At 41.3% G+C, this 57671-nt stretch carries 57 protein-coding genes and 1 tRNA gene (2 of these 58 running past the window's edge); 39 read left to right on the top strand and 19 right to left on the bottom strand.

Features of this window, described 5'->3' with window-relative positions:
- From BLQ87_RS16535 to BLQ87_RS16490, 9 genes are all read left to right on the top strand, one after another.
- A protein-coding gene (locus tag BLQ87_RS16535) for a Gfo/Idh/MocA family protein (protein WP_074608791.1) crosses the window boundary here: on the top strand, positions 1-363 show its end. It extends 1083 nt beyond the left edge of the window; the window shows 363 of its 1446 coding nt (coding positions 1084-1446); the start codon falls outside the window, past its left edge; its stop codon occupies positions 361-363.
- Between the two features lie 84 nt (positions 364-447).
- Positions 448-1137, top strand: coding sequence for a 3-keto-disaccharide hydrolase (locus BLQ87_RS16530; RefSeq protein ID WP_074608787.1), 690 nt, complete (start codon positions 448-450; stop codon positions 1135-1137).
- A 33-nt stretch (positions 1138-1170) separates the two neighbouring features.
- Positions 1171-2409, top strand: a complete 1239-nt coding sequence (locus tag BLQ87_RS16525) for a nucleoside permease (RefSeq protein WP_074608783.1) — start codon at positions 1171-1173, stop codon at positions 2407-2409.
- The gene (locus BLQ87_RS16520) at positions 2409-3290 is read left to right on the top strand and encodes a hydroxypyruvate isomerase family protein (RefSeq protein WP_074608782.1); all 882 of its coding nucleotides are present in this window, start codon (positions 2409-2411) and stop codon (positions 3288-3290) included. Before BLQ87_RS16525 ends, BLQ87_RS16520 begins: the two co-directional genes overlap by 1 nt.
- 10 nt (positions 3291-3300) lie before the next feature.
- Complete coding sequence (locus tag BLQ87_RS16515) at positions 3301-4173, top strand: sugar phosphate isomerase/epimerase family protein (protein ID WP_074608780.1); 873 nt, start codon at positions 3301-3303, stop codon at positions 4171-4173.
- 285 nt (positions 4174-4458) lie between these two features.
- The gene (locus tag BLQ87_RS16505) at positions 4459-5448 is read left to right on the top strand and encodes an aspartate-semialdehyde dehydrogenase (RefSeq protein ID WP_074608776.1); all 990 of its coding nucleotides are present in this window, start codon (positions 4459-4461) and stop codon (positions 5446-5448) included.
- Between the two features lie 89 nt (positions 5449-5537).
- A complete protein-coding gene (dacB, locus tag BLQ87_RS16500) occupies positions 5538-6959 on the top strand; it encodes a D-alanyl-D-alanine carboxypeptidase/D-alanyl-D-alanine endopeptidase (RefSeq protein WP_074609021.1) in 1422 nt (473 codons plus the stop codon).
- A gap of 69 nt (positions 6960-7028) precedes the next feature.
- Positions 7029-8993 (top strand): beta-N-acetylhexosaminidase, encoded by a 1965-nt coding sequence (locus tag BLQ87_RS16495; protein WP_074608774.1) that lies wholly within the window; start codon positions 7029-7031, stop codon positions 8991-8993.
- 4 nt (positions 8994-8997) lie between these two features.
- Complete coding sequence (locus BLQ87_RS16490) at positions 8998-9798, top strand: tRNA pseudouridine synthase A (RefSeq protein ID WP_074608772.1); 801 nt, start codon at positions 8998-9000, stop codon at positions 9796-9798.
- On the opposite strand, the gene BLQ87_RS16485 is transcribed toward BLQ87_RS16490, so the two are convergent.
- Positions 9764-10480 (bottom strand): TetR/AcrR family transcriptional regulator, encoded by a 717-nt coding sequence (locus BLQ87_RS16485; RefSeq protein WP_083361907.1) that lies wholly within the window; start codon positions 10478-10480, stop codon positions 9764-9766. The two genes, BLQ87_RS16490 and BLQ87_RS16485, sit on opposite strands and share 35 nt — an antisense overlap.
- A 540-nt stretch (positions 10481-11020) precedes the next feature.
- On the opposite strand from BLQ87_RS16485, the gene BLQ87_RS16480 reads away from it, so the two are divergent.
- Together BLQ87_RS16480 and BLQ87_RS16475 are read left to right on the top strand one after the other, a co-directional pair.
- On the top strand, positions 11021-11470 hold the full coding sequence (locus BLQ87_RS16480; RefSeq protein ID WP_074608770.1) for a DoxX family protein: 450 nt from the start codon (positions 11021-11023) through the stop codon (positions 11468-11470).
- A 73-nt stretch (positions 11471-11543) separates the two neighbouring features.
- A complete protein-coding gene (locus tag BLQ87_RS16475) occupies positions 11544-11942 on the top strand; it encodes an acyl-CoA thioesterase (RefSeq protein WP_074608768.1) in 399 nt (132 codons plus the stop codon).
- Here BLQ87_RS16475 and BLQ87_RS16470 read toward each other — a convergent pair.
- The 4 genes from BLQ87_RS16470 to BLQ87_RS16455 are packed head-to-tail and all read right to left on the bottom strand — an operon-like array spanning position 11939 to position 15241.
- The gene (locus BLQ87_RS16470; RefSeq protein ID WP_074608766.1) at positions 11939-12445 is read right to left on the bottom strand and encodes a shikimate kinase; all 507 of its coding nucleotides are present in this window, start codon (positions 12443-12445) and stop codon (positions 11939-11941) included. The genes BLQ87_RS16475 and BLQ87_RS16470 overlap by 4 nt on opposite strands.
- Positions 12446-12449: 4 nt before the next feature.
- On the bottom strand, positions 12450-13505 hold the full coding sequence (locus BLQ87_RS16465) for an ABC transporter permease (protein WP_074608764.1): 1056 nt from the start codon (positions 13503-13505) through the stop codon (positions 12450-12452).
- A gap of 3 nt (positions 13506-13508) precedes the next feature.
- Positions 13509-14699: a BT_3928 family protein gene (locus BLQ87_RS16460; protein ID WP_074608762.1), complete on the bottom strand. Its 1191-nt coding sequence runs from the start codon at positions 14697-14699 to the stop codon at positions 13509-13511.
- Positions 14699-15241, bottom strand: a complete 543-nt coding sequence (locus BLQ87_RS16455) for a DUF1599 domain-containing protein (protein ID WP_074608759.1) — start codon at positions 15239-15241, stop codon at positions 14699-14701. The genes BLQ87_RS16460 and BLQ87_RS16455 overlap by 1 nt, the downstream gene beginning before the upstream one ends.
- Positions 15242-15297: 56 nt before the next feature.
- On the opposite strand from BLQ87_RS16455, the gene folP reads away from it, so the two are divergent.
- Both folP and cdaA read left to right on the top strand, forming a co-directional pair.
- A complete protein-coding gene (folP, locus tag BLQ87_RS16450) occupies positions 15298-16155 on the top strand; it encodes a dihydropteroate synthase (protein WP_074608757.1) in 858 nt (285 codons plus the stop codon).
- A 27-nt stretch (positions 16156-16182) separates the two neighbouring features.
- Positions 16183-16974: a diadenylate cyclase CdaA gene (gene cdaA, locus BLQ87_RS16445; RefSeq protein ID WP_073237882.1), complete on the top strand. Its 792-nt coding sequence runs from the start codon at positions 16183-16185 to the stop codon at positions 16972-16974.
- A 337-nt stretch (positions 16975-17311) separates the two neighbouring features.
- Here cdaA and BLQ87_RS16440 read toward each other — a convergent pair whose 3' ends face one another.
- Entirely contained in the window at positions 17312-17722 is a 411-nt protein-coding gene (locus tag BLQ87_RS16440; RefSeq protein ID WP_074608755.1) for a BrxA/BrxB family bacilliredoxin, read from the bottom strand.
- A gap of 319 nt (positions 17723-18041) precedes the next feature.
- Here BLQ87_RS16440 and BLQ87_RS16430 point away from each other — a divergent pair.
- The 8 genes from BLQ87_RS16430 to ahcY all read left to right on the top strand — a co-directional run bounded on the left by BLQ87_RS16430 (position 18042) and on the right by ahcY (position 25301).
- Positions 18042-18115 (top strand) — tRNA-Asn (locus BLQ87_RS16430).
- A gap of 116 nt (positions 18116-18231) precedes the next feature.
- Positions 18232-18774, top strand: a complete 543-nt coding sequence (locus BLQ87_RS16425) for a GyrI-like domain-containing protein (RefSeq protein ID WP_245723870.1) — start codon at positions 18232-18234, stop codon at positions 18772-18774.
- A 235-nt stretch (positions 18775-19009) separates the two neighbouring features.
- Positions 19010-19639, top strand: coding sequence for a DUF1028 domain-containing protein (locus BLQ87_RS16420; protein ID WP_218129457.1), 630 nt, complete (start codon positions 19010-19012; stop codon positions 19637-19639).
- A 61-nt stretch (positions 19640-19700) separates the two neighbouring features.
- Positions 19701-21047: an amidohydrolase family protein gene (locus tag BLQ87_RS16415; RefSeq protein ID WP_074608747.1), complete on the top strand. Its 1347-nt coding sequence runs from the start codon at positions 19701-19703 to the stop codon at positions 21045-21047.
- A 138-nt stretch (positions 21048-21185) separates the two neighbouring features.
- Positions 21186-21956, top strand: coding sequence for a hypothetical protein (locus BLQ87_RS16410; RefSeq protein WP_074608744.1), 771 nt, complete (start codon positions 21186-21188; stop codon positions 21954-21956).
- A 208-nt stretch (positions 21957-22164) separates the two neighbouring features.
- Complete coding sequence (locus BLQ87_RS16405; RefSeq protein WP_074608741.1) at positions 22165-22569, top strand: hypothetical protein; 405 nt, start codon at positions 22165-22167, stop codon at positions 22567-22569.
- A gap of 61 nt (positions 22570-22630) precedes the next feature.
- On the top strand, positions 22631-23839 hold the full coding sequence (locus tag BLQ87_RS16400) for a hypothetical protein (RefSeq protein WP_074608739.1): 1209 nt from the start codon (positions 22631-22633) through the stop codon (positions 23837-23839).
- 145 nt (positions 23840-23984) lie between these two features.
- Complete coding sequence (gene ahcY, locus BLQ87_RS16395; protein ID WP_074608737.1) at positions 23985-25301, top strand: adenosylhomocysteinase; 1317 nt, start codon at positions 23985-23987, stop codon at positions 25299-25301.
- A 168-nt stretch (positions 25302-25469) separates the two neighbouring features.
- Here the strand turns inward: ahcY and BLQ87_RS16390 are convergent, their stop codons facing one another.
- Entirely contained in the window at positions 25470-27041 is a 1572-nt protein-coding gene (locus BLQ87_RS16390) for a mechanosensitive ion channel family protein (protein ID WP_074608735.1), read from the bottom strand.
- 64 nt (positions 27042-27105) lie between these two features.
- Between BLQ87_RS16390 and BLQ87_RS16385 the strand changes: the two genes are divergently transcribed.
- The 5 genes from BLQ87_RS16385 to BLQ87_RS16365 all read left to right on the top strand — a co-directional run bounded on the left by BLQ87_RS16385 (position 27106) and on the right by BLQ87_RS16365 (position 32608).
- Positions 27106-27825: a pyridoxine 5'-phosphate synthase gene (locus tag BLQ87_RS16385; protein WP_074608733.1), complete on the top strand. Its 720-nt coding sequence runs from the start codon at positions 27106-27108 to the stop codon at positions 27823-27825.
- Between the two features lie 8 nt (positions 27826-27833).
- Positions 27834-28406, top strand: coding sequence for a hypothetical protein (locus BLQ87_RS16380; RefSeq protein WP_074608731.1), 573 nt, complete (start codon positions 27834-27836; stop codon positions 28404-28406).
- Between the two features lie 76 nt (positions 28407-28482).
- On the top strand, positions 28483-31362 hold the full coding sequence (gene gcvP, locus BLQ87_RS16375; protein ID WP_074608728.1) for an aminomethyl-transferring glycine dehydrogenase: 2880 nt from the start codon (positions 28483-28485) through the stop codon (positions 31360-31362).
- 97 nt (positions 31363-31459) lie between these two features.
- On the top strand, positions 31460-32050 hold the full coding sequence (locus BLQ87_RS16370; RefSeq protein ID WP_074608726.1) for a YceI family protein: 591 nt from the start codon (positions 31460-31462) through the stop codon (positions 32048-32050).
- 141 nt (positions 32051-32191) lie between these two features.
- Complete coding sequence (locus BLQ87_RS16365; protein ID WP_074608724.1) at positions 32192-32608, top strand: response regulator; 417 nt, start codon at positions 32192-32194, stop codon at positions 32606-32608.
- On the opposite strand, the gene BLQ87_RS16360 is transcribed toward BLQ87_RS16365, so the two are convergent.
- Complete coding sequence (locus tag BLQ87_RS16360; RefSeq protein WP_074608722.1) at positions 32595-33359, bottom strand: MBL fold metallo-hydrolase; 765 nt, start codon at positions 33357-33359, stop codon at positions 32595-32597. The two genes, BLQ87_RS16365 and BLQ87_RS16360, sit on opposite strands and share 14 nt — an antisense overlap.
- Positions 33360-33561: 202 nt before the next feature.
- On the opposite strand from BLQ87_RS16360, the gene recJ reads away from it, so the two are divergent.
- From recJ to BLQ87_RS16340, 4 genes are all read left to right on the top strand, one after another.
- Positions 33562-35259: a single-stranded-DNA-specific exonuclease RecJ gene (gene recJ, locus BLQ87_RS16355; RefSeq protein ID WP_074608720.1), complete on the top strand. Its 1698-nt coding sequence runs from the start codon at positions 33562-33564 to the stop codon at positions 35257-35259.
- Complete coding sequence (gene lptB / locus BLQ87_RS16350; RefSeq protein ID WP_074608718.1) at positions 35260-35994, top strand: LPS export ABC transporter ATP-binding protein; 735 nt, start codon at positions 35260-35262, stop codon at positions 35992-35994.
- Between the two features lie 19 nt (positions 35995-36013).
- The gene (locus BLQ87_RS16345; RefSeq protein WP_074608716.1) at positions 36014-37525 is read left to right on the top strand and encodes a GH3 auxin-responsive promoter family protein; all 1512 of its coding nucleotides are present in this window, start codon (positions 36014-36016) and stop codon (positions 37523-37525) included.
- 75 nt (positions 37526-37600) lie between these two features.
- The gene (locus BLQ87_RS16340; protein ID WP_074608713.1) at positions 37601-38029 is read left to right on the top strand and encodes a CBS domain-containing protein; all 429 of its coding nucleotides are present in this window, start codon (positions 37601-37603) and stop codon (positions 38027-38029) included.
- 59 nt (positions 38030-38088) lie between these two features.
- On the opposite strand, the gene BLQ87_RS16335 is transcribed toward BLQ87_RS16340, so the two are convergent.
- From BLQ87_RS16335 to BLQ87_RS16325, 3 genes are all read right to left on the bottom strand, one after another.
- The gene (locus tag BLQ87_RS16335; RefSeq protein WP_074609015.1) at positions 38089-40122 is read right to left on the bottom strand and encodes a M13 family metallopeptidase; all 2034 of its coding nucleotides are present in this window, start codon (positions 40120-40122) and stop codon (positions 38089-38091) included.
- Positions 40123-40197: 75 nt separating this feature from the next.
- Positions 40198-40656 carry a GyrI-like domain-containing protein gene (locus BLQ87_RS16330; RefSeq protein ID WP_074608710.1) on the bottom strand — a complete coding sequence of 153 codons (459 nt, stop codon included), beginning with the start codon at positions 40654-40656 and terminating at the stop codon, positions 40198-40200.
- A 51-nt stretch (positions 40657-40707) separates the two neighbouring features.
- Entirely contained in the window at positions 40708-41484 is a 777-nt protein-coding gene (locus BLQ87_RS16325) for a helix-turn-helix transcriptional regulator (protein ID WP_245723873.1), read from the bottom strand.
- A gap of 133 nt (positions 41485-41617) precedes the next feature.
- Here BLQ87_RS16325 and BLQ87_RS16320 point away from each other — a divergent pair, with 133 nt between their 5' ends.
- From BLQ87_RS16320 to BLQ87_RS16290, 7 genes are all read left to right on the top strand, one after another.
- On the top strand, positions 41618-42748 hold the full coding sequence (locus tag BLQ87_RS16320; protein WP_074608707.1) for a metallophosphoesterase family protein: 1131 nt from the start codon (positions 41618-41620) through the stop codon (positions 42746-42748).
- Between the two features lie 254 nt (positions 42749-43002).
- Complete coding sequence (locus BLQ87_RS16315; protein ID WP_074608704.1) at positions 43003-43611, top strand: RNA polymerase sigma factor; 609 nt, start codon at positions 43003-43005, stop codon at positions 43609-43611.
- Positions 43612-43658: 47 nt separating this feature from the next.
- Positions 43659-44648 carry a FecR family protein gene (locus tag BLQ87_RS16310; protein WP_074608702.1) on the top strand — a complete coding sequence of 330 codons (990 nt, stop codon included), beginning with the start codon at positions 43659-43661 and terminating at the stop codon, positions 44646-44648.
- Positions 44649-44759: 111 nt separating this feature from the next.
- A complete protein-coding gene (locus BLQ87_RS16305) occupies positions 44760-47405 on the top strand; it encodes a TonB-dependent receptor (RefSeq protein WP_074608699.1) in 2646 nt (881 codons plus the stop codon).
- A 64-nt stretch (positions 47406-47469) separates the two neighbouring features.
- A complete protein-coding gene (locus BLQ87_RS16300) occupies positions 47470-48270 on the top strand; it encodes a DUF4249 domain-containing protein (RefSeq protein WP_172664893.1) in 801 nt (266 codons plus the stop codon).
- Position 48271: 1 nt separating this feature from the next.
- Positions 48272-49162, top strand: coding sequence for a sterol desaturase family protein (locus tag BLQ87_RS16295; protein ID WP_074608697.1), 891 nt, complete (start codon positions 48272-48274; stop codon positions 49160-49162).
- A 188-nt stretch (positions 49163-49350) separates the two neighbouring features.
- Positions 49351-50214 (top strand): alpha/beta fold hydrolase, encoded by an 864-nt coding sequence (locus BLQ87_RS16290; protein WP_074608694.1) that lies wholly within the window; start codon positions 49351-49353, stop codon positions 50212-50214.
- Here the strand turns inward: BLQ87_RS16290 and BLQ87_RS16285 are convergent.
- On the bottom strand, positions 50173-50538 hold the full coding sequence (locus BLQ87_RS16285) for a DUF1801 domain-containing protein (RefSeq protein ID WP_074609009.1): 366 nt from the start codon (positions 50536-50538) through the stop codon (positions 50173-50175). The two genes, BLQ87_RS16290 and BLQ87_RS16285, sit on opposite strands and share 42 nt — an antisense overlap.
- A gap of 179 nt (positions 50539-50717) precedes the next feature.
- On the opposite strand from BLQ87_RS16285, the gene BLQ87_RS16280 reads away from it, so the two are divergent.
- Positions 50718-51998: an acetyl-CoA hydrolase/transferase family protein gene (locus BLQ87_RS16280; protein WP_074608692.1), complete on the top strand. Its 1281-nt coding sequence runs from the start codon at positions 50718-50720 to the stop codon at positions 51996-51998.
- Between the two features lie 155 nt (positions 51999-52153).
- Here the strand turns inward: BLQ87_RS16280 and BLQ87_RS16275 are convergent, their stop codons facing one another.
- The 5 genes from BLQ87_RS16275 to BLQ87_RS16255 all read right to left on the bottom strand — a co-directional run bounded on the left by BLQ87_RS16275 (position 52154) and on the right by BLQ87_RS16255 (position 55680).
- Entirely contained in the window at positions 52154-52690 is a 537-nt protein-coding gene (locus tag BLQ87_RS16275) for an NADPH-dependent FMN reductase (protein ID WP_074608690.1), read from the bottom strand.
- 18 nt (positions 52691-52708) lie between these two features.
- Positions 52709-52990: a GNAT family N-acetyltransferase gene (locus BLQ87_RS16270; protein ID WP_074608688.1), complete on the bottom strand. Its 282-nt coding sequence runs from the start codon at positions 52988-52990 to the stop codon at positions 52709-52711.
- 9 nt (positions 52991-52999) lie between these two features.
- Positions 53000-53890 (bottom strand): pirin family protein, encoded by an 891-nt coding sequence (locus tag BLQ87_RS16265; protein ID WP_074608686.1) that lies wholly within the window; start codon positions 53888-53890, stop codon positions 53000-53002.
- 168 nt (positions 53891-54058) lie between these two features.
- Positions 54059-55048, bottom strand: coding sequence for an aldo/keto reductase (locus BLQ87_RS16260; protein ID WP_074608683.1), 990 nt, complete (start codon positions 55046-55048; stop codon positions 54059-54061).
- Between the two features lie 17 nt (positions 55049-55065).
- A complete protein-coding gene (locus BLQ87_RS16255; RefSeq protein WP_074608681.1) occupies positions 55066-55680 on the bottom strand; it encodes an NAD(P)H-dependent oxidoreductase in 615 nt (204 codons plus the stop codon).
- A gap of 104 nt (positions 55681-55784) precedes the next feature.
- Between BLQ87_RS16255 and BLQ87_RS16250 the strand changes: the two genes are divergently transcribed.
- Positions 55785-56681 (top strand): LysR family transcriptional regulator, encoded by an 897-nt coding sequence (locus tag BLQ87_RS16250; RefSeq protein WP_074608679.1) that lies wholly within the window; start codon positions 55785-55787, stop codon positions 56679-56681.
- Positions 56682-56696: 15 nt separating this feature from the next.
- On the opposite strand, the gene BLQ87_RS16245 is transcribed toward BLQ87_RS16250, so the two are convergent.
- Entirely contained in the window at positions 56697-57026 is a 330-nt protein-coding gene (locus tag BLQ87_RS16245) for a DMT family transporter (protein ID WP_074608676.1), read from the bottom strand.
- 2 nt (positions 57027-57028) lie between these two features.
- Positions 57029-57671: the 3' portion of a DUF3078 domain-containing protein gene (locus tag BLQ87_RS16240; RefSeq protein ID WP_074608674.1), read on the bottom strand. Its footprint extends 245 nt past the window's final position; only the last 643 of its 888 coding nucleotides appear in the window; its start codon lies beyond the right edge, outside the window; it ends in the stop codon at positions 57029-57031.

Below are 57671 nucleotides of genomic sequence, written 5' to 3'. Positions count from 1 at the left end.
TATAGTGCAGATCCCCGCCTCTTGCCATTGAGCAAAAACAAGGACATCAGGGTTCCTGAAAGTCTGGCAAGAGTTAAAGGTGGCGCAGACGGACACTATGCACAATGGGTAGAAGCTTGCATTGCCGGATATGGCAAGAAAGAACTTAGTTCTCCTTTTGAGATTGCAGGCCCTTTAACGGAAGCTTTATTGATGGCCAATCTGGCGATCAGAGCAACTGATATCCAATTGAAAAATGATAAAGGCAGGGCAAGTTTCCCTGGCAGAAACATCAAATTACTTTGGGATAATGACAAAATGAGAGTCACCAATTTCGATGCGGTAAATCAATACGTTCAACGCGAATACCGCAAAGGGTGGTAATTCTGATTTCAGTTAAAAGATAAAATTAGGAGCCTTTGATCATTAAAATAATCAAAGGCTCCATTGACAAATAAAAACAAATAGATGAAAAAATATATTTTCTCAGCCATGTTCTTAACTGCGGTCATCGGATCTGCAGCAGCGCAATCTGGCAAAAAAGGATTTACAAAACTATTCGACGGTAAATCTACAACAGGATGGCATACCTATGGCCAGGCGACAGCAGGTAGTAAATGGCAGGTAGAAGATGGCACGCTTCATTTTGTTCCTAAATCAGGAAGAGAAGGTGGTGGAGATCTTGTTACCGATAAGGAATACAGCAATTTCCACCTTAAAATCGACTGGAAAGTTGCCCCAAAAGCAAATAGCGGAATCATTTTCTATATCAATGAAGAAAAGGCTAAATATTCCAATACTTATAGCACAGGTTTAGAGATGCAGGTATTGGACAATGATGGCCATCCGGACGGAAAGATTACCAAACACCGCTCAGGAGACCTTTATGACCTGATTAAAAGCAGTTCAGAGCCGGTAAAACCTGTAGGAGAATGGAACACTGCTGAGATCATCAGCAAAAACGGCAAGCTGGAACTTAAATTAAATGGCGTTAAAATAGTGAGCACCACCCTTTGGGATGATCAGTTTAAAGCTTTAATTGCAGGAAGTAAATTTGCCGGATGGGAAGGTTTTGCAACTTTCAAATCAGGAAAGATTGCCCTTCAGGATCATGGTAATGAGGTCTGGTACCGCAATATTATGATTAAAGAACTATAATTGATAAACAAAACGAGATATAACTAACCAAAAATGAACCTAAACAACCGCATCAAATTGTCATCTATGATGTTCCTGGAATTCTTTATCTGGGGCTCATGGTTTGTGACACTGGGTACCTTCCTTGGAAGTAACCTTAGTGCTAACGGAGGCCAGACAGGATCGGTCTTCTCCACCCAATCCTGGGGAGCAATCATTGCCCCTTTCATCATTGGACTGATCGCTGACCGCTACTTTAATGCAGAGAAAATTCTCGGCGTATTACACCTTGTTGGTGCGCTGCTGATGTATCAGATGTACAATGCCACAGACATCAATGTATTTTATCCATATGTCCTGGGCTATATGATCCTGTTCATGCCAACGCTTGCTTTGGTAAATTCTGTTTCTTTTAACCAGATGAAAGATCCGGAAAAAGAATTCTCAACCATCAGGGTATGGGGAACAATCGGATGGATTGCTGCGGGTTTAATGATCAGCTATATCTTCCACTGGGATCAAAAAGAAAATGTGGCCGAAGGTCTGTTGAAAAACACCTTTTTGATGGCTGGCATAGGTTCACTGGTACTGGGACTTTTCAGTTTTGCTTTGCCAAAAACACCGCCTAAAGTAGCGGCAGGTGAAAAAGTGAAAATATCTGACATTTTAGGACTAGATGCTTTAAAATTGCTGAAAGATAAAAACTTTGCCATTTTCTTTGTTTCTTCTATCCTGATCTGTATTCCTTTGGCTTTCTACTATCAGAATGCCAATCCTTTCCTTACCAATATCGGACTGGAAAACGCTACCGGAAAAATGACCATTGGGCAGGCTTCCGAAGTGCTGTTCCTGTTGCTTCTACCGGTATTCTTTACAAGATTTGGCTTTAAGAAAACCATTTTAGTAGGTATGCTAGCCTGGGCAGTACGTTATGCACTGTTTGCCTATGGAAATGCCAGTGAATTAAGTTTCATGCTCATCCTGGGTATTGCACTTCATGGAATTTGTTATGACTTCTTCTTTGTATCCGGACAGATCTATACCAACTCTGCTGCGGGAGAGAAATATAAAAGTTCAGCCCAGGGTTTGATTACCCTGGCTACCTATGGTGTAGGGATGTTAATTGGGTTTATGGTTGCAGGATGGATCACCGATACCTACAAACTTGCCGATGGTTCCTTCGACTGGAAAATGGTTTGGATCATTCCTTCCGGTATTGCTTTAGTTGTATTTGTATTATTTGCACTCTTCTTTACCGATAAAAAGAAAGTGGAAGCCCAAATCAATTCATAATGAGCGAAGAACTAAGCAGGAGAACTGCACTGAAAAGTATAGTTGCCGGAACTGCCGCATTGGGCGTATCCGCAGCCTTACCCTCCTTTGCATTGGAACCCTATAAATCAACGGCATTGAAAGGAAATGTAAATCACTCTGTTTGCCGATGGTGTTTCGGCGGAATGGAATTAGAGGCTTTATGTATAGAAGCCAAAAAAATAGGATTGAAAGCAATCGACCTGGTAGGCCCTGCAGACTGGCATATCCTGAAGAAACATGGTTTGTATTCTTCGATGTGTAACGGCGCAGAAATCAACCTTGTGGACGGCTGGAATGACCCTAAATTTCACGCTACCCTGATCAAAAACTATTCAGAGATGATCCCTAAGGTTGCTGAAGCCGGATACACACAGCTGATCTGTTTTAGCGGAAATCGTCGTGGGAAAGATGACGAAACCGGATGGAATAACTGCGTGGAAGGGTTAAAACAAGTGATCGGTATTGCCGAGAAACACAATGTAGTATTGGTGATGGAGTTGTTAAACAGCAAAGTTGACCATAAAGATTATCAGTGCGATACCACTGCATGGGGCGCTGAACTGGCCAAAAGACTAGGCTCAGAGAACTTTAAACTGTTGTACGACATTTACCACATGCAGATTGATGAGGGCAATGTGATTGCCAATATCAACAAATACCATCAGTACATTTCACATTACCATACTGCCGGAGTACCCGGAAGAAACGAGATAGACGATACTCAGGAGTTATTTTATCCGGCAATTATTAAAGCCATCCTTGCGACAGGCTTTAAGGGTTACCTCGCACAGGAATTTATTCCGCGATACAAGGATAAGCTCAAATCACTGAGAGATGCAGTAAATATTTGTGACGTATAAATTAAAAGCTATGAATTCAAGAAGAACATTTATAAAAAATGTAGGGATTGCCGCAGCAGGTGCGATTGTACTCCCTTCGTTTGCTTTTGCAGCAGCAAAAGGAAAACCCGTTGGCCTTCAATTGTACACCTTACGTGATGTGATTGGGAAAGATGTTAAAGGAGTAATTGAGAAAGTGGCCAAAGCAGGCTATAAAGAAGTGGAAACCTATGGTTATTCTGCAAAAGGTGGTTACTGGGGATTAGATCCAAAAGCATTCAAAAATCTTCTGAAAGCAAACGGATTAAAAGCGCCCAGCGGGCATTTTGGTTTAGATGCCTTCATTAAAGATGGCAACCAGGACGATTTAAAAATCAATATCGAAGGTGCAAAAGGCATCGGCATGTCTTACCTGACCGTACCGTGGTTAGGCGAAGACCTGAGATCCAGCCTTGATGATTATAAAAAAGTAGCAGCCCGCTTAAACGAAGCTGCTGAAATATGTAAAAAATCAGGATTAACGCTTGCTTACCACAACCATGATTTTGAATTCAAAAAATATGATGGTGGAACCGGATATGAAGTGATGCTTCAGGAAACGGATAAAGACCTCGTGAAGTTTGAAATGGACTTATACTGGGTAGTGAGATCAGGAAATGATCCTGTAGCTTTATTCAACAAATATCCGGGACGTTTCCCTATGTGGCATGTGAAGGACATGGACAAAGCAAAACCTTCCATCAATACGGAAGTAGGTAGCGGAAGCATCGACTTTAAATCTATTTTTAAACATGCCAAGCAGGCAGGGCTGAAACATGCGATCGTAGAGCAGGAAAACTTCTCCATGGATCCTTTTGTCAGCATTAAGAAAAGCTTCGACCATGTAAATCACGATTTGATTTAAGAATAAAGATCTTAAAGTATCAAGGGAAGTGGTTTATAAAGCCACTTCCCTTTTTTGTATCCGGAAATTCACATTTGGACTTTTATTTTACATAAACCGGTAAGGATCACCTGTCAAAAACAAATCAAAATGCAAGTTTTAAGTTCCCGGGGAATAAAAAGCGTAAAAAAATCACCATATTTGAAAAATCTGAGTCTTACTCAGACCATTGAGAATAAAGAACTTATTATAAAAACTGAATACTATATAAATTAATAAAAACGATTAAAAAAACCATTTAAAAAAATGAAAATTGCAGTTGTAGGCGCCACCGGTCTGGTAGGTACCGTAATGTTAAAAGTGTTAGAAGAGCGTAACTTCCCGTTAACCGAGTTAATTCCGGTTGCATCCGAAAAAAGTGTTGGTAAGGAAATCACTTTTAAGGGTAAGAAGTACGCGATTGTAAGCATGGATACTGCAATTTCAATGAGACCTGATATTGCATTATTCTCTGCTGGTGGAAACACCTCTTTAGAGCATGCACCACGTTTCGCTGAGGCAGGCACTACCGTGATTGACAATTCATCTGCATGGCGCATGGACCCTTCGAAGAAGCTTGTTGTTCCTGAAGTAAATGCCCATGAATTATCTATTGATGATAAGATCATTGCAAACCCAAACTGTTCGACCATCCAAATGGTAGTGGCTTTAAAGCCATTACATGATAAATATAAGATCAAACGTGTTGTTGTTTCTACTTACCAGTCTGTAACCGGAACCGGAGTAAAGGCAGTAGAGCAAATGATGAACGAGCGTAAAGGTATCGACGGCCCTATGGCTTATGCTTACCCGATCGACTTAAATGTGATTCCTCAGATTGATGTTTTCGTAGAAAACGGATACACAAAAGAGGAAATGAAAATGATTAATGAGACCCGCAAAATCATGAGTGACGACAGTATTCGCTTAACCGCAACTACGGTACGTATTCCGGTAATGGGTGGTCACTCAGAATCTGTAAACATTGAGTTTGAAAATGATTTTGATCTGGCTGAACTAAGAGCATTGCTCGAGAAAACAGAAGGAATCATTGTAGTAGATGATATTGCCAACCTGAAATACCCAATGCCAAAAGATGCTCATGAAAAAGATGAGGTATTTGTTGGAAGGATCAGACGTGATGAATCTATGCCAAATTCAGTAAACATGTGGATCGTTGCAGACAACCTGCGTAAAGGTGCAGCAACGAATGCAGTTCAGATCGCTGAATTCCTGGTAAAAAAAGGATTGGTTTAATCTTTAAATAAAATTACAAAGTGATGTATGGAAAGCTGGTCAAGGCAATCCGTACATCACTTTTTTCGTTCATATCCAAAGCTATTTCGATGAGTACTGCAAAAAAACTGTTCCTGTTATTCTTTCTGTTGATTCAGCAGTATGTATCCGCCCAAAGCCAAAATCCGGTACAAAAGCTGGAACAGGCCTACAATACCTTGATTGCAGATCCTCAGGCAAAGTATGGGATCGTAGCCTTATGTGTGCTCGATGCAAACACCGGAAAAACCATTTTCGGCAGGAATGAAAATCTCGGACTGGCTACTGCATCAACTTTAAAGACCATTACTTCTGCCACAGCATTCAGCATACTTGGCAAAGATTTTCAATACCAGACTACACTCGCTTATAGTGGAAATATTACTGCAGACGGAACTTTAAAAGGCGACCTGCTGATCATTGGTGGTGGTGATCCTACCCTCGGCTCCTGGAGGTACGAAAGCAGTAAAGAAGCCCGCATACTTGATCAATGGCTAAAATCCATTCAGGCCGCAGGAATAAAGAAAATAGAAGGCAGAATCATTGGTGATGATAGCCTTTGGGGCAGTCAGAGTACGCCTGACGGCTGGATCTGGCAAGACATCGGGAATTATTATGGTGCAGGCCCTTCAGCCCTTAGCTGGCGTGAAAATCAGTTTGACATCCATCTTAAAGCCAGCAGATCAGCAGAAAATGAGGTCTCTGTGCTGAAAGTTGTTCCTGAAATGCCCTACCTTAAAATCGTAAATGAACTGAAAGCTGGTTCTGAAGGAACCGGAGACAATGTTTATGCTTACCTTCCGCCTTACAGCAATACCGCTTACCTGCGTGGCACCTGGGCCCTGGGAATTTCTAAATCCGGTGTTTCCGCAGCCCTGCCTGATCCTGCATTTGATGCGGCTTTCCGTTTACAGGACACCCTGAAAAGAATCGGGATCAGCACACAATCAGGAGTAACTACAGCAAGACTATTGGCGGTTGATCAACAAGCTTTACCCGTTGTTAGTCAGAAGTTGCTCACGATCTCCTCTCCTGCTTTAAGCGAGATGGTCTATTGGTTTAACAAAAAGAGCATCAATCTCTACGGAGAGCACCTGCTCAGGACCATTGCCTGGAAATCCGGGAAACTACCCACCACAAAAAACGGGGCACAGGCCGAGGTCAACTTCTGGGTAGGCAAAGGTCTGGACAAAGGCGCATTGAACATTATGGATGGCAGCGGCCTCTCTCCTGCAACCAGGGTAACCGCAACAGCTATGGCCAGTGTCCTCTTTCAATCACAAAAAGAAGAATGGTTTCCTGACTATTTAAAATCGCTTCCGGAAAACAACGGCATGAAGCTAAAAAGTGGCAGCATCAACGATGTTTCTGCTTATGCGGGATATTATACCGACAAATCCGGCAACAAATACATCATCGTGATTAACATCAATAATTATTCAGGATCAGGCATCAGCAGGAAGTTATTCAAGGTGCTGGATGCGCTTAAATAAGATTATTTGTCTTTTTATTGATAAATTGCGCCCGTTTATAAAATTCGAAATACACTGTTAGCCAGTTCTATGAAAAGATTCTTCCTGTTTTTATCCTGCTGCCTGATGAGCACGTTTACTTTTGCACAGGCGATCGCTCCTGAATCCGGTAATCCGGCCGAAGCAGCTGCCGGAACCAATATCCCCTCTGAAATCGCCATCATCCCTGAGCCCGTTTCTGTAGTTAAAAACGAAGGTCATTTCGTTTTACCTGCCAATGTTACGATCCAGTCGCCCGGAAATCCGGAACTGAAACAGGTGATTGCGTTTCTACAGGAAAGATTTTCCATTCCTACAGGGAGTTACGTTTCAGTAGTCAGTACTACTGCCGGTGTTACGCCAACGATCAAACTTGTATTAAACGACAAGGCAAATCCTGTTTTAGGAAATGAGGGCTATCAGCTGTCGGTAACCAGCAATCACATTGTCATCAAAGCAAATAAACCAGCAGGCTTATATTATGGCGCACAAAGCCTTATCCAGTTATTTCCGAAAGAGATAGAAGGCAAAGAACTGGTAGAAGATATGGACTGGAAAAGTCCTTGCGTAGACATCACCGACTACCCCCGTGTAGGCTGGAGAGGTTTAATGTTTGATGTTGCCCGTCATTTCTTTACAAAAGAAGAAGTCAAACAATACATCAATGCGATGGTTCGCTATAAATACAATGTTCTTCATTTACACCTTACAGATGATGAAGGCTGGAGAATAGAGATCAAAGGTTTTCCAAAGCTGACTGAGGTTGGTGCCTGGAGTGTTAAAAAAACCGGAGAATTCGGCAATTTCAGTGTACCGGGAGCCGATGAACCACGTAACTACGGTGGATTTTATACTCAGGAAGACATCAAAGAACTCGTACAATATGCACAGGAAAGGTTTGTAAACATCCTGCCCGAGATTGATGTTCCCGGACATAGCCTTGCCGCTATTGCATCCTATCCGGAACTGTCCTGTACACCCGGTGCGGAAAACTATCGCGTTCGTTCGGGAGAAAGAATTATGGACTGGTCCAGGGGAGCACCTCCAACAGCCTTGGTAGACAATACCCTCTGTCCGGCCAACGAAAAAGTATATAGTTTTTTAGATAGCGTAATTACACAGGTAGCCGCACTTTTCCCTTTCGAATACCTGCATATGGGCGGTGATGAAGCTCCCTTCAACTTCTGGGAGAAAAGTGATGCCATTAAGTCCCTGATGCAAAAAGAAGGTTTAAAAAACATGCACCAGGTTCAGGGATATTTTGAAAAACGGGTGCAGGGGATCGTAGAATCAAAAGGCAAAAAATTCATGGGCTGGGATGAGATCCTGGATGGCGACATGTCGCCAAGTGCTGCCGTGATGAGCTGGAGAGGCATGAAATATGGTACCGAAGCGGCGCTGAAGAAACATGATGTCGTGATGAGCCCTACGACCTATGCCTATTTTGATTACATGCAGGCTGATGTCATTACCGAACCTAAAGTTTATGCCTCGTTGCGCTTGAGTAAGTCCTATGAGTTTGATCCTGTTCCGGCAGGCGTAGACCCCAAATACATCAAAGGCGGACAAGCGAATTTATGGACAGAGCAGGTATACAACATCAGACAGGCAGAGTACATGACCTGGCCAAGGGGGATGGCGATTGCCGAATCCGTATGGTCGCCGAGGGAAAAGAAAAACTGGAATAATTTCTTTGGGAGAGTAGAACAGCATTTCAAAAGACTGGACATTGCAGAAACCAAGTATGCCCCAAGTGTATACGATCCGATATTTAAGGCCAGCAGATCTGCAGATCGCCAGCTACTGGTTGAATTGAGCACAGAGGTAGAAGGACTGGACATCTATTACAGTTTCGACAATTCCTTCCCGGATCGATTTTATCCGAAGTATACCGAGAAACTAACCGTACCAAAAGATGCTGGAATGTTAAGAGTGATCACTTACAAGGGAAAACAACCTGTAGGAAGAATGCTGAACATGCCAATAGATGAGTTAAACAAGAGAGCAAGAAAATAGGACATTGAGGTATTTCGTACATATTGGCTATCATGGCCTTCATTTTAATGGATGGCAAAAACAACCCGGGATTCTGAATGTTCAGGGGGTATTGGAACAGGCCCTAACCCAGGTGCTGAAAACTCCGGTTTTCATCAATGGCTGTGGCAGAACGGATGCGCATGTACACGCCAGCCAGTTCTTCTTCCACATGGACATTGAACAACCCTGGGACTTCGACCTTGTTTTCAGGCTAAATAAGCTCTTACCCGGAAGCATCGCCATTTTTGACATCATTCCTATGTCTGGCATGCAGCATGCCCGCTTTGACGCCGTACAGCGCTGCTACGACTACTTTATCCATACCTATAAAAGTCCCTTCCTAAACGGATTGAGTGCTTTGTACCTGCTAAAAGACCTGCACATTGACAAAATGCAGCAGGCAGCGGCCCTATTGCCACAATACAAAGATTACCGACCTTTTTGTACCAGTCCTGATAAATACGAACATACGATCTGTAACGTAATGTCTGCAGGCCTGACAGTGGACCGTTCCGGAGACCGCCTGCGGTTCCAGATTTCTTCGAACCGCTTTCTGAGTAAAATGATCCGGATCATCATGGGACAATTGCTGAAAATAGGAAAAGGAGAATTAAGCGTAGATCAGTTTGAGCATTACCTGATCAGCAAAGAAACGCCCCTGCTGATCACACCTGCCCATCCACAGGGATTATACTTATCAAAAGTGACCTATCCTTACCTGAACCTGCCGCCGAGAACAGAATTTTCCGCTATTCTGCAGAATCAGGTGGATCAGTTCGGTTAGGTTTAATTTTAGTTTTTGCGGCATGAAAAGCCCATTCTATAATGTGGCGTAAAGACTTTTGAATTTCGGCCCTGCCTTCTTCTGTATTGATATCCAGACCACAAATCGTGCTTTCGTTTTTCTTTGCATGAAGGACTACGTAATAAATTCCGCAAACCAGCAAAGCAGAAACGCCACGCATACTCACTGCAGAATTCTTAAAGTAAGAATCTGATAGGGCCAGGAGTGCGTTCCCATACTCTTCCCGCACCTTACAAACACTATCCAGCAGCTCCGTACTTTCGGAAATTTCCCATAAAATGATCTTCTGCATCTCATCCTCATTCCAGAAGAATTCAAATTGCTTTTCCAGGATGGAAACGTAGTTGTCGATAATGCTGTTTTTTTTGTCCTTAAGATCTATCTGACTAAGGATCTTATTGTTAAATGACAGCCAGTAATCTTTTTCAATCACATACGTTTCAATCAGACGCTCTACATTGTCAAAATACCGGTAGATCAATTTCTTGTTCACCTTTGCTTCTTTTGCAATCGCATTTACACCCAGCCCGGTATATCCCTGAGTTCTGATGATCGATCCTACGGCATCAATAAGTCTACGTTCCGTCAGCAGACGGTTTTTTATTGGTTTTTCAATTACATTTTCAGCCATATCAACAGGGGGAATTCTTGAAAGGTCCATTTTATTATCCAGGAGAGGCGTTATTCAACGCCAATTCAAAGAAATCGACGTTTTTTGAGGGAATTTAGGAATAAAAATTATTTTTCACCGGAAATAACACGACGATTGCGAGATTATTTTTCAGCAGCTCCTCCTCTGCCCTGATCTTCACCACATTAAAATTGGGGAAGAAAAAACACGAACCTCATGGCGTTTGATAACAGACGCCATGAGGAGGGATTATTCAATATAGGGGGGGATATTGAATCTTTTTTTAGATGCGTTCCGTTCAATGCATGGCCACAAACGCATAAATGCCATTAGCTTTTCAATAGTATAAATCTGAGAGCGGGAATTTTTGCGATATAAAGATAAATCAGATAATCCAGGTAAGTGGTGACATGGTCAATTATATTTCTACTTACTCAGAACTAATAATTTTCCCATAAATATAGAAAAAGAAACATAATACCGCAATAGTATAAAGTCGCCATACAAACTATTGGTTATCTCATTTTTTCTCGGTAACTTCAATAAGCATTTTTAAAAAGGAGGTTTATCATGACTGTTATTCAGAGAATTGAGCACTGGGGTGATGTACATCATGCCAAATGGCTTGACGTAATCCGCATTGTTTTAGGCATACTTATTTTCTTTAAAGGCATCGCTATCGTAAGCAATACCGCCGTTCTCCAGGACCTGTTACTGGAAAACAATGTATTTGGTTTTTCGGGAATGATGGCCAGTGTGGCCATTCATATCGTAGGTTTTGTACATCTGGTAGGAGGAATACTGATCACACTGGGCCTGTTGACCAGGTTTGCAGTAGTTATACAGATCCCGATCCTTTTATGCGCGGTATTTTTTGTCAACCTCTCCAGAGGATTTTCCATGCTGAACTCAGAATTATGGTTATCCGTAATCGTACTCTTGCTATTGGTATTGTTCTGGGTAATCGGATCAGGTCCTTTTTCTGTGGATCATCAGATGAAGCGGAAACCGAGACGATAAAACCGATTTCTTTATTACGCCCCTGTGAGATTCTATAGGTACTAAAAGCTTATTTTTGAGCAAAATCAGTACTATGAATTTTCACACCAGAAAATGGGTAAAACCAGAAGACTTAAATCCCAACGGGAGCTTATTTGGCGGGAGTCTGCTCCGTTGGATCGATGAAGAAGCAGCGATTTATGCCATCGTTCAGTTGGGCAATCCAAGGGTCGTAACGAAATACATCTCAGAAATTAACTTTGTCAGCTCCGCGAAACAGGGAGACATTATAGAAATGGGGATTACTGCAACCGATTTTGGCAACACTTCCTTAACCATGCGCTGTGAAGTGAGAAATAAAATCACCAGAAAGAGCATCCTGACCATTGATAAAATGGTATTTGTAAACGTTGATGAAGATGGCAATCCTGCTGCTCATGATAAAACTCACATCAAATTTATCGAGGAGCAGTTCGAGAAAGAAGACAATTAAACGTCAGACAGGAGTAGTGCTCTTAGATCGTCCGGCGTCAGACTGATTCCATTAACTTTTAAGCTTGCCTGAAGGTAAAACGGATTGCGTTCTTCCAGTTTCTGCTCAATAAAATGGATCATTTCCTCGGGATTCATGTCTTTTAACAAAGGGCGTTTATCCTTTCCATTTTCCAGATGCCTGGCCAAAGCAGTAGCAGACATTTCGATGTAAACTGAAGTTCCATTGTTATTGATCCATTCCATATTATCGAAATAACAAGGCGCTCCCCCACCTGTTGCCACGACACAATTGGAAGGGTAATCGAATTCCTGCAAGGTTTTACGTTCAAACGCCCGGAATGCTTCCTCGCCATTGGCGGCAAAATAAGCACCGATAGACATGCCGATTTGCTTTTCGATCTGATGATCGATATCAATAAAATCATATCCCAGTTTAGTGGCCAGCTTTCTTCCCAAAGTGCTTTTACCACAACCCATAAATCCAATCAGAAATATCTTCATTCTTTTAAGCGAGTTTTACCCTTGGATCAACAAAGGCATATAATACGTCCACCAATATATTGATCAGCACAAATATAAAAGCAATAAAAAGAATTGAGCCCATTACCACCGGAAAATCTGACATTTCCAAAGCCGTCACTGTTGTTCTTCCTAAGCCATTGTAACCAAAAATATATTCCACAAAGAAAGATCCCGCAAGCAGCGAGGCAAACCAACCTGAAATGGCAGTGATCACAGGGTTTAAGGCATTTTTAAGGGCATGCTTATAGATGATTGCATTTCTTCCCAAACCTTTCGCCCTGGCCGTGCGGATATAATCCTGCGCCAGTACATCCAGCATGGCACTTCTGGTAAGCTGAACGATAATCGCCAATGGCCTTAAGCCCAAAGTAAGCATCGGCAGCCACAGGTTCTTCCAGGTCATGATTTCTCCTTTAAAAGGATCATAACTGTATAAGCTGCCCGACATATTCAATCCGGTGTAATCACTCCATACGAAACCAAATAACCAGGCGATAATGATGCCTGCAAAAAAAGAAGGTGCAGAAATCCCAAGGATGGCGAAAGAATTTGCTGCTTTATCAATCCAGGTATCTTTATGGACAGCAGAAAGCACGCCAAGAAACACACCGATGATGGTAGCAAAGATCATTGCCGTTAAGGCAAGAATAAAAGTATTGGGCACTGTTTCTCTTAGAATTGAGGTTACTTCCCTCTTGGTCTGATAAGACCTGCGCAGATAAGGCCATTTCAAGACAATCGCTTCGTTTCCTATACCAATCAGTTTGAGGTAATGGTATTTCTCCAGGTTCTCTTCATTGTCAGGATGAATGCTCAGGGGAGAAAGATCGTTCAGGTATAAGAAAAACTGAACTGGTCTGGACTTATCCAGACCAAATTCTTTACGTACCGCTTCCAGAGATTGCACATCGGACCGTTGGCCCATGGTCATTCTTGCCGGATCTCCAGGCAATACATTAAACAGTACAAACACCACACTTACCACTCCGGCCATGACCGCTAATCCGTATAAAAACTTCTTGATGGCGTACTGTAGCATGGTTTATTTACTGAAATATTTCTCGGAAAGCTCCTCAAAGGAAGGCATCGCATTGTATGCCCATTTATTGATGACTACCCCGTTCTTTAGCAAGAGCACACCGGGATTAGCCCGAACCATACTTTTTAAAGGAACCGCATCAGCATAAAAGATTTCCGTAAACAACTTCATCTTTTTACTGAACACCGCCGCATCCTGTGCAGAATTGGAGGTGAGCAATACCGTTCTGATGTTAAACTGTTCTGCAGCATTTAAAGACATCGCATTTAAGGCAGACATCCCTTCTTCATCCGTATCCTTCAGGTTGTACGCAACAACAATCAGGTTGTAATAAGGGTTTTCTATCAGCTCTTTTGTATAGTCTGTACCTGAACCATCGCTGATGTTTAAATCTTTAATCTTAGGCTCATATCCCTTTTTAATCAGCTTTTTCTCAGGTGTCCCTACAATCTCCCAGTTGTCGTCTTTCCAGATTTCCGTTTTCAGGTACTCCTTATCGCTCATCACCTTTTTCTCTTTGGTTTTCTTGTTCGTCAGGTTGTACATGATCTGAAACTCATCTGGCTGCGCTCCCGGAGGAATGCGCATCAGTTCGGGAATATTCGCACCTACTTTATAAGGCAGAAAGTCAAGAATAGGCAGTCTGCGATAAGTATAGAGACTAAATAAGGTTGACAATATCAGCACCCCTGCCAACAGGCCTTTTTGCAAGCCCGGCTGATCAGTAATTGGCTTAATCAATTTATGACAAAGAAACAGATATACAATCAGCACCAGCAATACCAGATCCTTGGAGAAGGACTGCCATGGTGTTAAAGGAATGGCATCCCCGAAACATCCGCAGGAAGTCACGATTTTGAAATATGCAGAAACAAAGGTTAGAAAAGTGAAGAATATAATTGTCCCCAACAGCCCCCAGGTTACTTTTTTACTCCAGAAACCAAAAAGTAATAAGGCACCCAATACAATTTCAAGCACACAAAGCAGGATCGCAATCCCGGTAGCCATTTCGCTTAAGAAAAAGCTTCCTCCTGCATTTGAGCCTATAAACTTTAAAAAGATGTTATGGAATTCATCGAAATATTCCTGTAGCTTATATCCAAAACCCAGGGGGTCATTGGCTTTAATGAGTCCTGAAAATATAAACAGTACTCCAACAAATATCCGGGCAAAATTCAGGGCAATTTTCTTCATTATTTCAGGTCCAGTTTAATCAACGCAAAAACAGCATAATTGAGCATATCCTGATAATTGGCATCAATGCCTTCAGAAGCCACTGTTTTTCCTAAATTATCTTCAATTTGTTTAACCCTCATGATTTTCATCAGAATCAGGTCCGTTAATGAGCTCGTGCGCATGTCTCTCCAGGCCTCTCCATAATCATGGTTTTTAGCAAACATCAGTTCTTTGGTGAGGTTTACCTTTTCATCGAACATGGCTTCTACCTGAGCGACTTCCATCTCGTAAGGGTCATCTGCATTGAGTTCCAGCTGCAGCATCCCGATCACACAATAGTTGATGATGCCAATATATTCAGAACTGATGTCCTCCCCTACTTTTGAAACTTTCTTTTCTTCCAGCGTGCGGATGCGTTGCGCTTTAATGAAAATCTGATCCGTAATAGAGGATGGCCTGAGGATTCTCCAGGCGGTTCCATAGTCCTTTGTTTTCTTTAAAAAAAGCGATTTACAAATCGCGATTACTGAATCGAATTCTTGAGATGTGTTTGTTGCCAAAACAATTAAAATATTTAGTTTAAAGCTATTTAAATACCGTATTTTTGTGTTATACGATGGCTAAAGATACATTTTTAAACCGAAAGACCACACTAAACCTAAAAGGTAAGCTGGCAGATTTAAGTCGGCCAGCCGTGATGGCAATCCTGAACCTGACCCCGGATTCGTTTTATAACAACAGCAGAGTTGGCACTGCCGATGATGCCCTAAAACGAACCGAAACTTTTCTAAATGAGGGGGCTAAGTATATTGATATCGGAGCCTATTCTTCCCGTCCCGGGGCAGCTGAGGTCAGTACGGATGAAGAATTAAGCCGTATTGTTCCTATTGTAGAACTGCTCAGCAAGGAATTCCCCGAAGCCTGGCTTTCCATTGATACTTTTCGTGCAAAGGTTGCTAAAGAAAGTATTGAAGCAGGCGCTCACCTGATCAATGACATTGCAGGAGGAGGAATGGACGAAGCCATGTTCCAGACCATTGCAGATTTACAGGTCCCTTATATTCTCATGCACATGAGGGGAACCCCGCAAACGATGCAGCAACAAACAGGGTATGCTGATATTGGCTTAGATCTGGTAGATTATTTTTCTTCAAAGGTTGCCGGGCTTCATAAATTAGGCGCTAAAGACATCATCCTGGACCCTGGCTTTGGTTTTGCAAAGACAACTGATGAAAATTACCAGTTGTTACACCAGCTCGCAGACCTCGATGTTTTCGAAATGCCGGTACTCGTAGGTTTTTCAAGAAAATCGATGATTTATAAATTTTTAGGTGGCGGCCCGGCAGAAGCACTCAATGGCACTTCAGTGTTAAATACGATCGCATTAATGAAAGGAGCAGGTATTTTAAGGGTTCATGACGTTAAAGCGGCAGCAGAATGTATCGCTTTGGTGGAAAAGACCAGGTCCTATTAATCTCAAAAAATACCTAACTTGGCGATAATGAAAGGATTTGATTTCGATTTTCTAAAAGTATCATTAACAGATGTAGCGGACATTATTTTTGTGGCCCTGCTCATTTACTATATCTATAACCTGATCAAGAATACCCTTGCTGTAAATCTATTGCTGGGCATGCTGATCATCCTGATCATCTGGTTCGCAGTAGATCAGCTGAATATGCGTTTGTTGTCGACCATCATCAATAAATTCATGAGTGTGGGAATCATTGCACTCATTGTAATTTTCCAGCCGGAAATCCGGCGTTTTTTACTGATGATTGGAAAAAACACCTTTCTCCAGCAGAATAAAGCCTGGTGGGGCTACCTCTTCGGAAGTAAAAATATTGAAAGAGATAATCTTGTTCGTATAAAACCAATCATCGATGCTTGTAAAAGCATGAAGAAATCCCGCACAGGGGCCCTGATTGTGTTTGTCAAGTTTTATGACGACCAACTTTTTGCCAATAGCTGCGAGATCATCGATTCTAAAATATCGAAAAGATTGCTGGAAAGCATTTTTCAAAAATATAGCCCGCTCCATGACGGTGCCGTAGTGATTGCGGAGAATAAAATCAAAAGTGCCAGTTGTATCCTTCCTTTAACGGATAACGACAAGCTCCCTCCTCAGTTTGGTTTACGTCACCGGGCAGGTATTGGGGTTTCAGAAACCACTGATGCGGTTGCAGTGATCATCTCTGAGGAAACCGGAGAAATTGCTTATGCTAAACAGGGGCGTGTACGCATGAACGTTTCTTTTGGAGAACTGGAGAAATTGCTCAATAAAGATTTTTAAAATTTCCTTTCAATTAAACTACATCTTCATTTTGACCTTATTCGGGATCGTTCCGTACCTCCTCCGATATGCAGTTGTATTGAGTCCACAGTAAGTCCACAGTGAGTCCACGGTGAGTCCACGTTTTTGCTGAAAAAAGGTGGACTCATTCCGTACTTACGATGGAGTAATAATGGAGTCAGTACAGGCTTAACCCGGCGACATCCCGGAGGGAAGTCACATTAAACATTTACTCAGAAGAAAATTGGAATAGCGCGTGAGATGACCAGAGAGGTCTTCACAAAAAAGGGTCTGATTAATTATTTAACCAAACCCTTTTTGAGATATTTTTGTATGATTAGCAGTATTGCTCAAAAGCGCCGATTAAGCTATCAGCGATCATTTGTGCAGGTTTGCCTTCAATTTGATGACGTTCAATCATATGAACTAACTTACCATCTTTAAACAAAGCCATAGATGGCGAAGATGGAGGGAAAGGCAACATGTACCCTCTTGCTCTGTCAACAGCCTCTTTTTCCATACCTGCGAATACTGTTACCAGTTTATCAGGATGTTTTTCATTTGCTGCTGCTAATCTTGCTGCAGGGCGTGCATTTGCTGCTGCGCAACCACAAACAGAGTTTACTACTACAAATACAGTCCCTTCGCCAGTGATGGCACTATCCACATCAGCTGCAGATTTCAACTCCTCAAAACCTACTTTGGTAAGTTCTGCACGCATAGGTTCTACTAAATATTCAGGATACATATTTTCTATTTTTAATTCTTTAATCCATACAAATGTACAGTACAAGTCATTAGCATCAAAGGAATAGATGAGATGCAGGTCCGATTTTACCTTTAAATTACTTAGAGTTTGATGATTTCACCGGCAGGGCAGACTGCTTCTCCTTTATCAGAACCCCTTTTTTTGATATTTAATCCACACAGGTATAAGCGCTTAAAAAAAAGTTTCAAAAAAATTGGTCAGGGCTCTTTTAAAATTGAAACAGAATCTATAATATTGCACTCCGAAAAAAGAGGATCTTTTTTTGTTTACAAAACCAGATTTCTTCAAATCGAAGGATTCCCGAGTAGCTCAGCTGGTTAGAGCATCTGACTGTTAATCAGAGGGTCACTGGTTCGAGCCCAGTCTCGGGAGCACAAAAAGGCAAGCACGGTAAAACGGTCGCTTGCCTTTTTTATTTTCTGTCCAGTATACGCTGCCATAGGGTTGTCACTGGTGCATTCTAGATTTGTTCCCTAACAAATATAATAATGACAACAAAGAACTTTCAGTATCGGATGCTTATTGCATTCATGCTATGCTCCTTCGCCGCTCAATCACAAACCAAAAGATCTACAGCAATGAACATTCAAAAATTTAACGTAATTGGAATTTCAACAAGAACAACCAATGAAAACGGACAATCTGCCAAAGACATTGAAAAATTATGGGTTAAATTTTGGACTGAGGAAATACAAAGACAAATTCCAAACAAAGTCAATGATGATATTTATGCAGTTTACACAGATTATAAAGCGGACTTCAATGGCCCATATACCACCATTATTGGACTTGCTGTAAGCTCGCTGGAAAATATTCCGCAGGGCTTTGTCGGAATAACAATTGAAACAGCTGCCTATCAAAAATTCATTTCTAAAGGTAAGATGCCAGCAGCAGTTTTCAATACCTGGCTGGAGATATGGCAAAATGACAAATTAAACCGGGCCTATAAAGCTGATTTCACTATTCACGAAAAAAAATATTACGATGGAGATCATGCCGAAGTAGAAACTTATATATCTATAAAAGAATAAAAATCAGTTTGTTATTTTACTAAAAATTTAAATCGATTTTAACAAAACATCATGCTAAAATCTGCCAATTTATTCAATGAAGCAATAATTGGTTCGAGATTTACCTGGTACCGGGAGCACAACAGGGAGAGTTCGGTAAAACGGCCACTCTCCCTTCTTTTTTCCAACTGATTTTCAATCTATTACATATCTTTATGATATGCGCAAATTCAAATATTTTCTATCAATATCAAGTTTGCTACTCGCATTAACCCTGAATGCTAAAGCAACCTGGTCGATTATTGTGATCGATCCCAGGACAAAAGAAATTGGCGTAGCCGGTGCCTCATGCACCTTTAGTGTCTATGGTATCGGTGCGATTGCTCCTGGCAAAGGTGCAATTGTTGTGCAAGCCATGAGCAATAAAAATGCGCGGAACAAAGGGCTTCAAATGATCCTTGCTGATGCATCGCCGCAAGAAATCCTGGAGGCACTCAGGAACCCTGAATTTGATCCCGAACAACAGCAATACGGAATCGTGTGCCTGAATGGGATGGATCAACCGCAAACTTACACCGGAACAGAAACAAACGATGCTAAAGGAAGTACAACTTCAACGGGGATATCCGTTCAGGGCAATACCTTAAGCAATAATCAGGTTTTTAATAAAATCCTTCAAGCTGCCATTAAAGCCCAAAAGGCATCCTTGAGCATTCAGGATGTGTTGATGCTCGCTTTGGAAGCAGGAGCCGAATATGGAGGTGATAAGCGCTGTGGTGACAAAAAAGCGTCAAGCGCATTTCTTACGGTAGCAAAACCGGGTGAGTTATTTGTTGCTTTTTTCGGTCTGCTCATCTTCATATTGAATACGCTCCCGCAGGCTTAGGTTATTCAATATTTGCTATATTCCCCTTTTTAAAGAAATGCGAAAAATAACATTAACAATAATGCTGTTACTCTCTTTGGCTTCAGCTTTTGGTCAGAATAGGCAATACGACTTAATCATTACAAATGCCCAGGTTCTTGATGTTAGAACCGGCATCATCACTAAGGATCAAAACATCCTTATACACAATGGCAGAATTGAAAAATTAACTGATGGTTCAAATGTATATTCTGCAAAACGGGCCATCGATGCAAAAGGAAAATTAGTCACACCCGCTTTTATTGATACACATATTCATCCGACAGATGTCTTTGGAGATTATAAAAAAGCACCGGCATTTCTGGCCAAAGATGCTTTGAAGAATTTGCGCAAAAAACTGTCCGACGAATACCTTCCTTTTGGAACCACAACGGTATTAACCATGGGCCAGCCGGAAAACTGGCTGGCACCGCTATTAAGCTGGCAGAAAAATCAAAACGCCAGCTACACGGACCTGTATATCTCAGGCGGAGCATTAATCTCAAAAGAAAAAAGAACTCCCTATATCGCACACACAACTGTAGAAACACCGGAATCCGCAAAACAAAAGATCCTGGAATACCACAGGAAAGGGATCCATCGTGTTAAGTTGTATTATCGCCTTCAAAGGCCGGAATTTATAACAGCCTACAAAATAGCAGACAGTCTCGGCATGGGAATTTACGGCCATATTAGTGATTTCAGTTCCGATTACCTGACCATCAATGAAACTTTAGCGATCGGATTAATTAATTATGAACATCTTGCAGCCATTCCAAATACAATAATTACCTCCGAAACGGACAAAACTCAATTCGACAAACAATTTAAAGCTCATTTTGGAGAAATAAATACAGAAGCAAGGTTCCTGGAATGTTATCTGGAGCAGTTCCGTTTCATTGAGGAGAACAAGCCCGCTGAAATGGACGCATTTATAGTGGCCCTGGCCCAAAAAAAGGCAACCTTCTCTACCACAATTCACAGACTATACGAGCAATTTCAACCCACTTATTACACCAGGCCTGCAGACATCCTGCTCACAGAAGATCAAACTAAAAGATGCCTGCAAAATTTTTCAATCCTGATGAAATATGCAAAAAAAATGCAGGATAAAGGGATTGAAATTCGGCTCGGTTCGGACGGACCAAACGGAGGAAAGGTAAACATCTCAGAATTGATCCTTTTTTGTAAATATGGATTTTCCGTGGCTGATGCTTTTAAAATTGCAACCATCAATGGGGCAAAAGCGATTAACATTGACCAGGAAACAGGAACGCTGGAAAAAGGAAAGCTGGCCAACCTGTTGATATGGGACAAAAGTCCTTTTGACGATTACCATAATTTCAGCCTATCGAAAACCGTTATTAAAAATGGAAAAATCTACAGATAAGATAAAACCACATCGAATCTTTGATTCGCCTTGTTTAAGTTTGAAACAATAAAAACTATATTTATAGCGCACATTGGGCTGCTGTCATTTGCGGTAGCCAGGAATGATACTCATTAACTGATTTAGAACAATTTCAATATGAAAAAGTACCTTTTATTACTCATTTTAGTTCTCCCTTTTTCAGGCTTCGCCCAGAATACGATTAACAACTACAAATATGTTCTGGTACCTGAAAAATTTAACTTTCTTAAGCAAAATGATCAATATCGATTAAACACGCTGACCAAGTTATTATTAGAAGAAAAGGGATTTACGGTATATTTTGATAACGCTGAGCTACCTACCGAAATCGCCAACAACAAATGTAATGCACTGACAACCGATGTATTAGAAAAGAATGGGATGTTCACCACCAATATCACCCTTTTATTAAAGGACTGTCAGGGTAATGTTGTTTTTAAAAGCAAGGAAGGAAAAAGCAGGGAAAAAGAGTTTAAAGCATCTTATAATCTTGCACTAAGGGATGCATTTACTTCCCTGACGGAGACGGAATACGCATACAACGGATCAACAAATGCGCCGGTTCAGCAAAGGGTCCCAGCTGCGGCAACAGTCGCCCCTGTTGTAAAACAAGTTGCAGAACCTCTTCCTGTAGCAAAAGAAGCGCTGGCAGTAGCCACAACTCAACCCGCAGGAACCTTATACGCACAACCAACAGCGAATGGATTTCAATTGATAGATACCACACCAAAAAAAGTCTTAACCCTGCTTAAAACATCAGTACAGGATTATTTTATTGCAGATAACGGAAAGTCTAACGGCATCGTACTCAAAAAGAATGGAGATTGGTTCTTTGAATACTACAGCAATGATCAGCTTAATTCTGAAAAATTACTCATAAAATTTTAGATAGACAACAACATTACATGGACGGCCGTTGATATGGCACTCAACAAAGCTCAATGGAAAACGGGCCGTCCATGCTAAAAAATCTCCAGGTTATTTTTATCAGCAGGTAATAAACGGTTATCTAAAGCGGTATCAAAATAGTATAAGTCATCATACACAAAGTCCGTATATTCTTTTTTATCTACTTTATCCTGACTTAAAAAATATCATGACCAGCAACCATAAAATCGTATTATTCAACCTTAGCGCAGTAATCTGTACTTATGTCCAGGTGCTCTGGTCAGCACCCGAGGGGGTATCAGCCGCAGACATGAGCAACTCCCCTATAGCTTACCTTCATTGGTATGCCCTCATTTCCCTGATATTTTTAAATTGCTTATTGCTGATGCTAAAAAGAAAATCAATACTGAGTAAGGTCATTCTAAGTACTTTGGTATTGGTCATTTTCTGGCTATTGATGAATTATATGGAGTTCAATGACCGTGTAGCCAGCTGGAGTACTTTTTCCGTTATGGGAATATGGATTCATGTCCTGCTAAATTCCATCTTAACTATCGCTGTCTGCGGAGCTGCTTTCTTCATCATTAACCGTAACATATTACAAAGAACATAGTCTACTGTTTTTATACAAAACCTAAACCCAAGTACTTGAAAACACTTTTCACCGCAGTTTTTTGTCTCTTTGCGCCAGAAATAATCCATCTTTAGAAAACAGGTACCGTATCACCGCAGGCCCTTCTGACAGCTTAAAACTCGATAGTCTGATCAAAAAGCAAGCGTTTAAATTTGAAAAGGGAAACTTTGAAGGGCAAGGTTGGGATTTCCTTCAAAAGGAAATTGCAACTACACAGTTTCTGATGATAGGTGAAGAACATGGGGAAGCTGAAATTCCTGTTTTTACCACCAGAATAGCAGAGATCTTCAAACCCACAGCTTTAGTGACGGAAATAGATCCCTTTAGTGCAATGCGCTTAAAGAAGATAAGTGTTCATCCAGAGCAATACTCTGCGCATTTCAAACAAAATCCTTATGATTTTGCCTTTTATTGCTGGGAGCCGGAAATGGAACTGGCCAGACAAATGCAATTAAAAAACATTGACATCTGGGGATTAAACGAGCTCAATACGATGGGGCTTGGTAGCTTTTTTGATATGCTGGCCAATGAAGCAAAATCGCCTGCCAACAAGAAAAAAGCTTTGCAAAAGAAAGAAGAATGCTTTAAATGGGATTTACCCATTTATCAGGACGTAAACAGATATGGTGATTTCAGGGGATATCATATTACAACAGCCACTGTCGATTCCCTTCTTGTTGATTTCCAAAAGGAAAGTAAGTTATCGAAACAAATGCTGAACTACCTTAAATTGAGTATCCCTGCCTTTGGGAACAGAAGCTACCGCTTAAGGACAAACCTGATGAAGAAAAATCTGATGAACTATCTTGCCCCTTATATTACCAGCGACGAAATTAAGGTCCCAAAATTGCTTTTTAAGCTTGGAGCCAACCACCTTCCCCGCACAGATGATCTTAAAGGAGTCTTCGAGGTAGGAAATCTCGCAAACAATCTCGCGGCATCGGCTAATAAAAAGCCCTTACATATCCTGATTTATGGCAAGCAAGGAACCATGAATGTGATGGCCCCACTCGACAACAAACTGACAATCCAGCCCAATAATGACGATAGGAGCGACACACTGGGTATGCTCAGTCCATTTACCGCAAAGCTGAAAGACAAAGAATGGGCAACTTTTGATTTAAGACCCATTCGCAATGTCGTGTTTATGGGTAAACTTAAAATCTCTGAACCCATGAAAGAATGGATTAAGGGATATGACCTGTTGGTTGTATTTTCAGAGAGCACCGGCAGCAGGTTTATAGAATAGTAGGACTTTACGCAGACATTATAAATTGAATTTGGTCAAACTATTATGTAATTTTGCACAATATCTGAACTGATTTGCTGTAAGGCGGTTATTCGGAGATCAAAACAAGTAAAGACAAGCATTTAATCACTTAAATAAAATAAATATGTCATCAGTAGAGACAACTTACGTTCCTTATAAAGTTAAGGACATTTCACTGGCAGAATGGGGTCGTAAAGAGATTGGATTAGCAGAGGCAGAGATGCCAGGTCTAATGTCATTACGCGAAGAATTCGGTCCTTCAAAACCATTAAAAGGTGCGCGCATCGCAGGATGTTTGCACATGACTATCCAGACTGCAGTTTTAATTGAAACTTTAGTTGAACTGGGTGCTGAAGTTACCTGGTCATCATGCAATATCTTTTCTACACAGGATCACGCTGCTGCTGCTATTGCTGCTGCAGGTATTCAGGTTTATGCCTGGAAAGGTCTGAATGAAGTAGATTTCGACTGGTGTATTGAGCAGACTTTACATTTTGGTCCGGAGCGTCAGCCATTAAATATGATCTTAGATGATGGTGGTGATTTAACCAACATGGTATTCGATAAATATCCTGAGCTGATTGCTGCAATTAAAGGTTTATCTGAAGAAACTACTACAGGTGTTCACCGTCTGTATGAGCGCATGAAAAATGGCACTTTACATTTACCTGCGATCAATGTTAACGATTCAGTTACCAAATCTAAATTCGACAATAAATACGGTTGCCGTGAGTCATTGGTTGATGCAATCCGTCGTGCAACTGATGTAATGATGGCTGGTAAAGTTGCTGTTGTTGCAGGTTACGGTGATGTGGGTAAAGGTTCTGCGGAATCATTAAGCTCACAAGGTGTACGTGTAATCGTATCTGAAATTGACCCGATCTGTGCATTACAGGCAGCAATGGAAGGATATGAAGTGAAAAAATTCTCTACCGCAGTTAAAGAAGCTGACATCGTGGTAACCACTACCGGTAACTGTGATATCGTTCGTGCAGAACACTTCAAACTGATGAAAGATAAAACTATCGTTTGTAACATTGGTCACTTCGATAATGAAATCGATGTTGCCTGGTTAAACACAAACTATGGTGATACTAAAATTGAGATCAAACCTCAGGTTGACAAATATACTATTGACGGTAAAGACATCATCCTATTGGCTGAAGGTCGTTTGGTAAACTTAGGTTGCGCTACAGGTCACCCAAGTTTTGTAATGTCGAACTCTTTCACCAACCAAACTTTAGCGCAGTTAGAGCTTTGGACAAATACAGATAAATATGAGAACAAAGTTTATGTTCTTCCTAAATATCTTGATGAAAAAGTTGCCCGTTTACACCTGGCAAAAATCGGTGTTGAACTGGATGTTTTAGATCAGCATCAAGCGGATTATATTGGTGTACCTGTTGAAGGTCCATTCAAGCCTGAAGCTTACAGATACTAGAAATATCTTTAAATAAATAAAAGGGCTGCTGTTTGAAAAAAAACAGCAGCCCTTTTTTATGAAATAGTATTCCGGTAGAACGTCGTACTCAGTGCTTAGGCTGCTGCTCCTGGCATCTCTCCCAACATACTTTCCCTTTGGTACTAAACCATGTTTCTTCCAATTGAATTATACACCCTGTCCTGGCAACGTACTCGCATTTCCATCTCTGATCGCCTGGTAATGTGGCGACATGATCTCTACTCCCGCAGCATCAAAAGCCTCATGGATATTTTTATGAAGCTCCGAGTAAATCAAAGCCATGATTTCTGGTTTATTAACGTAAGCATTGACCTGATAAGATACATACCAATCGTCCAGACTTGTTTGCAATACAAATGGTTGCTTTTCCTTAACAACTCCTTCTGTTCCAAGCGCTGCATTGATCAGCAAATCGTGAATCGTTTTCCATGGAATATCATAGCCCAGAGTCAGGGTAGAATGAATAATTAATCCTTCATTCACGCATAAACTCGTATAATTAACCGTATTGCCATTCAAAATCGCGCTGTTCGGAATGGTAATGATTTCATTTTTTATCGTTTTTAACCGCGTAACGAGTAAAGATTTCTCGAGTACTGCCCCAGTGATGTCTCCTATTTTCACAACGTCGCCAATTTTAAAAGGCCGCATATAGGTAATCACCATTCCTGCAACCCCATTACTGATGGCAGAAGAAGAACCAAAGGAAATCAAGAGTCCTAAAAATACAGAGACCCCTTTGAAAATCTCAGAATTAGAGCCCGGAATAAATGGCCAGATCACCACCAGCATAAATGCATTCAGGACAATTTTCACGATATTGTAAGTTGGCTTTGCCCAGTCAGGATAAAAACCATTTACCTTAAGTTTCTCTGTTTCTATCTCATCCGCTAAAAACTTAATTCCCTTTTTAATGTAATGAAAGACAAAGAAGATGACTACGATCGTAATCAGATTAGGAATGAAATTGATCATTGCACTGAATATATTTTTCAGTGGGTTCAGCACAAAACTGATCAGGCTATCTCCCCAGGGCTTTGTCCATGGAAAAAGACGGAACACCAGTGGAAGTGTGATGTAGATCAGTAAAAACATCAATAGAAATTTAAGCAGGTTCAGTAACCTGCCTATGAGCAACAATTCACTCCTTTTATTGATTAGTTCGTAATCCTTAATTTTAATGTTTCCGATCCTTTTCTGCAGTTTCACACTGATCCAGGCACGGAAGCGGTTGGAGTATTTATTTAAATAGAAAATAGAGGCCCCGAGCGTCAATAAGATTAGGAATCCTAACCCCCCACGTTTCAATAATTCAGTAACATCTGTTTCACTTTTGTATTCTTTTACATTTTTTACGATGATCTGCTGATAGGTCTTTGCCAGCACACCTTTGTCCATACGTACCGAATCTGCGTCGGCCTTAGACAAGCTGATCAGGATATTCCCTTTATAGATCAGATCCGTAACTACAGAGTCCTCTTCAATCCTGACAGAATCAGCCACAAAAAGAAGGTCATCCGCCAGGTTCTCCACTTTTTCTGAAGTCCGCGCTGCCCGTTCTGAAGCAGATAAGGAACCCAATCTGTTTTTGATGTGAAACAAGGTATCCTGATGTGCAATAACCGGATATCCTTTGAGATCAACTTTGGCTTGCTGTGCATACAATACGCTTTGTAAACTCAACAGGCATAGAAATGTAAAAAGGGACTTTATGGACATTGGTGTAAGAAATTATCGTGATTGTTGACAACAAAATAAGGAAATAATCCACTATTTTTACGTCATGGCAAAATTATCTGTAAACATTAATAAAATCGCGACATTAAGAAACAGTCGCGGGGGTAACAATCCGGATTTGGTAAGGGTAGCGTTAGATTGCGAACGCTTTGGCGCAGAGGGCATCACCGTACATCCACGACCAGATGAAAGACATATCCGTTATCAGGATGTGTTTGACCTGAAAGCCGTAATTGCCACAGAATTTAACATTGAAGGCAATTGCCGGGAACAGAAATTTGTGGACCTTGTGCTTGCCAATAAACCAGCACAGGTGACCTTGGTGCCCGATACAGAAGGGCAAATCACTTCCAATCATGGTTGGGATACCATCAAAAATCAAGCATACCTTAAAGAGATGACGACCTTATTCCAGGCTGCCGGAATCAGGGTTTCGATATTTGTAGACCCGGTAGTCGAAATGATCGACGCAGCGGCGGAAAGTGGGACAGACCGCATCGAACTGTATACCGAAGATTATGCACGCCATTTCCATACCAATAAAGAACAGGCCATTCTTCCCTATGTTGCTGCTGCAGAAAGAGCCAACAAACTTGGCCTTGGGATCAACGCAGGCCATGACCTGGACCTTCAGAACCTGAGCTATTTTGCAGCCAATATTCCGGGATTACTGGAAGTAAGCATCGGCCATGCCTTAATCAGTGATGCACTATACCTTGGATTAGAGAATACCGTTCAAATGTATTTAAGACAACTAAAAGACTAAATATACTTATGAAAAACTTAACCTTATTAACGATCTCTGCTGTATTTCTCTTCTTTATCGCCGGCTGTAAAGGTGGTGCCGGTAACCTGGACGAAGGTACCGCAACAGATGTCATCACTGCGCACCTGAAAGCAAATCCTGAATTTGAAAGCATCCGGATCAATGTTGGAGAAATGAAATTCAGAAGTAAAAATGATAAGGTGGAGTTGGAGAAATACAAAGGCTTGCAGGGAAAAGGCCTGGTAGAAATGACCTTACAGGATCAGAAGAAGAAGTTCTTATCAAAAGACAGTGTCTATATATATCAGGTTTCATTAACAGATAAGTCAAAACCTTACGTACTGAAACAGGATGCTTCAAAAGCAACACTCCGGGTATTAGATTATGTTTTGGATCCAGAAAAACCCATCACGCTGATTAAAGGTGATTCCAAAGTAGCCAGAGTCACGGTATCCTTAAAAAAGGAACAGAATGACTTTGCTATTTTCCTGAAAGACAAGGGAACGGCAAGCAATTTCATCACAAAAACCTATAAATTAAAGTTCAAAAAAGAAGAGGGCTGGGTACTGACCGGGGATTAGTTAGATCAAAGTCTTTTACACTTAGAGCTAAGGGGATTTTTTATTACCTTTGCGGAACTTTTTATATATAGATTTCATGAGCTTAAATATTCATTACAAAGAAGACTTTAAAGATCGTCACATTGCCCCTAACACAGCCGATGTCGATGCCATGTTGCACACACTGGGACTAGGTTCAGTTGACGAATTAATAGAACAAACCGTTCCTCAAACGATCCGTTTGAAACAGCCATTAAACCTGCCACAGGCGAAATCTGAAAAGGATTACCTGAGCAGTTTAAAACAAACGGCTTCTTTAAACAAGGTTTTCAAATCTTATATCGGTCAGGGATATTATGATACCACTACTCCAGGTGTAATCTTACGTAACGTAATGGAAAACCCGGGATGGTATACTCAGTACACGCCTTATCAGGCAGAGATTGCTCAGGGCCGTTTACAGGCGTTGTTAAACTTCCAGACCTTAGTAATTGACCTTACCGGTATGGAAATTGCAAATGCGTCTTTATTGGATGAAGGTACTGCTGCGGCTGAAGCCATGTTCATGCAGTTCAGCTTGCGCAAAAATCAGGCTGCAAAGAAATTCTTTGTATCTGAATTGCTTTTCCCACAAACTATTGACATTTTAAAAACCCGTGCCAATCCATTTGGTATCGAGTTAGTTATAGGTGATCACCAAACCACAACCCTTAATGAGGAGTTCTTTGGCGCGATCATCCAATACCCAGCCGGTAACGGTGAAGTATTTGATTATACTGCTTTCGCACAAAACGCACACACACTGAATGTAAAAGTTACGGTTGTTGCAGATCTTTTGAGCTTAACTTTATTGACTCCTCCGGGAGAATGGGGCGCTGACATTGTAGTAGGTACTACGCAACGTTTCGGTGTACCAATGGGCTTTGGTGGTCCTCATGCTGCTTATTTCGCGACTAAAGATGAGTACAAACGTTCCATTCCGGGACGTATCATCGGGGTAACGATTGACAGCAATAACAATTATGCTTTACGTATGGCCCTTCAAACCAGGGAACAACATATCCGTAGAGATAAAGCGACTTCAAACATCTGTACTGCACAGGCTTTACTAGCGATTATGGCTGGTTTCTATGCGGTATACCATGGCCCTAAAGGATTAAAACTAATCGCTGAGCGTACACATGGATTGGCAGTTACTTTGGCTGAATCTTTAGAAAAAGCAGGTTATACGCAATTGAATAAAGTTTACTTCGATACCATCCAGTTAGATCTTGGTAATTTAGTAGACTCGATCCACAGAGAATGTATCGACAATGAAATCAACCTGAACTACAAAGGAAGTGTAGTGACCATCGCTTTAGATGAAACTACTGCTATTGAAGATGTTCAGTTGTTAGTGAAGATCTTCGCTAAAGTAAAAGGCATCGCTGCTGATGCAGTAGAACTGGCTGATGAAATTGTAGCAACGGTTATTCCTACATCACTTCAACGTACTTCTGCTTACTTAGGCCATCCGGTATTTAATGCACACCATTCAGAACATGAAATGTTGCGTTACATTAAATCACTGGAAGCAAAAGATCTTTCTCTTTGTCATTCGATGATTGCCTTAGGTTCATGTACGATGAAACTAAACGCAACGACTGAAATGATCCCTGTAACCTGGCCGGAATTCGGAAGAATCCATCCATTTGCACCTGCTGATCAGGTTGCAGGTTACTATACCATATTTAACGAGCTTGACAAATGGTTGAGTGAAATCACTGGATTTGCAGCAATGAGTTTACAGCCAAATGCTGGTGCTCAGGGTGAATATGCAGGTTTAATGGTGATCAGAGCTTACCATCAGGATCGTGGTGATCATCACCGCAACATTGCTTTAATTCCTTCTTCCGCACACGGAACCAACCCTGCATCTGCAGCAATGGCAGGAATGAAAATCATCATCGTAAAATCTCTTGAAAACGGAAATATTGATGTAGATGATTTAAGAGCCAAAGCAGAAGAGAACAAAGAAAACCTTTCCTGCTTAATGGTAACGTATCCGTCTACACATGGCGTGTTTGAAGAAAGCATTATCGACATCTGTAACATCATCCATGAAAATGGCGGACAAGTATATATGGATGGTGCCAATATGAATGCTCAGGTAGGATTAACCAGCCCGGGAAATATCGGTGCTGACGTTTGTCACCTTAACTTACACAAAACATTCTGCATTCCTCACGGTGGTGGTGGTCCAGGTATGGGGCCGATCGGTGTGGCTAAACACCTGGTTCCTTACTTACCAGCTCACGCAGTAGTAGACATCAGCAAAGAAAAGTCTATTCACGCAGTTTCTTCTGCTCCATGGGGTTCAGCATCGATCTTAGTGATCTCTCATGCCTATATCGCAATGATGGGTGGCGAAGGTTTAACCAGTGCAACAAAACATGCGATTCTTAACGCCAACTATATGAAAGCGCGTTTAGAGCAACATTATCCGGTATTGTATTCAGGTGCTAACGGACGTTGTGCACACGAGATGATCCTGGATTGCAGAGCTTTCAAAAACTTCGGAATCGAAGTGGTAGACATCGCAAAACGTTTAATGGATTATGGTTTCCATGCACCTACAGTATCTTTCCCGGTAGCAGGAACGCTAATGGTGGAGCCTACAGAAAGTGAGCCTAAACATGAGTTAGACAGGTTCTGTGATGCTTTAATTGCCATCAGAAAAGAAGTAACGGCAGTAGAGAACGGAGATTCAGACAAAACAGATAACCCATTGAAAAATGCACCACACACGGCTACGGTTGTGACAGGTGATGAATGGAACCATGGCTATAGCAGACAAACTGCGGCATTCCCGCTTCCTTATGTTGCGGCCTACAAATTCTGGCCTTCAGTAGGTAGGGTTAATGATTCATTCGGCGACAGGTCACTGGTTTGTGCTTGTCCTCCGATTGAAAGTTATATGGAAGAAGAAACTGTTTAAAATAATGGAATCAGTTAAACCTTTTAATATATTTATCATCTGAATATATTAAAAGGTCTAAACTGACCAAAGCATAAAAAAACACAAACCATTAAACATGAAATTAAAATTAACTTCCCTGGCCTTACTAGTTGTAGTAATTGCCTCATCGGCTTTCATAGCCCCGGTATTTAAAGCAGATACATACAAAGTTGATGCATCAAAATCATCCATCACATGGGTAGGTAAAAAACTAACAGGTAGCCATAATGGTACGATTGACCTTCAATCTGGTTCATTGTCCTTCAATGGAAAAAAATTAGCTGGTGGAAATTTCGTGATTGACATGACCACTATTAAGGATGCTGACAAAAGCGCAAATTTAGAAAAGCACTTAAAAGCAGACGATTTTTTTGGAACTGATAAATTTGCTTCCTCAACATTCACCATTAAAAAAGTTGCAGGAAATGGAAACACAGTAAATGTAACCGGTGATCTAACCATCAAAGGAATTACAAATTCTATCACTTTCCCTGCTACCTTAGCATGGAATGCAGATGGCTCTGTGACTGCTTCAGCAGACAAAGTAAGCGTTGACAGGACTAAATACGGGATTAAATACAAATCTAAAAGCATCTTCCCTGATGTAGGCGACAAGATGATAAATGATGAATTTGAACTGGCTATTAAACTAGTGGCTAAAAAATAATTCGTCTAATTTTATTTATAAAAAGGCCATTATTGTATAATGGCCTTTTTTTTGTAACATAATAGATATCACTTCCGCCATTTACACATATTTTATAACTTTATAGTTACACAAGAATTTTACCGTTACGTTTTGACCTCTATGATGACCTCGAAAATTAAGCTACTTGTAATTGATGATGACGACATCAATATCTTCATCATAAAAAAAATAGTAGAAAAAACGGGGTACAATGTAGAAATGATCTCCAAAACAAATGGTCAAATGGCCATTGACTACCTTGCCGGGGTACTCAGTTCCGCGGAAGCCCTTCCACAGCTCATCCTGATCGACATTAATATGCCCGTTTTAAATGGATGGGAGTTTCTGGAAGCCTACGAAAAATTAGGTGTACCTCAAAAAGTAGACATGTATATGCTGTCCTCTTCCGTATACGAGAATGACATTGAAAAGGCAAAAACCTATACGATGGTCAAGGGATTTATCTCCAAACCATTATCCATAGAAAGACTCACCGAACTGCTGAAACTGGTAGAACAGCAGACTAATGGATTTTAAACTGTCCCTCATTCAAAGTAACAAAACCTGTGGCTCTTGACTTGCCATGATAAAACAGGCAGTTCCAGTGCTCAGCTGCCGCCTTCTGCCCAAACTCTTCGCGGAGTTCCATTGCTTTTCTGCCATCAAAATCATACTTGGCAATAAACTTTCTCAGTAATTCTTCAGGTTCCGGCAGTACATCACCTCCAAAGAATACTTTATCCGTTCCATCATCCAACAGGAAAACCTGGTGAAAAGGACAATGAGCTCCGGTAAGCTCGTAGCTGATCTCCGGCGTCAGTTGTCCGGAGCCTTCAATGAAATTCAATTGCGCATTCCGCTGTAGGAAATCGAAGATCTCGGTTTTATAGGAAGAAGAAGTATTGGTGAATGCATTTTCCCACTCTCCACGCTGAATCACATATACGGCATCAGGAAAACTCAGTTCTACTTTGTCTCCAACCTGATGAATCATTCCTCCGGAATGGTCAAAATGTAAATGAGACATCAGCACCATCGTTACCTCTTCAGGCTTAAATCCCGCTTTTCTGATGTTTTCATGCAAAATCAACTGCCCTTTTTCATTGCTATAGCCCAAACCGGTATCAAACAAGATCAGGTCATTCTCCAGTTTCACCAGGAAAGGCTGAACATGAATAAACAAGGATGCAGGACGGTCTTTTGGGTGATCCGTTTCCGGATTAAAAGGAAGGAATTTTTTAGTCGCATCTACGGAATAAGATCCTTCATATAAAGTGAAAACTTGCAATGGCGTAGTTATTAGTAAGAAGAAATAATTTAATGATATATTTACGATTCGTTGCAAAGATATGGAACCTCGGGGAACTTATGGCTTAAAAACACAAGCAAGAGGTTCATCGGAGCGTCATAACAGCACAAGAGCGCCTGTGCGTTCGGGGAGGCGACGAAGAATAACCAGTTATCCGACAATAAAAAGACAATAAAAACTAATGGAAAAAAGATGGGTGCAAGCTGTACAGGGGAATAAAGAAACAACAGATTTGCTTGCACAACAACTAAATATAGACCACAGTTTAGCACAGATATTAGTACAAAGGGACATTTCTACCTTTGAAGAAGCAAAGGATTTTTTCAGGCCACAAATGGCGCAATTACATGATCCTTTTCTAATGAAGGACATGGATAAAGCGATTACAAGAATTGACCTGGCCCTGAGTAACCACGAAAAGATATTGGTTTATGGGGACTATGACGTGGATGGAACCACCTCAGTAGCCCTGGCCTATAGCTTCTTTAGCCAGTTTACCGAAAATATTGAATATTATATTCCCGACCGGCATAAGGAAGGATACGGCATATCCACACAAGGAATTGATTATGCCTACAAAAATGGACAAAGTCTCATTATCGCGCTGGATTGCGGGATAAAATCAGTAGATAAAGTCGCTTATGCCAATACGCTGGGTATAGATTTCATCATCTGTGACCACCACCTTCCGGGAGATGAGCTGCCTGCAGCAGCGGCATTACTGGATCCAAAACGAAACGACTGCCCCTACCCTTTTAAAGAACTGGCAGGTTGCGGGATTGGATTTAAGCTGGCCCAGGCCTATTGTATTACACATGGACTTCCGGCAGAAAGATATGAGCAATACCTCGACCTTGTCATGGTGAGTATTGCCGCAGATATTGTTCCGGTAGAAGATGAAAACAGAATATTAGCCTACCATGGACTGATTAAATTAAACCATAATCCATCTATGGGCCTGAAGGCACTGATGGACATTTCAGGAAGAAATAAAGATTATACCCTGACCGATGTAGTTTTTGTACTAGCTCCAAGAATCAATGCCGCCGGCCGGATGGACCATGCCAATGAAGCAGTAAAAATGTTATTGTGCGCAGAAGACAGCATTGCATTGTCGCAAAGTGAATTTATCAACCAGCAAAATACAGAGCGTAAAACGTCCGACCAGAACATTACCGCAGAAGCACTGGCTTTGATCGCGGATTGCGAAATCCTGATCCATAAAAAGACGACCGTAGTTTACCATGAAAGCTGGAATAAAGGGGTGATTGGTATTGTTGCTTCCCGTCTGACCGAAAAATATTACCGGCCAACGATTGTGCTGACAAAATCCAATGGATTACTGACTGGTTCCGCACGCTCCGTAGCAGGCTTTGACCTTTATGAAGCGTTATTGGGTTGCGAAGACCTGCTTGTACAGTTTGGCGGACATAAATTTGCAGCCGGACTGACCATGATGCCGGAAAATATCGATGCTTTTTCGGAGAGATTTGAAAACATTGTTGCTTCCAGCATTACTGACGACCTGCTGTGCCCTGAAATAAAGATAGATACAGAGATTGAATTCTCACAGATTGATGGCAAATTTCAACGCATCATCTCACAAATGGCCCCTTTTGGACCACATAATCCGGCACCTATTTTTGTAACACATGGGGTAAGTCTGGTGGCAAAGCCTTATGTTGTGGCGACAAAACATTTAAAATTAAATGTAAAACAACAAAATTCAGCTATTTTTGAAAGCATTGGATTTGGCCTGGCAGAGTTTGAAACGCTCTTACAACCAAACCAGCCTTTTTCTATTTGTTATACAATAGAAGAAAATATCTGGAAGGAACAGAGACGTTTGCAGTTGAATATTAAAGGGATTAAGATATAAATGATATTAAGAGCTGAGAATCTAATCAAAAAATACAAGCAGAGAACCGTCGTAAATGACGTTTCATTTTCTGTGAGCCAAGGGGAAATTGTAGGTTTACTTGGACCTAACGGAGCGGGAAAAACGACTTCATTCTATATGATTGTCGGCTTGATCAAACCTAATGAAGGCACTATTTTTTTAGATGATGAGGACATCACAGCTGATGCCATGTACAAAAGGGCACAGAAAGGAATTGGTTACCTGGCACAGGAAGCCTCTGTATTCCGAAAACTATCCGTTGAAGATAACATTATGGCCATCCTGGAGATGACAAAAATGAGCCGGGAAGAGCGTCATGAGAAACTGGAAGAGCTCATCAACGAATTCAGTTTACATAAAGTACGTAAAAACCGCGGAGACCTGCTTTCAGGAGGGGAACGCCGGAGAACAGAAATTGCAAGAGCTTTGGCGGCAAGCCCGAATTTCATATTACTCGATGAGCCTTTTGCCGGGGTCGATCCCATTGCTGTGGAAGAGATCCAGACGATTGTAGCTAAACTAAAACAAAAAAACATAGGGATCTTAATTACCGACCATAACGTGCAGGAGACACTTTCCATCACGGACAGGGCTTATCTGCTGTTTGAAGGTAAAATATTAGAATCAGGCACTCCTGAAGTACTTGCGGCCAATGAAATGGTAAGAAGAGTATATCTTGGATCAAACTTCGTGCTCCGTACTAAAAAATTATAACCCTTATTCACCGTAACAGATGGCAATTGTAAATTCGATTTTTACCTGGTATATGAAAAAGCGCGTCCATCAGATCGAGCTTTTCATGAAATACCCGCATGATGTACAGGAAGAATGGTTTCAGAAACTGATTTCCAGCGCAGCGGATACAGAATGGGGGACTAAATACGAATACCGCTCCATTCTTTCTCCCAAACAGTTTAAGGAAAGGGTACCGATACAGAACTATGATACCTTAAAACCTTATATAGAACGAATGCTTAAAGGGGAACAAAACATCCTCTGGCCTTCAGAAATTAAATGGTTTGCAAAATCTTCAGGTACGACCAGCGACAGAAGTAAATTTATTCCGGTATCGGAAGAATCTTTACAGGAATGTCATTTTAAAGGAGGGAAAGACCTTTTATCCATCTTCTGCAACAACCGTCCGGACAATCAGATCCTGACAGGAAAAGGATTGGTCCTTGGTGGAAGCCATCAGATCAACCAGCTGAATGAAGATTCATTTTATGGCGACCTTTCGGCTGTGCTGATTAAAAACCTGCCCATGTGGGCGGAATATTACCGCACGCCAAACATTTCGATCGCCTTAATGGACAACTATGAGGAGAAAATGGAAAAGATGGCTGAGGCAACGATTAAAGAAAATGTAACCAATATTGCAGGAGTTCCTACCTGGACGATTGTCCTGGCAAAAAAGGTGCTGGAAATGACCGGGAAAAAGAACCTGCTGGAAGTATGGCCCAATCTGGAGCTGTACATTCATGGTGCCGTAAATTTCAAGCCTTACCGGGAGCAGTTTAAAGAACTGATCCCTTGCAATGAAATGTATTACCTGGAAACGTACAACGCTTCTGAAGGATTCTTTGGCATTCAGGACGAAGGGGATTCAGATGAGCTGTTATTAATGCTGGATTATGGTATTTACTATGAGTTCCTGCCTATTGAGCAATTGGAAGAAGAACATCCGGATACGCTATCTCTGGATCAGGTTCAGTTAAATAAAAATTACGCCATCATCATCTCTACCAACGGAGGTTTATGGCGATATATGATTGGTGATACGATTCAGTTTACCAGCCTTTCTCCCTACCGCATTAAAATTACCGGAAGAACGAAACATTTCATCAATGCTTTCGGGGAAGAGGTGATCATCGACAATGCAGAGCAAGCCATTTGCAAGGCTTGTACCGAAACCGGAGCTGTTTTCAAGGATTATACCGCCTGTCCGATTTATTTTAAAGGAGAGGAAGTGGGGGGCCATGAATGGATCATTGAATTCGATCAGCAACCCAATGATTTTGAAAAGTTTGTAGATGTGCTGGATCAGACGCTGCGGGAAGTAAATTCTGATTATGATGCCAAGCGCTTTAAAGACATGGCCCTGCGCAGACCAAAGGTTCACAATGCGCCATACAACACCTTTTACAACTGGTTAAAGTCTAAAGGTAAGTTAGGTGGGCAGCATAAAGTTCCAAGGTTAGCCAATGAGCGTACCTATGTGGAAGAAATATTGCCAATGATGAAGTAACGGATTTTTTCGGTAACGCACTATTGTAATCTGCTTTTATTTCAGTAAATTTAATTAGCTAATTATTAATGTGTTATGAAAACCGTAAAACAACTACTCAGCACTAAATCAGCAGATATTTTTTCTGTTCCTGCCGACACATCAGTTTTGAATGCCCTTAGGGTAATGATGGAAAAGAACATCAGTGCCCTGCTTGTTCTGGAAGAGCGTCAGTTATTAGGAATCTTTACGGAAAGGGATTATGCGCGAAAGATTATTCTTCAGGGAAAAGCTTCCGTGGATACCCTGCTCAGTGAAGTCATGACTGCCGATCCCATCACGGTATCTCCGGGAGACAGCCTTGACCATTGTATGCAAATAATGACCGATAAGCACATCAGACATTTACCTGTGATTCAGGAAAATCAGCTGATTGGAATGGTTTCCATCGGCGATGTGGTCAAGTTTATTATGGAAGATCAAAAGCAAACCATATCTCAATTAGAGAACTATATCAGTAGCTAAAATAAAAAGAGCGGCCCTATTGATTAAGGCCGCTCTTTCTATTTTAAACCTGGATGATATTACCAGATTTTAACTCTTTTCTCTGGTGCCAGATATAGAGAATCTGTCGTTTTCACGTTGAAAGCGGTATAGAATTCAGGAATGTTCCTTACCACCCCGTTCACCCTGAACTTTGCAGGAGAGTGTGGATCTGTTCCAACCTGATTTCTCAATGCTTCTGCATTGGATTTATTTGACCAAACCTGTCCCCAACCGATAAACACACGTTGCTCTCCGGTAAAACCATCCATCACTGGTGCTGCTTTACCATTCAGGCTTGCTTTATAAGCTTTTAAGGCAATGCTCAATCCACCAAGGTCACCGATATTCTCACCAAGTGTAAACTCACCATTTACATTCAGATCAGGGAATACTTTAAATGCACTGTATTGTGCAACTAAAGCACTCGTTCTTTTCTTGAATTCTGAATTGTCTTTTGTGGTCCACCAGTTGCGCATCACGCCATCACCATCAAAGGTACTGCCCTGATCGTCAAAACCGTGACCAACCTCATGACCAATTACTGCTCCGATTCCACCATAATTTACCGCATCTTCTGCGTTCATGTCAAAGAAAGGAGGTTGTAAAATCGCCGCAGGGAATACAATCTCATTCATTGTCGGGTTGTAATACGCATTCACCGTTTGAGGCGTCATTCCCCATTCTGTACGGTCAACGGGTTTACCCAATTTATTCAGTGTACGGTTATATTCAAATTCCGCAGCGCGTTTCTCATTTCCATAAAGGTCGTGCTTAACCACTTTTAAAGCAGAATAATCTCTCCACTTATCAGGGTATCCGATTTTAGGTGTGAACTTGCTGATTTTCTCCAGCGCCTGCTTTTTAGTTTCCGGGCTCATCCAGTCCAGCTCTTTAATGCTTGATTCGTAGGCCTTTAACAAGTTACCTACCAGTTTAAGCATGCGTTCTTTTGCTGCAGGTGGAAAATGTTTCTCCACGTATAGCTTACCAACCATTTCACCCAGGCTACCATTTACTACGTCTACAGCCCTGCGCCATTGAGGTTTTTGTTCTTTCACACCATAAAGGGTTTTAGAATAAAAATCGAAGTTTTCCTGATCCACTGCGGTATTCAATGCAGCTGAAGCTCCGGTTAAAGCACTCCATTTCAGGTAAGTTTTCCAGGTATCTAAAGGCGTATTTTTAAGAATTGCGTTCAGCTCCTTCGTATAAGCAACCTGGGTTACCACCAAACTATCCTGATTTTTAACGCCTGCTTCAGAAAGCAAAGTTGTCCAGTCAAAATCCGGCATCAGTTTACCAAGGTCTTTAATGGCATATTTATTATACAAGCCAGCCATGTTCCTGGTTTCTTCTTTCTTCATGTGCCTGGAAGCAATCAGTGTTTCCAGCGCCATGATCTGAGCAGCCTTAGCCTTCGCCTCAGCCACACCACCAAGGGTCAGCATGCGTTCAATATGAACCTGATATTTAGCACGGATCTCTTTAGATTTGGCATCTGTCAATGAATAATATTCACGTTCAGGAAGGCCTAATCCACCTTGCCAGGTATACAGCATGTATTTTTTAGGATCTTTAAAATCTTCAATCACACCGACATTAAAAGGAATGATATTTCCAACCTTATTTGCGTAAGCAAAATATGCAGAGAGGTCTTTTGCCGAAGCAATCGCATCAATCTTTTTAAACTCTGCAGTCATCGGTGCCAATCCAATAGAATCACGCACCTTCATGTTCATATAAGATTCATAGAAATCGCCGATCTTCTGTTCGTCAGAACCATCCGTAGCACTGCCTTTAGCAGCATTCTCGATAATTGCCTTGACATCTTCCTGAGCCTTATCGTTAACGATAGCACCTACGCCATAGGAAGCTTTATCTGAAGGGATCTTCGTGTTTTTCATCCAGGTACCATTCACATACTCCGTAAAATTATTCCCCGGAGAGGCTGTAGTATCCATATTTTTAAGGATGATTCCCGAGTGCAGCTCTTTATTTGTATCAGAGTTACTGCAAGCAGCGAGAAATAACATGGAACCTGCTACCATAGGAATTCCAATCGATTTTTTCATTTTTATCATAAAAAATATTTAGGTATGATTCAAATTTAACAAAAGATATGGAATGGAACCAAATGATGGACCGATTTACCGTGTTGCGATAAAGATGTCTACTGCTGCATCCTCCAGATTTTGGGCAGCGGCCCCATAAACCTCGAAATCGGCCGTATAAGCGCGTGAAATTCCTGAACTCCAGATGTCTACCCAGGCATTGTATACCAGCCCTTGCAGTAAATTCCCTTTCAGGGGATGTTTTTCATAAGCGCCACCTTCAATCGCCAATCCGCGCATTCCTTCGGGGATATCTTCCAGGTTCTCCACTGCATATCCAAGAATCGTGGTGTAAGGCTGCATATAATCTCCCTCATAATCAGTATAGATGCTGTATACCTCGTCACATGTTCTATTATTGAGTCTTGACCCAATATCTTCTGCTCTGAACCTATTCCACAATGCAGGAATATCATTTGCAGCCTGTCCGTTTTCATTGCTTGTTCTTACAGAAATTCCAATCACGAAGAATGGCTTAAGTGTTTCTTGTTCCATTTTGTTTTTTTATTGATTTAGGAAGCAAAATTACAGGCGCAGCTGACAGCCCTATGTCAGGGGTCTGGATTTTGCTAAACAATAAGCAAAATATTCCGGAAGGGTCATTTTATGAGGTTCAAAATGTTCGTCCAGGATCTCCAGATGTTCGATTCTATCCAGGCGAAAAGCCCGGTACTCCTGTCGCAATCTGCAAAAAGCAATTAATATCCAGTTTTCCTGGGTGCTGTAAATGGCAAAAGGTTCTACTGTTCTCTGAGTCTTCTCTGCCTGATCCGCCTGGTAATCAATTTTCAGTAAGTTGAAATTGGTCAATGCCAACTGAATCGCCGACATATTATTGCTCGTACTGTCGTTCTCCAGGTTATTTCTAATGGCGATCCGTTTAGACAGCAGATCCGCTTTATCTTTTGTTTTGTAGATTAATATCGCCTTGATTTTAGTAATAGCCTCGCTATATTCCCGTACAAAGGAAGCATCCTTATTCCTTAGCACCAGTTGTTCCGCAGTAATCAGTGCATTTGCCTGACTTTCGGTAAAGCTTACCGGAGGAAGCCGATAGCCTTCCACCAGGGAGTAGCCCTTTCCTTCTTCCGTAAACACGGGAATTCCTGCTTCTTCCAGCGCGCGGATATCCCGGTAAATGGTCCGGATACTCACCTGAAACTTGTTCGCAAGTTCTGTTGCATTCGTGAGCCGTTTGCTTTGGAGCTGTGTCAGTATGGCCGTAAGCCGGGATAATCTCGGAGTTTCAGTGCCGTCCATTACGTTTTTTCTCCAAAGATACATGCTATATCTGACTTCTGGAATCCTGATGATCAGCAGCATTTTTGCCAAACAAAAACGGGATCAATCTATCCGGATATGTTAGGATTACTTTAAACTTCTGTTAAATATTTAACACTTAATCATACGTTAATATGGATCCCTTAACTTCATGACAAACCATAAATCTACGACTATGATCAGCACAAAAATTCTTTACAAAGCAGTTTTTAAAACAGATCAGATTGATGACAGTCATACTTTTCAGCCACTGCCATTACCATCAGGAAGTTATCCGTACCGCCTGAAACTGGAAGAGGATGCCGCGGCGGAAAAACCTCAGGCGATGGTGTTTCATATGGTCGGTGATACCGGTGGTTTTAGACAACCAGAGCTACAGAAGCAAGTCGCAGGACAAATGGCACAACAATATTTAAATGCAATATGCCCGGAAGAACGTCCTTCTTTTTTATATCACCTGGGAGACATTGTGTACCATTATGGGGAAGCAGATCAGTATGAATCTCAATTCTTACAACCTTATGAAACCTATCCGGGCCCGATATACGCGATTGCAGGAAACCATGATACAGATGTAAACCCTAACTGCAGGGAGCATTACGAAAGCCTGGAGGCTTTCTATGCTGCATTCTGCAATACCTGCCCCGCCACCATTCACTTCGGAACAGGATTGAAGAGAAAAAGCCAGGTTCAACCCAATGTATATTGGACCATGCAAGCCCCTTTGGCAACGATCATTGGCCTTCACACCAATGTACCTAAATACGGTTGCATTCAGAAAGAACAAAAAAGCTGGTTCATTAAAGAACTAAAAGAAGCAGCAAAATATAGTGCTGACAAAGCAATTATCGTTTGTATGCACCATGCACCCTATTCTGCAGATGTAAACCACGGCTCCAGTCAGCCTATGATAGAATTTCTGGAATCTGCTTTTGAAGAAGCCGGTGTTAAACCAGACATCATTTTCAGTGGTCATGTACATAATTATCAACGGTTCAACAAGCACTATAGCGATGGAAAGACTGTGCCGTTTATCGTAGCTGGTGCCGGAGGCTTCGATGAGCTTCATGGCCTGGCAGATCCTTATGAGCCTAGTTATTATGCCGAAAGCGAATTGTTTGACCAGGTAGAACTGGAAAATTACTGCGACAACAGGCATGGCTTTCTCAAGGTGGCCATTGAAAAAACACCCTTCAGCTTTGCCATAAAAGGAGAATATTATACCCTTCCGGGAAAAGACAGGGAAAACACTGATCAGGAAGCTACATTATTTGATAGTTTTACGGTTGACCTGACGGGGAGATAATATCTAAATAAAAAACTTTATTCAACGAAAAAGCCTTTCAAGTTAACTTGAAAGGCTTTTTCGCTTATTTATCTTACCCGCTTGGAAATGGACATGAATCACAAATATATTGCGCTAGCCAAACCATGATCATTTGTATGTAACAGTTAGTTTCAATATTTGTCAAACCAGGAAACCTTTATAAGCTGAATGTCCGAATCCGAAGTTAAGCCTCCTTTTCTTGAAAAATTTATTTAACATTGGCGATTATAACAATGCAGGTACATCACACGGAACAGCTCGAAGATAAAGACCTACTGATTAAACTCAGAGAAGGTGATGAGCTCGCGTTCGTAAAAATATACAATCAGTACCGCAAAAAAGTACATACTTATGCTTATCAGCTGAGCAAATCAACTGATACAGCCGAAGAGATTGTTCAGGAAGTGTTTATCCGGATCTGGCAGAAAAGGATTCAGATCAATACCGACCTTTCCTTTAACGCTTATATCAAAAAGATCACGATCAACCATGTTTTAAATCACCTCAAGAAGGTAGCGCGCGATAAATCCTTACAGGAAGAAGTCTTACAACAGGTAGAGATCAGTGCCAACCGTACAGAAGATCAGCTCCTGGAAAAGGAGCTCAGGAAAATCTACCAGGATGCGATTACGCTGCTTCCGGCACAGAAGAAACTGATCTATCAAATGAGCCGTACAGAAGAGCTCAGCCATGAAGAAATTGCCTCAAAACTGGATATCTCTAAGAATACCGTAAAAAATCATATGGTAGAGGCGAGCAAATTTATCCGGGAATATGTGCGCAAGAATGGCGGAATTATCGGTTTCATTATCGTTTCTTCAAATTATTTTCATTCCAACTAGTCCCTCTCTTCCTTACAATTGTATTGTAGATAGGAAAGGGTCAAACCATGGAAGAAAAAGAAGAACTAAAACGGCTATATCAATTGTATTTGACAAATGAGTGTACAGCAGAAGAGCTGCAACGCTTCTTTGTGCTGATCGACAACAGCAAGGATGACGAAACCATTCTTGAGCTGATGTCTGCAAGTTGGGATCAAACCCAGCGCATTCCCGAAACAGGTCTTATTCCGGATTTCCTGCCTAAAGAAGCAAAACAGATTAAACTTTCCCCAACCCGCAGGATTCGCTACGGCTTTCGGTCTGTTGCTGCAGCCGCAGCAATCCTGTTGATAGGTACCGGGCTTTTCTTTTTCAGATCAACCCTATGGAATGCCATCAGCCCGGTTCATCAGCTGCAGAGCTTCAGCGCACAGGCCCAACGGAAGCAATTGGAACTTTCAGACGGCACCAGGGTATGGCTTAGCCCCAACAGTACTTTAAAATACCCGGATAAATTTGTCGGGAACAGCCGTATGATCGCCCTGGAAGGAGAAGCCTTTTTTGAAGTGGCGCATGATGCCAGCCATCCTTTCATCATCCAAAGCGGGCAGATAAGCACCAGGGTCTTGGGAACAAGCTTTAACATTTCCGCCTATCAGCAAAACCAGGACGTTAGCGTAACGCTCGTCACCGGAAAGGTTGCCGTTGCCCTTCAAAGGGAAAACAGCACAACCGAAGAAACCATCGTTGCCAATCAACAGGTGACCATTAACAAGGCTGAAGGAAAAATCAGCAAAGCCAATTTTCCAAATGCCGGTGATTATTTAAACAGGCGTTTAGGCCATTTTGATTATAAAGGAACGGCATTAGCGGAAGTCGTAAAGGACCTCGAACTCCAATACCAGATTAAGATTCAGTTAAGTCCTGAATTGAACAAAAGCCTGTTTTATGGGAACCTGGACATGACAAAATCAAGCACACAAACACTAAATAAATTATGCACAGTAATGGAAGCCAATTGGAAAAAAGACGGAGGACAGTATGTAATCCTAAAATAAATGTCCGGGTTCTACAGCTAGAATCCCGGACAAGTATCTAAATCAATTTAATAAATGCCCAAGCCTTGAGAACTATAGGGCAGAAAAAAATCAATATTTAAACATAAAGTTATGAAAAAATACGGACCTAAAAGGTTCCTGGCATTTATCGCCATCTTGTTACTCATTTTAGTATTTGTTCAGGCCAGCTCTTATGCTCAGGCACCTCTGGAGAAAAAAATCAGCATTAGCCTTAAAGATGAAGCCCTAAAAACAGCATTGGATAAAATCAGCAATGCAAGTGGTATCAAATTCACCTACAACGAACAAGTTGCCAACAGCAAAATAAAGATTAGTATTCAGGCCCAAAACAAGAGCCTGAACGAGATCTTAACCACTGCCCTCTCCAATCAGCCTTTTAAATTTTCTGAGTTAGACAATGAAATTTATATCCGGTATGATGCTGAAAAAGCAAAAAAGCCCCTCGCCGACCCGGCGGCGAATCCGGCACTAAACCAAGAAAAACATACTATAGGTGGTACAATATCTTCTTCTAAAACCGGAGAAACACTAATTGCTGCAACCATTAGGCTAAGTGGAACGAAACTGGCCACGATGAGTAATGAATATGGCTTTTATTCCCTTTCGGTACCTAACGGAAGCTATGTAATGGAAATCAGTGCGATAGGTTCCAAGACCCTTAAAAAATCAATAGAACTGAATAAATCGATGACCCTGAACATCGCTTTAGAAGATGACGCAAATGAGCTGGAGACCGTAACGATTAGTGCCACAACTGCAAAAAGAAATCTGGACAACCCACAAATGGGAATGGAACGGCTGAACATCAGTGAGACCAAAAACATCCCTGTCGTACTTGGCGAACGGGATGTCATTAAAACATTACAGCTGTTGCCTGGTGTCAAATCTTCAGGAGATGGCACCGGAGGCCTTTTTGTTCGTGGAGGAGGCGCAGATCAAAATATGATCCTTCTCGACGAAGCTCCTGTTTACAACGCCTCTCACCTGCTTGGCTTCTTTTCTACCTTTAACTCAGATGCCATTAAAAATGTGACCCTGTATAAAAGTGGAATGCCTGCACAATATGGAGGAGGTTTATCTTCTGTAATGGATGTGAGAATGAACGATGGGAATAATCAAAAATTTGGGGTTAGCGGAGGTGTAGGCCTGATTGCTGCCCGTATAAATGTAGAGGGCCCGATACAAAAAGAAAAATCTTCCTTTCTGATCTCCGCAAGGAGAACTTATTTAGATGCTTTTCTAAAACTTTCTTCAGATTCGACTGTCAAGGATGCAAAGCTGTATTTCTACGATGTTAATGCCAAAGCGAATTACATTCTGGGAGAGAAAGACCGTTTATTCGTCTCTGCATATCTGGGCCGCGATGTATTGGGTGCAGATAAGGTGAACGGGATTGATTGGGGTAACATCACATCAACAATCCGCTGGAATCATATTTTTAACAGCAAACTTTTCTCTAACACCTCTATCATCTACAGCAATTATAATTATCAGGTAAAGACAGACCAGGACGAGAGTTCGCTTTCTTTATTCTCACAAATCAAGGACTGGAACTTCAAACAGGACCTGCAATGGTACTTAAACGATAAAAATACCTTAAGTTTCGGACTAAATGCAATATATCACACCATAAAACCCGGAGAGGTCAGGGCATCCGGAAATTCAGGAATGATTTCACAAGACCTGCAAAACAGGTATTCACTGGAAAATGCAATATATGCCAGCAACACCTGGAAAGTCAGCGATGCATTTAGCCTTACCTATGGTCTTCGCTTATCAGCCTTCAGTATCCTTGGAAAAGGTGATTACTACAATATCAATGAAGAAGGCGGAGTTACAGGCCAAAAGAGCTACAAAAAAGGAGAAATTGTAAAAACATATTTGAACCTGGAACCCCGGCTTGCAGCGGCTCTTCAACTGAACGGGTCGACAGCAATTAAAGCTTCCTATGTCCGCAATGCACAAAACCTCCACTTAATTTCCAACTCAAATGCTTCTTCTCCATTAGACAGATGGGTAGCCAGTACAAATATCATCAAACCGGAAACCAGCGATCAGGTGTCATTAGGTTATTATAAAGATTTTGCCCAAAATGCATATGAGTTTACTGTTGAGGCCTATTATAAAGACCTTAAAAACCAGATTGATTACCGTAACGGGGCCAACATCTACACCAACAAACCTATTGAAACTCAATTACTTTTTGGTAAAGGTCGTGCCTATGGAATAGAATGGCTGATTAAAAAGAAAACAGGAAAGTTCACCGGATGGATTGCTTATACCCTTTCCAAATCAGAAAGACAGGTTGATGGGATCAACAATAATGAATGGTACAATACCAGACAGGACAGAACCCATGACATATCCATTGTCACGATGTATCAGCTCAATAAAAAATGGTCAGTTTCTGCCAACTGGGTTTTTGCTACAGGAAATGCAGTCACCTACCCCAATGCGAAATACAACCTGTTGGGAGAAAGTTATTACTATTATTCCAGCAGGAATGCAGAACGGATGCCGGCATACCACAGGTTAGACCTTGGTGCCACACGTACCCTGAAAAAGACAAAAAAATTCTCTTCGGAACTTAATTTTAGTCTTTTCAATGCTTATGGAAGATCAAACGCCTATAGAATCAATTTCAGGGAAAATGAAAAAGATCCTACTAAAACTGAAGCGGTAAAAACTACTTTATTCAGGTTTGTTCCTTCAGTTTCTTATGATTTCAAGTTTTAAACCTACCATTCAAAATATAAAGATGAAAACATCATCCAGATCCCCCTTACAAACAGCAATTAACATGAAAAACATACCAAAATTATTGCTTTTAATGCTCTTCTCTACTTTGTTCTGGTCTTGTGAAAAAGTGATAGAATTAAAACGTATCGACAATGAAGAAAGGTATGTGATCGAAGGAACGATTACCAATGAGCCTGGTGCTTGTTCAGTTTTGCTGAGCAAAACAAAAAACTTTAAAGACGACAACGATTTTATTGGAATTGGCGGGGCAGTTGTTAAAATAACAAACAATGGTGTCGTTGTAACACTTTCTGAAAGCAGTCCTGGTGTGTATAAGACCAATACCATTAACGGAACTCCGGGTCAGACCTATATGATGACGGTTAATGTAGACGGAAAAACATTTACCGCTTCCAGTACCATGCCTGAAAATGTACCCTTTGATGATTTCTATATGAAAGCATCAGACTTTGGCAAAAGCCGGACAACTGCTTATGTAAAATATAAAGACCCGCTGGAGCGCCAGAACTACTATTGGTTTCAGTTGTTTGTCAACGATAAAAAACAACGAAACTTTTCAGTGATGAATGATGAGTTTACCCCTGGTCAGGAAGTAAATTCTACTGTAAGCTTCCAGAATGAGACCGATGATTTGTCAAGGGATTTTAAAAAAGGAGACAAATTAGGTGTAGAAATGCACAGTATAGATGCTTCTGCGTATCTTTACCTCCATAGTTTAGGCAACGCAGAAGGCTCTGATAACGGAGCCTCACCAGCCAATCCTATAAGTAATGTAACAGGTGGTGCTCTTGGTTTCTTCAGTGCTCACACTGTTCAAAAAAGGACTTTAGTGATTCCATAAAATGAATGAATTATTAGACAAAAACCTGAGTATAGTTTCCCTCTTTGGATTTGTTATTCTACTTACTTTAGTAGAAATGTACTTCAGTTATGCCCATGATAAAAAGGTTTATCATGGGCGTGATACCTGGACCAATATCTACCTGATGACTGTCGCTTTTGTGATCAACCTGACCATGAAAACCGGCACCTTTTTCTTACTCGATTACTTTTATCACGAGTTCCGTTTTTTTGAAATTTCCAATGCTTTCCTTTATTGGACTGTATTGATCCTGGCACAGGACTTTCTCTACTGGGTACTCCATGCCACCGGGCATTACGTGCGTCTGTTTTGGGCAATGCACGTCACCCACCATTCTTCGGAATATTTTAACCTGACCACGGGCTTCCGTTCCACCGTATTTGAGCCATTATACCGGGTATTCTTCTACCTGCCACTGGCATTGATGGGCTTTAATGCCTTCGATATCCTCTTTGCTTACCTGATCACCCAGATCTATGGAAATTTAGTACATACTCAGGCGATCGGCAAACTGCATCCTATTATTGAGTATATTTTAGTCACCCCTTCCCATCACCGTGTACATCATGCAAGCAACGTCCGCTATCTGGATAAAAACATGGGCATGGTACTGATTTTATGGGATAGAATGTTTGGCACTTTTCAGGAAGAAATTCCGGGAGAAGAAATCAGATACGGATTGACCAGTCAGCCGGAACCAGGGGCAGTAAACATTATTTTCCATGAACTGATTGCCCTTTCCGATGATGTAAAAAAAGCACCGGGCTGGAAGAATAAGATAAAATACCTGTTTTATCCTCCGGGATGGAGCCACAATGGCGAGAGTAAAACATCTAAGAGCCTGCAAAAGGAGCTCATTGATCAATCCTGACCCAGGCTGAATAATTTCCCGGTTTAATTGTGCAAATTGGATATCAAAACAAAATATCAATGAAACCATCATAAGCATACCGCTTACAAAAAGCAATGAACCTCGCTTGCGAGCTCCTGAATACCATTGAAAGCAATAAATAATAGGCGCATGATAGCTTCATAACCACTAAAAGACAATATGTTCCAATGAAAAAACTGAGGAAGATCGTAGAGGACATCAAAAACTTATCTGGCGGAGAACCTGATCAGTTACAAGCACTGCTCTGGCAGCTGATTTGTTATTCGCCAAAAATGCCGCTCCGCCTCCATCAGCAAAAATTATTGGATGAAGCGGAAATCACCTCATTAAAAGTACATGATCAATATTTTAGCCAGTCGGATTTAAAGATCAATTGCTTTAAATGGGGAAATGGACCTGTTAAGATACTACTTAGTCATGGATGGGGCTCCAAAGGCAGTGACTTCAGCGAAATTATTTCCATGCTCAGGGCAAACAAAGATTTCCAAATCTGGTCTTTTGATGCACCTGGGAATGGAAGTTCTGAAGGAGAGATCAGCAACCTTTTTCTCTATGCAGAATCCATCAAACAACTCTTTATTCATGCAGGTATACCGCAGGTCATGATCGGTCATTCTTTGGGTGGTATGGCCAACGCTTTAGCCTTACAGCAAAGCAAAGCCTATCCACAGCTATTAATCAGTATTGCACCAATGGTAAACTTAAAGGACAATTTTATTGCCTCTATGGAGGCGGTAAAAACTTCCGGCGAAGCACGGGAAAGGTTCTTTGCTGATTTTGAGAAACTATTTGAACAGAAAACCGAGCATTTTGTATTGAATAAAATCTATGACTTTTCTGATCAGTTGAAACACCTGTTGATTTACGATTCAAATGACCTCATCTCCCCAAGCAGTTATATCGAAGCATTCCTAAAAGAGAATCCGGAAACAATAGCTTCCGCGTACGAAGAAACAAGTCATTCCAAAATATTAACCGATCCAAGGGTGCTAAACGAAATGGACAGGTTTATCGTTAAAAATATCCATTAACAGCTTCCTGATTAATTCAAAATCTACTTCTTCCAAACGGTCAAAGTGCATCACCGGCTTCCCAGGCTTCAGTCCCTGCGATAAAGCAACATTTGCATTGATGACTTCCTGCTTCAGGCTATAAAAACTAATTTGATTTTTCTGAACGGCAAAAACCAGCGCCACCAGACCATTTCTGGAATAAGCAGGCATTCCACAAGCCATATGTTCCTCATACCCGATCAAAATCTCTTTACACAATGTCCTTACCATCGCCAACACAGCAATCTTTTTTTCTGGAATTTCCAAAAAGTATTGGTCTACAGTTGCCGCTTTGCTTTTCATCTCCATTTTGCCAAGCTGTAAAATTAATAAAAACCGTTCTTTTCCTGATGAAAATCAAGGGTAAAAGTGATCATTATCACCTCTCTATCTGACAATTACCCGGAAATTTACCTCAAGATTTAAATAGAAAAACAATAGATCATTCAAAATATAACTACCTTAAACTAAATAAGTAACAAATGAATTCCCCCACCTACATTACTGCAGCGCAAGCGGTACAAGCTATAAAATCCGGCGATCGTGTCTTTATTCATGGCAGCGCCGCCACTCCCGTTCATTTAGTGAAAGCCCTCCAGGAAAGGCATGCAGATTTAAAAAAGGTAGAAATCACGAGTATTACCACCCTTGGCGATATTGATTTCAATGCAGCCCCTTACCGCGAAAGCTTTTTCTTTAATTCCCTGTTTGTCTCAACCAATACCCGGGCAGTGGTCAATAGTCCTTATGGCGATTACGTTCCTGTTTTCCTGAGTCAGATTCCCAAATTATTTAAGGAAGGCTTCCTTCCTATTGATGTGGCTTTAATTCAGGTATCCGAACCGGACGCTCATGGCTATTGCTCTCTGGGCACTTCTGTTGACATTGCCAGGGCAGCTGTAGACACCTCAAAACACGTCATTGCCCAGGTGAACCCCAAAGTACCCAGAACACATGGTGATGGCTTTGTGCACATCAGTAAGTTCCAGTCCTTGGTCTGGCATGAAGAAGCATTACCGGAAGTGGACTATGGAGCGAAAACAAGTGAAGCCATGGTCACTATCGGAGCGAATATCGCCTCTCTTGTGGAAGATGGTGCCACCTTGCAATTGGGAATCGGCGGAATCCCTGATCAGGTGTTGAAAAATCTGACTGGTCATAAGAACCTTGGTTTACATACAGAGATGCTTTCCGATGGTGTGATCCCATTGATTCAGAATGGAGTGATCAACAACAGCCTTAAAAAAATAAACCGGGGTAAGTCCATTACTTCCTTTATGATCGGAACAAAAAAGCTATACGATTTTGTTGACGATAACCCCAGCATCAGGGTCATGGATATTTCCTATGCCAACGACACCAGTGTCATCCGTCAAAACCCTAAAGTTACCGCAATCAATTCGGCCATTGAGCTGGATTTAACCGGCCAGATCTGTGCAGACTCTATGGGTACTTATCAATATTCAGGAATTGGCGGACAAATGGACTTCATTCATGGTGCTTCTCTCTCTGAGGGCGGAAAACCCATCATTGCACTCCCATCCATTACTTCAAAAGGAATTTCCAGGATCGTACCTTTTTTGAAAGAAGGTGCCGGAGTGGTCACAACAAGGGGGCATGTTCACTGGGTCGTTACTGAGTATGGTAAGGTGAACCTCTTTGGCAAAAGTTTAAAGCAAAGGGCAACCGCATTAATCAGCCTTGCCCACCCAACGCATAGGGAAACACTGGAACGCGCATTTCGAGATCGTTTTAACGCTTAAAACCAAGCAGTTCCCATTCAATATGAAGCGAAAAAATACCTAATATTAGGTATTTTTTCGCTTCATATAAAGAAATACATTTGACATATGCTATACATAAATATAGTTATTTAGGGGAGATTAATAAGGATAGGCCGGGAGGGGACTCTTCCGGCTTATTTTTTAAGGCCTTCTCTCAGAGCCTTAATCTTAGCGATAAAATCTGCCTTTATCTCCGGATGAATGATCCCTTCATTTTCTTCAAAATTCTGATTAAAAGAAGGAAGAGAAAAAGTGTCCAGAATATTCGCACTACACTTCGGAAAATAAGCTTTCGCAGAATTCATGACATTTCCCCCACCAAAGCCACCCGGAGAAATACTCATCAGCAACATTGGTTTATTCTGAAAAAACTTTCCATTGATCCGGGAGCACCAGTCCATGACATTCTTAAAAGCAGTCGTATAGCTGTTGTTATGTTCTGCCAGGGATACGATCATCAGGTCACATGCCGCAATGAGCTCCAGTAATTGATGGGCCTTATGAGGATAACCATCGTTACGTTCTCTATCCACTGAAAAAAGTGGCATTTCAAAATCATTCAGGTCTAATAGCGTGACCTTTTCCTCTTCAAAATAGGAAAGCGTATGAATCACCAATTTTCTATTGATCGATCTACTGCTGTTACTTCCCGCAAAGGCCAAAATTTTCATCTGTATACTTATTTTTAATTAGAAAAGGACATCCTGCAAATCTGCATTCTTATCAAATACGCTTTTGGCAAAAGGACATAAAGGAAGGATTTTCACTTTACTTTCTCTGGCGTAACGAACTGCTTCGAGCACCAGTGCCTTCCCTACCCCTTTACCCGAGAACTCAGGACTCACTTCCGTATGGTCGATAATGATCTTTCCGGGACCTGCCCAAACATAAGTCATCAGTCCGGCTTCCTGCCCCTCTTCTACAGCCTTAAACCAGCCTTTTTTATCATCATTAACCTGTTCTATATTCATAGGTATAATTTAATTTTTAATGTTTTTCCCCTGTTCCGGAAGCGGTACAAAGTCAGTTTCCCCAGGCACTCTTGCGAATGATTGTTCCAGCCACATGGTCTTCGCTTCTTCAATCCGTTCTCTTGTTGAGGCCACAAAATTCCAGTAAATGATCCGTTCTTCAGGAAAAGGCTCTCCTCCAAAGATATAAATGGTCGTATTTTCCTGCATCACGAATTCACAAAGTTTGGTGTCTTTAGCCACCAGGATCTGCTTAGGCTCATAAGTATAACCTTCGCTTTCAATTGCTCCTTCCAGAATGTACAAAGCACTTTCTCCGAACAAATCAGCACCGATGGTTACCGTCTGCCGGCTGGTTGTTTTCAACTCCAGAAAATAAAGCGGACTATAAACCGGCACCGGAGATTTTCTTCCGAAAGCTTCACCGGCAATTAGTTTAAAGGCGATTCCATTTTCTTCCCATGAGGGAATATCTTCCTCTCCGGCATGGTAGAATTCGGGCGCCATTTTTTCCAGTGCAGCAGGTAATGCCACCCAAATCTGCAGTCCATGAAGCATTTTATCTGAGTCTCTAAGGTAGGAAGGTGTCCGTTCAGAATGAACAATTCCGCTTCCTGCAGTCATCCAGTTTACTTGTCCCGGTTTTATTTCGACCTCAGTCCCAAGGCTGTCTTTATGCATAATACTTCCCTCAAAAAGATAGGTAAGTGTAGAGAGGCCAATATGTGGATGAGGTGGAACGTCTAAATTCTCATGGTCACTCAGACAAATAGGCCCCATATGATCAATAAATGAAAAGGGCCCCACCATTCTCTTCTCCCGGAATGGTAAAAGTCTGCCTACCATAAAATTGCCAATATTGCTTGGCCTTTCTTCGATAATCAATTTAATATTTGACATGCTGAATTAGATTTTGTGACCCGTCACGACTTCTTTTGGTAAAGCCTGATTTTAATGCCTAAGTTAATATTAAATGTTCGCCTTATGAAGCAGAAAGCACCTTTCGCCTTAAAAACAAAACGCCCTGCCTCCAAAAGGAAGCCGGGCGCCTTATGTACGTTGGTATGCTTAGAAGCTGATCTTATTCAACTGTTCATTGATATAATCGATTTCATCTCTTTTAAAAGTGATGTCCATTGCCTTGGCATTATCGATGGCCTGGCTTGCATCTCTCGCTCCTGCCAGTACAATAGTGATTCCCGGCTGAAGGGTTGTCCAGCGCAAAACCAACTGAGATAAGGATGCATTTTTCGCATCGGCGACAGGCTGAATGGCCGCTAAAAAGCTTTTCACTTTTTCCGCATCAAACTGACCGAAGTAGCCATTTCGATGATCGTTTGCTTTTAATGTCGCATCTTTAAAATACTTTCCCGTCAGCAATCCTCTTTCCAATGGACTGTAAGCAATGATAGAGATATCATTCTCTATTGCATATGGAATGATATCATCAGCAATCTCCCTGTTGAGCATGCTATAAGCAAGCTGATTGGAAGAAAGGGCGATGGTTTCATTTGCAGTTTTCATTTGATCAAGGTCATAATTGCTCACCCCTGCTGCCCTGATCTTACCTTGTTGAATCAGCGATTCCAAAGCTTCCATAGTTTCATCAATCGGCGTGCTGGCATCCGGCCAGTGCAATTGCAATAAATCAACGTAATCCGTACCCAGGCGCTTTAAACTTTCCTCGACTTCCTTGATCACATTGGCTTTTGCAGCATACTTGTAAATTGGCAAGGTCTTTCCATTCTCTTCCGCATCAAAGAAATGTTCTCCTTTCCCTTGATTGCTCTGGTCCCATACCAGCCCAAATTTATTCAGGATCTGAATTTTACTTCTGTCTTTCCCCTTGATCGCTTCACCAATCAGTTCCTCACTCAAACCAAAGCCATAAAAAGGTGCGGTATCAATGGTACTTACTCCATGATCTAAAGCCGCATGAATCGCAGCTATTGAATTTTGTTTCTCATTTCCTCCCCACATGGTACCACCGATCGCAAATGCACCGTAAGTGATCGCAGACAACTCCAGGTCTGATTTACCTAATTTTCTATATTCCATTTCTTTATTTTCAGTATTTATAAGCTATTTTCTTCTTGTAATTGCCCCACAAAGGTCTCTTCCAAATGGTATCTGTAACGTTTCAGATCAGTTTCGATATCCGCATTCTTTTCCACATCATGGAAATGGATGCCTGGTAAAGGTTTCATCCCCGTAAATGCGTTCATGCGATGAAATCCGAATAAAGGCCCTTCGTCTACGCTTTTTTCGTTAAAAAACTCACCGGGTAGGGTAAATGCTTCTTTAGGCGCATTCCATGAGGTAGTTAACAAATACTTTTTCCCATGGAGCATTCCTCCTGTACCATAATTGATTGCAGGATTCTTTGCAGAACGTCCGTCGCTTTTATAGATGCCTTTATTATGCCCTGCAGTAAATACGACATCAATATATTTTTTAAGGCCATGTGGCACCTGGAACCACCAGATCGGTGTATGATAAATCACGACATCTGCCCAGATATATTTTTCTACTTCTTCTGTTGGATTATAATCGTCATTTATACTCGTTGTTCTGACTTCAAACTCTGGCTGGCTTTCAAAGAAAGCAATGGTTTCCGCAGTGATTGTTGCATTAAAACGACCACCTGAATGACCAAAAACCTGTCCGCCGTTTATGATGAATATTTTCATTTCTCTTTTATTTTTGTATTGTGACCACAAAATTATGGCAAGAAGATGTATAATTAAAATAACTTAAATCATACCTTTGTATCATAATTATAATACACAAGATCATGGTTAATCTAGAATGGTTCAGAACATTTAAAGCGATTTACGAAACCGGAACCCTAACCGGAGCAGCTGAAGTATTGTACATTTCTCAACCCGGGGTCAGTCTGCATTTAAATTCTCTGGAAGCTTATGTAGGTTATAAACTATTTGACCGGACTTCCAGAAGAATGGTCTCCACAGAGCGCGGCAAAGTACTTTACAATTATGTACTGGATGCGGTCACCAAACTGGAAGCTGCGGAACACCATTTTCATAAGAGCACAGAAAAAGACACCCCTACCATCAGTATCGGAATGTGTTTTGAGACTTTTCAATTTACGTTAGAATCCTACCTGCCGACACTTCCTTTCAATGTCATCATCAAATTTGGAGAATATCCCGAAATGCTGAGTGACCTGGACAATGGCATTCTTGATTTAATTATTACCCCTCAGAAAGGGGATTCCAATAACATCAATTACCTTCCTTTCTCCAAAGAGAAAATCGTATTGGTAGGCGGATCGGCAACACCAACTGCCGGTTTTGATGAACTCCTTAAAGAAAAGAAAATGGAAGAGATCCATGCCTGGCTTAAAAAACAGACCTGGTATGGTACCACCGCAGACATGGAACATTTAAGGCGATTCTGGCACCTCAACTTCAATAAGCGCCCGGATTTTAAACCAAACTACATTGTACCCAACCTGAGCTCTATTGTGCGTTGTATCAGTGAGCAAAACGGAGTAGCCATCATTCCTGATTTTTTATGCAGAAAAGAGATCGAGAGCGGCAACATTAAAGTGATCTGGGAAGGAAATGATGTAATTGAGAACACCCTCTATTTTTCAACCCGCAAAAAAACCAGCTACGCAGCTGAGATCAAAATGATTGAAGAAATCTTCATCAAAGAAATGGTTTAGGCGCTTTTTCGGCGCCTAATGTGATGCCGATTTAGAAAACACATTGATCACGATCACCCCAAGGATGATCAGTGAAATTCCCAGAACTGCCGGCAAATCCAGCTTTTGCTGATATAAAAAATATCCGGCAGCAGAAACCAGTACAATACCGACACCCGACCACAATGCATAGGCGATACCGACCTGCATGGTTCTCAAAGTGAGGCTGAGAAAATAAAAGGCGATCATATAACCCGCAATTACAATAAGGGAAGGAATCAGTTTAGAAAACTGTTCCGATGCCTTTAAAGCACTTGTAGCGATTACTTCGGCAGTAATCGCTACAAATAAATAGATAAATTTCATATTTAGAATTTATAAGTCAGTCCGGCTCCAAAAATCTGTTTCACCTGCAAAGCCGGGCCTTTACGTATACCATCTTTTCTAAGGATTTCAGTTTTATCATCATAGATCAATTGTACACCGGCATTTACAGTAACAAACTTATTTACCTTCATAAACAGGTTGCCTGTATAATCAGTAACCACATTTTGTGGTTTGTCAAGGTAGTTGGCATATAGTTTCAGAATATTTTCAAAGCTGATATTTTCCATCAGGTTTACTTTATAATAGGCATCTAATGAGGCTCCAAACTGGAAATCAGTTGTTTTTCCCTGCTTAACTCCAAAAGCGCCTTGTTTGGAAAGCGAATCGTTAGCAACAATCACAATCCTGGAAGCTGCAGGAGAGATATTAATCCTGAAATTATCAGAACGTTTGTAAGCAAAACCAGGTCCGAAAGTAAGGTATGCAGGTGCAAAAGCTTTCGAAATTAATGTTTTTGTTCCATTCGCGTTGTAAGAATAACCATTCGCAAACTGCGTCTGGAAATTAGCATAGAAGGTGTACATCCAGTATTTAGCCGCTTTATATCCGACTAAACTGTTCAGAATGATTTTATCATCATTCTTGCGAACACCCACATCTTCCTGTTTGCTCAATCCGAAACCG

Source organism: Pedobacter steynii, from assembly GCF_900103665.1.
In the GTDB taxonomy this organism is placed as follows: Bacteria; Bacteroidota; Bacteroidia; order Sphingobacteriales; family Sphingobacteriaceae; genus Pedobacter; species Pedobacter steynii.
This window is presented reverse-complemented; position numbering and strand designations above follow the sequence as displayed.

Bases quoted from the DNA above. Each gene is read 5' to 3' on its own strand.
- BLQ87_RS16530 (WP_074608787.1), top strand. From the start codon at position 448: ATGAAAAAATATATTTTCTCAGCCATGTTCTTAACTGCGGTCATCGGA.
- BLQ87_RS16525 (WP_074608783.1), top strand. From the start codon at position 1,171: ATGAACCTAAACAACCGCATCAAATTGTCATCTATGATGTTCCTGGAA.
- BLQ87_RS16520 (WP_074608782.1), top strand. From the start codon at position 2,409: ATGAGCGAAGAACTAAGCAGGAGAACTGCACTGAAAAGTATAGTTGCC.
- BLQ87_RS16515 (WP_074608780.1), top strand. From the start codon at position 3,301: ATGAATTCAAGAAGAACATTTATAAAAAATGTAGGGATTGCCGCAGCA.
- BLQ87_RS16505 (WP_074608776.1), top strand. From the start codon at position 4,459: ATGAAAATTGCAGTTGTAGGCGCCACCGGTCTGGTAGGTACCGTAATG.
- dacB (WP_074609021.1), top strand. From the start codon at position 5,538: ATGAGTACTGCAAAAAAACTGTTCCTGTTATTCTTTCTGTTGATTCAG.
- BLQ87_RS16495 (WP_074608774.1), top strand. From the start codon at position 7,029: ATGAAAAGATTCTTCCTGTTTTTATCCTGCTGCCTGATGAGCACGTTT.
- BLQ87_RS16485 (WP_083361907.1), bottom strand. From the start codon at position 10,480: ATGGACCTTTCAAGAATTCCCCCTGTTGATATGGCTGAAAATGTAATT.
- BLQ87_RS16480 (WP_074608770.1), top strand. From the start codon at position 11,021: ATGACTGTTATTCAGAGAATTGAGCACTGGGGTGATGTACATCATGCC.
- BLQ87_RS16475 (WP_074608768.1), top strand. From the start codon at position 11,544: ATGAATTTTCACACCAGAAAATGGGTAAAACCAGAAGACTTAAATCCC.
- BLQ87_RS16470 (WP_074608766.1), bottom strand. From the start codon at position 12,445: ATGAAGATATTTCTGATTGGATTTATGGGTTGTGGTAAAAGCACTTTG.
- BLQ87_RS16465 (WP_074608764.1), bottom strand. From the start codon at position 13,505: ATGCTACAGTACGCCATCAAGAAGTTTTTATACGGATTAGCGGTCATG.
- BLQ87_RS16460 (WP_074608762.1), bottom strand. From the start codon at position 14,699: ATGAAGAAAATTGCCCTGAATTTTGCCCGGATATTTGTTGGAGTACTG.
- folP (WP_074608757.1), top strand. From the start codon at position 15,298: ATGGCTAAAGATACATTTTTAAACCGAAAGACCACACTAAACCTAAAA.
- cdaA (WP_073237882.1), top strand. From the start codon at position 16,183: ATGAAAGGATTTGATTTCGATTTTCTAAAAGTATCATTAACAGATGTA.
- BLQ87_RS16440 (WP_074608755.1), bottom strand. From the start codon at position 17,722: ATGTATCCTGAATATTTAGTAGAACCTATGCGTGCAGAACTTACCAAA.
- BLQ87_RS16425 (WP_245723870.1), top strand. From the start codon at position 18,232: ATGACAACAAAGAACTTTCAGTATCGGATGCTTATTGCATTCATGCTA.
- BLQ87_RS16415 (WP_074608747.1), top strand. From the start codon at position 19,701: ATGCTGTTACTCTCTTTGGCTTCAGCTTTTGGTCAGAATAGGCAATAC.
- BLQ87_RS16410 (WP_074608744.1), top strand. From the start codon at position 21,186: ATGAAAAAGTACCTTTTATTACTCATTTTAGTTCTCCCTTTTTCAGGC.
- BLQ87_RS16405 (WP_074608741.1), top strand. From the start codon at position 22,165: ATGACCAGCAACCATAAAATCGTATTATTCAACCTTAGCGCAGTAATC.
- ahcY (WP_074608737.1), top strand. From the start codon at position 23,985: ATGTCATCAGTAGAGACAACTTACGTTCCTTATAAAGTTAAGGACATT.
- BLQ87_RS16390 (WP_074608735.1), bottom strand. From the start codon at position 27,041: ATGTCCATAAAGTCCCTTTTTACATTTCTATGCCTGTTGAGTTTACAA.
- BLQ87_RS16385 (WP_074608733.1), top strand. From the start codon at position 27,106: ATGGCAAAATTATCTGTAAACATTAATAAAATCGCGACATTAAGAAAC.
- BLQ87_RS16380 (WP_074608731.1), top strand. From the start codon at position 27,834: ATGAAAAACTTAACCTTATTAACGATCTCTGCTGTATTTCTCTTCTTT.
- gcvP (WP_074608728.1), top strand. From the start codon at position 28,483: ATGAGCTTAAATATTCATTACAAAGAAGACTTTAAAGATCGTCACATT.
- BLQ87_RS16370 (WP_074608726.1), top strand. From the start codon at position 31,460: ATGAAATTAAAATTAACTTCCCTGGCCTTACTAGTTGTAGTAATTGCC.
- BLQ87_RS16365 (WP_074608724.1), top strand. From the start codon at position 32,192: ATGATGACCTCGAAAATTAAGCTACTTGTAATTGATGATGACGACATC.
- recJ (WP_074608720.1), top strand. From the start codon at position 33,562: ATGGAAAAAAGATGGGTGCAAGCTGTACAGGGGAATAAAGAAACAACA.
- lptB (WP_074608718.1), top strand. From the start codon at position 35,260: ATGATATTAAGAGCTGAGAATCTAATCAAAAAATACAAGCAGAGAACC.
- BLQ87_RS16345 (WP_074608716.1), top strand. From the start codon at position 36,014: ATGGCAATTGTAAATTCGATTTTTACCTGGTATATGAAAAAGCGCGTC.
- BLQ87_RS16340 (WP_074608713.1), top strand. From the start codon at position 37,601: ATGAAAACCGTAAAACAACTACTCAGCACTAAATCAGCAGATATTTTT.
- BLQ87_RS16335 (WP_074609015.1), bottom strand. From the start codon at position 40,122: ATGAAAAAATCGATTGGAATTCCTATGGTAGCAGGTTCCATGTTATTT.
- BLQ87_RS16330 (WP_074608710.1), bottom strand. From the start codon at position 40,656: ATGGAACAAGAAACACTTAAGCCATTCTTCGTGATTGGAATTTCTGTA.
- BLQ87_RS16325 (WP_245723873.1), bottom strand. From the start codon at position 41,484: ATGCTGCTGATCATCAGGATTCCAGAAGTCAGATATAGCATGTATCTT.
- BLQ87_RS16320 (WP_074608707.1), top strand. From the start codon at position 41,618: ATGATCAGCACAAAAATTCTTTACAAAGCAGTTTTTAAAACAGATCAG.
- BLQ87_RS16315 (WP_074608704.1), top strand. From the start codon at position 43,003: ATGCAGGTACATCACACGGAACAGCTCGAAGATAAAGACCTACTGATT.
- BLQ87_RS16310 (WP_074608702.1), top strand. From the start codon at position 43,659: ATGGAAGAAAAAGAAGAACTAAAACGGCTATATCAATTGTATTTGACA.
- BLQ87_RS16305 (WP_074608699.1), top strand. From the start codon at position 44,760: ATGAAAAAATACGGACCTAAAAGGTTCCTGGCATTTATCGCCATCTTG.
- BLQ87_RS16300 (WP_172664893.1), top strand. From the start codon at position 47,470: ATGAAAAACATACCAAAATTATTGCTTTTAATGCTCTTCTCTACTTTG.
- BLQ87_RS16295 (WP_074608697.1), top strand. From the start codon at position 48,272: ATGAATGAATTATTAGACAAAAACCTGAGTATAGTTTCCCTCTTTGGA.
- BLQ87_RS16290 (WP_074608694.1), top strand. From the start codon at position 49,351: ATGAAAAAACTGAGGAAGATCGTAGAGGACATCAAAAACTTATCTGGC.
- BLQ87_RS16285 (WP_074609009.1), bottom strand. From the start codon at position 50,538: ATGAAAAGCAAAGCGGCAACTGTAGACCAATACTTTTTGGAAATTCCA.
- BLQ87_RS16280 (WP_074608692.1), top strand. From the start codon at position 50,718: ATGAATTCCCCCACCTACATTACTGCAGCGCAAGCGGTACAAGCTATA.
- BLQ87_RS16275 (WP_074608690.1), bottom strand. From the start codon at position 52,690: ATGAAAATTTTGGCCTTTGCGGGAAGTAACAGCAGTAGATCGATCAAT.
- BLQ87_RS16270 (WP_074608688.1), bottom strand. From the start codon at position 52,990: ATGAATATAGAACAGGTTAATGATGATAAAAAAGGCTGGTTTAAGGCT.
- BLQ87_RS16265 (WP_074608686.1), bottom strand. From the start codon at position 53,890: ATGTCAAATATTAAATTGATTATCGAAGAAAGGCCAAGCAATATTGGC.
- BLQ87_RS16260 (WP_074608683.1), bottom strand. From the start codon at position 55,048: ATGGAATATAGAAAATTAGGTAAATCAGACCTGGAGTTGTCTGCGATC.
- BLQ87_RS16255 (WP_074608681.1), bottom strand. From the start codon at position 55,680: ATGAAAATATTCATCATAAACGGCGGACAGGTTTTTGGTCATTCAGGT.
- BLQ87_RS16250 (WP_074608679.1), top strand. From the start codon at position 55,785: ATGGTTAATCTAGAATGGTTCAGAACATTTAAAGCGATTTACGAAACC.
- BLQ87_RS16245 (WP_074608676.1), bottom strand. From the start codon at position 57,026: ATGAAATTTATCTATTTATTTGTAGCGATTACTGCCGAAGTAATCGCT.